The organism is Pseudomonas sp. PD9R (assembly GCF_019200975.1).
In the GTDB taxonomy this organism is placed as follows: domain Bacteria; phylum Pseudomonadota; class Gammaproteobacteria; order Pseudomonadales; family Pseudomonadaceae; genus Aquipseudomonas.
In genome coordinates, this window is record NZ_JAHTMR010000003.1 from 57,672 (window position 1) to 114,179 (window position 56,508).

The 56,508-nt window shown below is 58.9% G+C and carries 54 protein-coding genes (2 of these 54 running past the window's edge); 33 read left to right on the forward strand and 21 right to left on the reverse strand.

All coding sequences use genetic code 11. The features are described 5' to 3' along the window. A protein-coding gene (locus KUF73_RS07965) for a LysE family translocator (RefSeq protein ID WP_218437494.1) crosses the window boundary here: on the forward strand, window positions 1-484 show its 3' portion. The gene continues 104 nt to the left of window position 1, outside the view; the window shows 484 of its 588 coding nt (coding positions 105-588); its start codon lies off the left edge, out of view; it ends in the stop codon at window positions 482-484. Between the two features lie 31 nt (window positions 485-515). Here KUF73_RS07965 and KUF73_RS07970 read toward each other — a convergent pair whose 3' ends face one another. Both KUF73_RS07970 and KUF73_RS07975 read right to left on the reverse strand, forming a co-directional pair. After that, on the reverse strand, window positions 516-1,349 hold the full coding sequence (locus KUF73_RS07970; protein ID WP_218437495.1) for an AraC family transcriptional regulator: 834 nt from the start codon (window positions 1,347-1,349) through the stop codon (window positions 516-518). 33 nt (window positions 1,350-1,382) lie between these two features. Further along, window positions 1,383-1,886, reverse strand: a complete 504-nt coding sequence (locus KUF73_RS07975) for a VOC family protein (protein WP_218437496.1) — start codon at window positions 1,884-1,886, stop codon at window positions 1,383-1,385. A 265-nt stretch (window positions 1,887-2,151) separates the two neighbouring features. On the opposite strand from KUF73_RS07975, the gene KUF73_RS07980 reads away from it, so the two are divergent. The 6 genes from KUF73_RS07980 to KUF73_RS08005 all read left to right on the forward strand — a co-directional run bounded on the left by KUF73_RS07980 (window position 2,152) and on the right by KUF73_RS08005 (window position 7,669). Next, a complete protein-coding gene (locus KUF73_RS07980; RefSeq protein WP_218437497.1) occupies window positions 2,152-2,400 on the forward strand; it encodes a transmembrane sensor/regulator PpyR in 249 nt (82 codons plus the stop codon). Next, window positions 2,400-3,554: an NnrS family protein gene (locus tag KUF73_RS07985; protein WP_218437498.1), complete on the forward strand. Its 1,155-nt coding sequence runs from the start codon at window positions 2,400-2,402 to the stop codon at window positions 3,552-3,554. The genes KUF73_RS07980 and KUF73_RS07985 overlap by 1 nt, the downstream gene beginning before the upstream one ends. 247 nt (window positions 3,555-3,801) lie before the next feature. Continuing rightward, a complete protein-coding gene (locus KUF73_RS07990; protein ID WP_218437499.1) occupies window positions 3,802-4,257 on the forward strand; it encodes a (2Fe-2S)-binding protein in 456 nt (151 codons plus the stop codon). 7 nt (window positions 4,258-4,264) lie between these two features. Further along, on the forward strand, window positions 4,265-6,433 hold the full coding sequence (locus tag KUF73_RS07995; protein ID WP_218437500.1) for a xanthine dehydrogenase family protein molybdopterin-binding subunit: 2,169 nt from the start codon (window positions 4,265-4,267) through the stop codon (window positions 6,431-6,433). Between the two features lies 1 nt (window position 6,434). Beyond that, window positions 6,435-7,013 (forward strand): hypothetical protein, encoded by a 579-nt coding sequence (locus KUF73_RS08000; protein ID WP_218437501.1) that lies wholly within the window; start codon window positions 6,435-6,437, stop codon window positions 7,011-7,013. Window positions 7,014-7,087: 74 nt separating this feature from the next. Continuing rightward, window positions 7,088-7,669 carry a GGDEF domain-containing protein gene (locus KUF73_RS08005; RefSeq protein WP_218437502.1) on the forward strand — a complete coding sequence of 194 codons (582 nt, stop codon included), beginning with the start codon at window positions 7,088-7,090 and terminating at the stop codon, window positions 7,667-7,669. Between the two features lie 13 nt (window positions 7,670-7,682). On the opposite strand, the gene KUF73_RS08010 is transcribed toward KUF73_RS08005, so the two are convergent. The 3 genes from KUF73_RS08010 to KUF73_RS08020 form a co-directional block, all read right to left on the reverse strand. Further along, window positions 7,683-7,988, reverse strand: a complete 306-nt coding sequence (locus KUF73_RS08010; protein WP_218437503.1) for a hypothetical protein — start codon at window positions 7,986-7,988, stop codon at window positions 7,683-7,685. A 45-nt stretch (window positions 7,989-8,033) separates the two neighbouring features. After that, window positions 8,034-8,342, reverse strand: a complete 309-nt coding sequence (locus KUF73_RS08015) for a hypothetical protein (protein WP_218437504.1) — start codon at window positions 8,340-8,342, stop codon at window positions 8,034-8,036. Window positions 8,343-8,581: 239 nt separating this feature from the next. Then, on the reverse strand, window positions 8,582-9,007 hold the full coding sequence (locus tag KUF73_RS08020; RefSeq protein ID WP_218437505.1) for a VOC family protein: 426 nt from the start codon (window positions 9,005-9,007) through the stop codon (window positions 8,582-8,584). A gap of 114 nt (window positions 9,008-9,121) precedes the next feature. Here KUF73_RS08020 and KUF73_RS08025 point away from each other — a divergent pair, with 114 nt between their 5' ends. Continuing rightward, complete coding sequence (locus KUF73_RS08025; RefSeq protein WP_218437506.1) at window positions 9,122-9,976, forward strand: LysR family transcriptional regulator; 855 nt, start codon at window positions 9,122-9,124, stop codon at window positions 9,974-9,976. Between the two features lie 141 nt (window positions 9,977-10,117). Here KUF73_RS08025 and fabI read toward each other — a convergent pair whose 3' ends face one another. The 8 genes from fabI to gloB form a co-directional block, all read right to left on the reverse strand. Further along, complete coding sequence (gene fabI / locus KUF73_RS08030) at window positions 10,118-10,912, reverse strand: enoyl-ACP reductase FabI (RefSeq protein WP_150768896.1); 795 nt, start codon at window positions 10,910-10,912, stop codon at window positions 10,118-10,120. Window positions 10,913-10,931: 19 nt separating this feature from the next. Next, a complete protein-coding gene (locus KUF73_RS08035) occupies window positions 10,932-12,542 on the reverse strand; it encodes an ABC transporter ATP-binding protein (protein ID WP_218437507.1) in 1,611 nt (536 codons plus the stop codon). 1 nt (window position 12,543) lies between these two features. After that, complete coding sequence (locus tag KUF73_RS08040) at window positions 12,544-13,563, reverse strand: ABC transporter permease (RefSeq protein ID WP_130210695.1); 1,020 nt, start codon at window positions 13,561-13,563, stop codon at window positions 12,544-12,546. 1 nt (window position 13,564) lies between these two features. Further along, a complete protein-coding gene (locus KUF73_RS08045; RefSeq protein ID WP_218437508.1) occupies window positions 13,565-14,638 on the reverse strand; it encodes a microcin C ABC transporter permease YejB in 1,074 nt (357 codons plus the stop codon). 4 nt (window positions 14,639-14,642) lie between these two features. Beyond that, window positions 14,643-16,484 (reverse strand): extracellular solute-binding protein, encoded by a 1,842-nt coding sequence (locus KUF73_RS08050; RefSeq protein ID WP_218437509.1) that lies wholly within the window; start codon window positions 16,482-16,484, stop codon window positions 14,643-14,645. Continuing rightward, window positions 16,481-18,295, reverse strand: coding sequence for an extracellular solute-binding protein (locus KUF73_RS08055; RefSeq protein ID WP_371135435.1), 1,815 nt, complete (start codon window positions 18,293-18,295; stop codon window positions 16,481-16,483). Before KUF73_RS08055 ends, KUF73_RS08050 begins: the two co-directional genes overlap by 4 nt. A 218-nt stretch (window positions 18,296-18,513) precedes the next feature. Continuing rightward, entirely contained in the window at window positions 18,514-19,968 is a 1,455-nt protein-coding gene (locus tag KUF73_RS08060; RefSeq protein WP_218437511.1) for a transglycosylase SLT domain-containing protein, read from the reverse strand. 99 nt (window positions 19,969-20,067) lie between these two features. Continuing rightward, window positions 20,068-20,835: a hydroxyacylglutathione hydrolase gene (gene gloB, locus KUF73_RS08065; RefSeq protein WP_218437902.1), complete on the reverse strand. Its 768-nt coding sequence runs from the start codon at window positions 20,833-20,835 to the stop codon at window positions 20,068-20,070. Between the two features lie 65 nt (window positions 20,836-20,900). Between gloB and KUF73_RS08070 the strand changes: the two genes are divergently transcribed. The 5 genes from KUF73_RS08070 to KUF73_RS08090 all read left to right on the forward strand — a co-directional run bounded on the left by KUF73_RS08070 (window position 20,901) and on the right by KUF73_RS08090 (window position 26,298). Then, entirely contained in the window at window positions 20,901-21,659 is a 759-nt protein-coding gene (locus KUF73_RS08070) for a methyltransferase domain-containing protein (RefSeq protein WP_218437512.1), read from the forward strand. A gap of 91 nt (window positions 21,660-21,750) precedes the next feature. Further along, the gene (rnhA, locus tag KUF73_RS08075) at window positions 21,751-22,203 is read left to right on the forward strand and encodes a ribonuclease HI (RefSeq protein ID WP_007944583.1); all 453 of its coding nucleotides are present in this window, start codon (window positions 21,751-21,753) and stop codon (window positions 22,201-22,203) included. Between the two features lie 210 nt (window positions 22,204-22,413). Beyond that, window positions 22,414-23,172 carry a DNA polymerase III subunit epsilon gene (gene dnaQ / locus KUF73_RS08080; RefSeq protein ID WP_218437513.1) on the forward strand — a complete coding sequence of 253 codons (759 nt, stop codon included), beginning with the start codon at window positions 22,414-22,416 and terminating at the stop codon, window positions 23,170-23,172. 241 nt (window positions 23,173-23,413) lie between these two features. Continuing rightward, window positions 23,414-25,669, forward strand: a complete 2,256-nt coding sequence (locus KUF73_RS08085) for an Orn/Lys/Arg decarboxylase N-terminal domain-containing protein (protein ID WP_218437514.1) — start codon at window positions 23,414-23,416, stop codon at window positions 25,667-25,669. Window positions 25,670-25,683: 14 nt separating this feature from the next. Beyond that, complete coding sequence (locus KUF73_RS08090; protein ID WP_218437515.1) at window positions 25,684-26,298, forward strand: GNAT family N-acetyltransferase; 615 nt, start codon at window positions 25,684-25,686, stop codon at window positions 26,296-26,298. Here KUF73_RS08090 and KUF73_RS08095 read toward each other — a convergent pair. Next, window positions 26,264-27,157 (reverse strand): LysR family transcriptional regulator, encoded by an 894-nt coding sequence (locus KUF73_RS08095; RefSeq protein WP_218437516.1) that lies wholly within the window; start codon window positions 27,155-27,157, stop codon window positions 26,264-26,266. The two genes, KUF73_RS08090 and KUF73_RS08095, sit on opposite strands and share 35 nt — an antisense overlap. Before the next feature lie 88 nt (window positions 27,158-27,245). Continuing rightward, the gene (locus KUF73_RS08100) at window positions 27,246-27,470 is read right to left on the reverse strand and encodes a hypothetical protein (RefSeq protein ID WP_218437517.1); all 225 of its coding nucleotides are present in this window, start codon (window positions 27,468-27,470) and stop codon (window positions 27,246-27,248) included. Window positions 27,471-27,645: 175 nt separating this feature from the next. On the opposite strand from KUF73_RS08100, the gene KUF73_RS08105 reads away from it, so the two are divergent. After that, window positions 27,646-28,206 (forward strand): NADPH-dependent FMN reductase, encoded by a 561-nt coding sequence (locus tag KUF73_RS08105; protein ID WP_218437518.1) that lies wholly within the window; start codon window positions 27,646-27,648, stop codon window positions 28,204-28,206. 9 nt (window positions 28,207-28,215) lie between these two features. Here KUF73_RS08105 and KUF73_RS08110 read toward each other — a convergent pair whose 3' ends face one another. Continuing rightward, window positions 28,216-28,872, reverse strand: coding sequence for a TetR/AcrR family transcriptional regulator (locus KUF73_RS08110; RefSeq protein WP_218437519.1), 657 nt, complete (start codon window positions 28,870-28,872; stop codon window positions 28,216-28,218). Between the two features lie 55 nt (window positions 28,873-28,927). Between KUF73_RS08110 and KUF73_RS08115 the strand changes: the two genes are divergently transcribed. Further along, window positions 28,928-30,031, forward strand: a complete 1,104-nt coding sequence (locus tag KUF73_RS08115) for a DUF2855 family protein (RefSeq protein WP_218437520.1) — start codon at window positions 28,928-28,930, stop codon at window positions 30,029-30,031. 75 nt (window positions 30,032-30,106) lie between these two features. After that, the gene (locus tag KUF73_RS08120; protein ID WP_218437521.1) at window positions 30,107-31,390 is read left to right on the forward strand and encodes an arsenic transporter; all 1,284 of its coding nucleotides are present in this window, start codon (window positions 30,107-30,109) and stop codon (window positions 31,388-31,390) included. A gap of 98 nt (window positions 31,391-31,488) precedes the next feature. Here the strand turns inward: KUF73_RS08120 and KUF73_RS08125 are convergent, their stop codons facing one another. Beyond that, on the reverse strand, window positions 31,489-32,439 hold the full coding sequence (locus KUF73_RS08125; RefSeq protein ID WP_218437522.1) for a DUF1853 family protein: 951 nt from the start codon (window positions 32,437-32,439) through the stop codon (window positions 31,489-31,491). Between the two features lie 122 nt (window positions 32,440-32,561). On the opposite strand from KUF73_RS08125, the gene KUF73_RS08130 reads away from it, so the two are divergent. From KUF73_RS08130 to KUF73_RS08165, 8 genes are all read left to right on the forward strand, one after another. Next, entirely contained in the window at window positions 32,562-33,452 is an 891-nt protein-coding gene (locus tag KUF73_RS08130; RefSeq protein ID WP_034146463.1) for an NAD(+) kinase, read from the forward strand. Further along, window positions 33,449-34,423 carry a metallophosphoesterase gene (locus KUF73_RS08135; RefSeq protein ID WP_371135436.1) on the forward strand — a complete coding sequence of 325 codons (975 nt, stop codon included), beginning with the start codon at window positions 33,449-33,451 and terminating at the stop codon, window positions 34,421-34,423. Before KUF73_RS08130 ends, KUF73_RS08135 begins: the two co-directional genes overlap by 4 nt. Then, the gene (locus KUF73_RS08140; RefSeq protein ID WP_218437524.1) at window positions 34,420-35,289 is read left to right on the forward strand and encodes a rhomboid family intramembrane serine protease; all 870 of its coding nucleotides are present in this window, start codon (window positions 34,420-34,422) and stop codon (window positions 35,287-35,289) included. The genes KUF73_RS08135 and KUF73_RS08140 overlap by 4 nt, the downstream gene beginning before the upstream one ends. 33 nt (window positions 35,290-35,322) lie before the next feature. Beyond that, window positions 35,323-35,583: a YeaC family protein gene (locus KUF73_RS08145; RefSeq protein WP_218437525.1), complete on the forward strand. Its 261-nt coding sequence runs from the start codon at window positions 35,323-35,325 to the stop codon at window positions 35,581-35,583. After that, window positions 35,580-36,410 (forward strand): DUF2797 domain-containing protein, encoded by an 831-nt coding sequence (locus KUF73_RS08150; RefSeq protein WP_218437526.1) that lies wholly within the window; start codon window positions 35,580-35,582, stop codon window positions 36,408-36,410. The genes KUF73_RS08145 and KUF73_RS08150 overlap by 4 nt, the downstream gene beginning before the upstream one ends. Before the next feature lie 10 nt (window positions 36,411-36,420). Next, entirely contained in the window at window positions 36,421-39,078 is a 2,658-nt protein-coding gene (gene pepN / locus KUF73_RS08155; protein WP_218437527.1) for an aminopeptidase N, read from the forward strand. A gap of 588 nt (window positions 39,079-39,666) precedes the next feature. After that, a complete protein-coding gene (locus tag KUF73_RS08160) occupies window positions 39,667-40,719 on the forward strand; it encodes a YCF48-related protein (protein ID WP_218437528.1) in 1,053 nt (350 codons plus the stop codon). A gap of 28 nt (window positions 40,720-40,747) precedes the next feature. Continuing rightward, on the forward strand, window positions 40,748-43,132 hold the full coding sequence (locus KUF73_RS08165) for an RND family transporter (RefSeq protein WP_218437529.1): 2,385 nt from the start codon (window positions 40,748-40,750) through the stop codon (window positions 43,130-43,132). 129 nt (window positions 43,133-43,261) lie between these two features. Here KUF73_RS08165 and KUF73_RS08170 read toward each other — a convergent pair whose 3' ends face one another. Together KUF73_RS08170 and KUF73_RS08175 are read right to left on the reverse strand one after the other, a co-directional pair. Then, the gene (locus KUF73_RS08170) at window positions 43,262-43,981 is read right to left on the reverse strand and encodes a FadR/GntR family transcriptional regulator (protein ID WP_218437530.1); all 720 of its coding nucleotides are present in this window, start codon (window positions 43,979-43,981) and stop codon (window positions 43,262-43,264) included. 198 nt (window positions 43,982-44,179) lie between these two features. Next, the gene (locus KUF73_RS08175; RefSeq protein WP_218437531.1) at window positions 44,180-45,916 is read right to left on the reverse strand and encodes an IlvD/Edd family dehydratase; all 1,737 of its coding nucleotides are present in this window, start codon (window positions 45,914-45,916) and stop codon (window positions 44,180-44,182) included. 193 nt (window positions 45,917-46,109) lie between these two features. Here KUF73_RS08175 and KUF73_RS08180 point away from each other — a divergent pair, with 193 nt between their 5' ends. The 9 genes from KUF73_RS08180 (at window position 46,110) to KUF73_RS08215 (ending at window position 53,051) form a co-directional block, all read left to right on the forward strand. Continuing rightward, on the forward strand, window positions 46,110-47,432 hold the full coding sequence (locus KUF73_RS08180) for an MFS transporter (RefSeq protein ID WP_218437532.1): 1,323 nt from the start codon (window positions 46,110-46,112) through the stop codon (window positions 47,430-47,432). A 159-nt stretch (window positions 47,433-47,591) separates the two neighbouring features. Further along, window positions 47,592-48,584: an AraD1 family protein gene (araD1, locus tag KUF73_RS08185; RefSeq protein ID WP_218437533.1), complete on the forward strand. Its 993-nt coding sequence runs from the start codon at window positions 47,592-47,594 to the stop codon at window positions 48,582-48,584. Window positions 48,585-48,609: 25 nt separating this feature from the next. Continuing rightward, complete coding sequence (locus KUF73_RS08190) at window positions 48,610-50,190, forward strand: aldehyde dehydrogenase (NADP(+)) (protein WP_218437534.1); 1,581 nt, start codon at window positions 48,610-48,612, stop codon at window positions 50,188-50,190. A gap of 150 nt (window positions 50,191-50,340) precedes the next feature. Then, the gene (locus KUF73_RS08195) at window positions 50,341-50,637 is read left to right on the forward strand and encodes a DUF5629 family protein (RefSeq protein WP_218437535.1); all 297 of its coding nucleotides are present in this window, start codon (window positions 50,341-50,343) and stop codon (window positions 50,635-50,637) included. Beyond that, window positions 50,624-51,799 (forward strand): lactonase family protein, encoded by a 1,176-nt coding sequence (locus KUF73_RS08200; RefSeq protein WP_218437536.1) that lies wholly within the window; start codon window positions 50,624-50,626, stop codon window positions 51,797-51,799. The genes KUF73_RS08195 and KUF73_RS08200 overlap by 14 nt, the downstream gene beginning before the upstream one ends. A gap of 156 nt (window positions 51,800-51,955) precedes the next feature. Further along, window positions 51,956-52,135: a hypothetical protein gene (locus KUF73_RS08205; protein WP_218437537.1), complete on the forward strand. Its 180-nt coding sequence runs from the start codon at window positions 51,956-51,958 to the stop codon at window positions 52,133-52,135. A gap of 208 nt (window positions 52,136-52,343) precedes the next feature. Continuing rightward, on the forward strand, window positions 52,344-52,469 hold the full coding sequence (locus KUF73_RS31320; RefSeq protein WP_256345500.1) for a hypothetical protein: 126 nt from the start codon (window positions 52,344-52,346) through the stop codon (window positions 52,467-52,469). 115 nt (window positions 52,470-52,584) lie between these two features. Further along, window positions 52,585-52,797, forward strand: coding sequence for a hypothetical protein (locus KUF73_RS08210; protein ID WP_218437538.1), 213 nt, complete (start codon window positions 52,585-52,587; stop codon window positions 52,795-52,797). Beyond that, entirely contained in the window at window positions 52,794-53,051 is a 258-nt protein-coding gene (locus tag KUF73_RS08215) for a hypothetical protein (protein WP_218437539.1), read from the forward strand. Before KUF73_RS08210 ends, KUF73_RS08215 begins: the two co-directional genes overlap by 4 nt. Before the next feature lie 103 nt (window positions 53,052-53,154). Here KUF73_RS08215 and KUF73_RS08220 read toward each other — a convergent pair whose 3' ends face one another. Together KUF73_RS08220 and KUF73_RS08225 are read right to left on the reverse strand one after the other, a co-directional pair. Continuing rightward, on the reverse strand, window positions 53,155-53,751 hold the full coding sequence (locus KUF73_RS08220; protein WP_218437540.1) for a glutathione S-transferase: 597 nt from the start codon (window positions 53,749-53,751) through the stop codon (window positions 53,155-53,157). Next, window positions 53,748-56,508: the 3' portion of an AAA family ATPase gene (locus KUF73_RS08225; protein WP_218437541.1), read on the reverse strand. 881 nt of this gene lie beyond the right edge of the window; only the last 2,761 of its 3,642 coding nucleotides appear in the window; its start codon lies off the right edge, out of view; it ends in the stop codon at window positions 53,748-53,750. Before KUF73_RS08225 ends, KUF73_RS08220 begins: the two co-directional genes overlap by 4 nt.

Sequence of the window (56,508 nt, forward strand, 5' to 3'; positions counted from 1 at the left end):
CGCCAGCCAGCGGCATGTGGCCGGGGCGACGTTGGGGTTTGTGTTGTTGCTGGTGTTAATGGGGCTTGGCTTGCATGAATTGTTGCGGCTGTGGCCAGCCATGACGCAAGTGGTGCAATGGGCGGGCGTCGCGTTCCTGTTGTACATGGCGTTCAAACTGGCGGCCGACAACGGGCGGCTTGAGGCAAAGGATTCGGGTCGCGCGCCGTCAATGCTGTACGGCGCCGTGATGCAATGGCTCAACCCGAAAGCCTGGCTGGCGTGTGTCGCGGGGATGGGCGCATTTGTCGCCGATGGCGAGGCGCGTTTGGTCTGGCAGTTTGCGGCGGTGTATCTGGTGATCTGCTATTTGTCGGTCGGCTGCTGGGCCTATGCCGGGACTTTTCTGCGCGGCTACCTGAACAACCCCGCAGGCATGCGCTGGTTCAATCGAGTGATGGCGTTGCTGCTGGCGGTGAGTGCGGTGTATCTGTTGCTGCCATAGCCACGAGAGTTTCTTTGCTGCAAGGTTCGCGTCAGCCCCGATATTGCCCCGGCGTCGCCGCCAGATGCTGTTTGAACGCCCGTTGAAAATGCGCCTGATCGGCAAACCCCGCTTCCAGTGCGACATCGGCGATCAGCCTGCCATTGCGCAGTTGATCGCGGGCAAACTGGATGCGTTGGTTGACCAGAAAAGCGTGGGGCGTCATGCCGTAATGCTGCTTGAATGCACGGATCAGGTAAGACGGCGACAGCTGTGCCGCTGCGCAAATGTCTTCGAGTTTGAGCATCTGCGTGCAATGGTCGCGGATGAAATCGGCGGCGCGCTCCAGTTTGAAGTTCGGCTCGCGCAGCGGCTGATCGGCGGGGTTGAGGTGCAGTTGCAACTCGGTGAAAAACTCCACCGCCGCACTTTGCTTGCGCAATGCATCCTGCAGCGGATCGATCAACACCTCATACAAAGCCTTCAGCCCCTCAAACAGATTGGCGTCCGGCGTGTGGGTAAGCGCGAAGCGCCGAAACGCCAGGTCCTCGCTGAACCCGAGTTGATGTTGCAAATCGGTGAGCCACGCCGTGTCGACATACAGCATCAAGTACGACCAGGGCTCGTCATCGATTGGATTACAGGCGTGGACATCGCCCGGGTTCATCAGCACCACGGTGCCGGCGCTGACCTCGAACGCCGCTTGCTCATGGACATACGTACTGCGCCCGGCGGTGATCGCGCCGATGGAAAAATGCGCGTGGGAATGCCGCGTGTAACAGACTTCGCGCCCGTCGGCGATGGTGCGGGCTTCGACGAAGGGCAGGGCGTCATCGCGCCAGAAGCGCGGGGCCTTGTCGGTGTCCTTGAGCTTGGAGGGCTTCATGGTCAGTCCTTGGCAGTTCAGCCTCGGAGTGTATTAGTTCTCGCCGTCAAAGGCTCGTTGCAGCTCGGCAATATTGAGTTTTTTCATCTGCATCATCGCCGCCATGGCACGCTGGGATTTGGTCGTGTCCGGGTCTTTGAGCATCTCCATCATCGCGATGGGCACGATCTGCCACGACACGCCGTACTTGTCTTTGACCCAGCCGCATTGCTGCGCCTCAACCGGTCCGCCATCAGCCAGGCGCCCCCAGAAATGGTCGACTTCTTCCTGAGTCTGGCAATTGACCTGGAACGAGATCGCTTCGTTGAAGGTAAACGCAGGACCACCATTGAGCCCGGTGAACGTCTGTCCGTCGAGTTCAAAACTGACCGTCAGTACCGAGCCTTCTGGCTGACCATGCTGCTCTTGACCGGCCTTGCCGTAGTGAGTGATGGCGGTGATTTTTGAATGATCGAAGATTGCACAGTAGAACTTCGCAGCCTCTTCAGCCTGGCCGTTGAACCACAGGCAAGGCGTGAGTTTTTGAGCATGTAGCATGGCGGGGTCTCCCTGGCAGGTTTTTGCATGCTGGACTATCAGCGTAGTCAGCCTCCGGTCGTCTGGCCGTGCCGTAGATCGACAAGTGCTTCGTGTTTTTGTGCTTCGTGTAGTCGATATGACTTCGAGTAGAGTCGTTGAGACTCGTTTTGATTGGTGTCGTAATGACTCATGTTTTTCAAGCTACTGATTTATAAGGATTAAATATCTGGCACGGGACTTGAAACAGCAAACGTACAACTGAACTGCTACAGGAGTACGGAAAATGTTCCATTTCTTCAGCAATCCTCAGAACGTTCTTCATCTCTCGAGCCGCGTGCTCGGCATCGGCCTGGTCATGCTGTTTTCTGGCATCTACGGCGCTTACCTCTACGACGGTCATCTGTCGATCGTCACACTGGTCGCAATGCACGCGATGACGATCGTCGGGCCAACCCTTTTGAAAATCGGCTACGTCATGCGCTTGCTGGCCCAACACCGGCTGAGCAAGCCTCTGGCCGTAGCGCTGGCCTGATGCGCAAATTCGCCGCTGCACCAGTTTTCAGTATCGGCTTTCGTCCGTTCTTTCTGGCGGGTGCCGCATTCGCCGCAGTGGCAATAGCGATCTGGGCACTGTGGTTGTATGGGCGATTGCCCGGCGCACAACCGGTGGGCGGTATGCTCGCCTGGCATCGCCACGAGATGCCGTTCGGGTTTGCCGTGGCAATCATTGCCGGGTTCCTGCTGACGGCGGTGGCGAACTGGACCGGTCGACCTGGGCTCAATGGCTGGCCGCTGATCGGGTTGGTGCTGGTCTGGCTACTGGCGCGACTGGCCTGGCTGTTGCCGATTCCTCCTGCGGTGTTGCTGCTGTTGCAGCTGCCTTTTCTACCCTTGTTGGCCTGGGTGCTGGGACGGGATCTGATCGCAGCCCGCAAACGCGAAAACTATCCGATTTTGCTGGTGATCACGCTGCTGGCGGGGTGTCAGGCCATCACGCTGTGGGGGTTCTCGACCGACGATGTGGGGCTGCAACGGCGCGGCGTGCTGGCAGCGTTGTGGTTGGTGGGCGCATTGATGAGCGTGATCGGCGGGCGCGTAATCCCGTTCTTCATTCAGCGCGGCTTGAATCGCCCGGCAACACCAGCAGCCAATCCCTTGCCCGGCAAAATTCTGCTGGTGAGCGGTTTGTTTGCGGCGGTGACGTTTGCCCTCGGTTTGAATGACGTTCCCGGATTCTGGCTGGCGGCGTTGTTTGTGCTGATGGGCGTTTTGCACCTGCTGCGGTTGTGGCGCTGGCATGATCGGGGTATGTGGCGCGTGCCGTTATTGTGGTCGCTGTATCTGTCGTACGCCTGGCTGGTGGTGGCGGTTTTCGCCATGGCGCTGTGGCACCTCGGCCTGATGCCTCAACAAAGCCTGGCCACCCACTCGCTGGCGGTGGGAGGTGTCGGCGGGTTGGTTCTGGCGATGATTGCCCGGGTCAGCCTTGGCCATACCGGGCGGCCGTTGCTGCCTTCGAAGGCGATCGTTGTGGGGTTTGCCCTGATGCTGGTGGCCGGCTTGTCGCGGGTGCTGCTGGTGCCGTTTTCCGGGGTCGGGTTGGGCCTGTCGGCGCTGCTGTGGTGTGTGGCGTTCGGCTTGTTTCTGCTGCGCTATACCGGGATTTTGTGCAAGCCAAGGGCCTAACCCATCCAGCACCACTCCTGTAGGAGCGAGCTTGCTCGCGAAGGGGAGTATCAGTCGATTTCAATGTTGACGGTTACATCGCCATCGCGAGCAAGCTCGCTCCCACAGGTTGAGTGACCGGTGGTCGATACGCTGCGGCCTGCGGTGCAAATTGCGCTTAGCTGTAGAGATAAGCCGAGGCGCGCGTAGGTTTTCAGTACCACAGCAGCGCCCCCTTCAGAACACCGTGAGTCTGAGGAGCGTCGCAATGCTGACCCTGAATATCAATGGCAAGGACCAGGAACTGGATGTCCCCGCGGACATGCCGTTGCTCTGGGTCTTGCGCGATGTCGCGCACTTGACCGGCACCAAGTTCGGCTGCGGCATGGCCCAGTGCGGTGCCTGCACCGTGCACGTCGACGGCGCGCCACTGCGCTCCTGCATTACGCCCACCACGGCGGTGGCCAACGGGCAGAAAATCCTCACCATCGAAGGCCTGTCCACTGACGGCTCGCACCCGGTGCAACAAGCCTGGGCCGAACTCGATGTGGTGCAGTGCGGCTACTGCCAGTCCGGGCAAATCATGTCGGCGGCGGCGTTGCTGGCGAAAATTCCGCAACCGACCGATAGCGATATCGATCAGGCACTGTCCGGCAACATCTGTCGCTGCGGCACCTATCCAAGGATTCGCGCAGCGGTCAAACGCGCCGCCGAGCTGGGTTGAGGTGACCATGAACGCCATCCGTCGGTTATCACGTCGTGGTTTTCTCAAGGGCAGTGCGGTGCTGGGCGGTGGGCTGGTGGTGGCGTTTGTCGTCCCCGGTGCCCATCGTTTTGCAGTCGGTGCCGAGAACCAGGGCAACGTGTTCGCTCCGAATGCGTTTCTGCGCATCGGCAATGACAACAGCGTGACCGTGTTGCTCGGTCATTCGGAAATGGGCCAGGGCATCTGGACCGGCCTGACCATGTTGATCGCCGAAGAACTGGACGCCGACTGGTCGAAAATCCGCGTTGAACATTCCCCGGCCTCGGCGGCCCTCTACGGCCTGGCCGGGTTTGGCGGGATGCAAATCACTGGCGGTTCGACCTCGACCTGGATGGAGTTCGACCGCTACCGTCAGGCCGGTGCAGCCGCGCGGTTGATGTTGGTCGAAGCGGCAGCCAAGCGCTTCAACGTTGCGCCCTCGCAGATTCGCACCGAGTCGGGGGTGGTTATCGCCGACGAGCAGCGCGCCACCTACGGCGAATTGGCCGATGACGCTGGCAAGCTGCCGGTGCCGGATCCAGCGTCGATCAAGCTCAAGGAAGCCAAGGACTGGACAATCATCGGCAAACCCACCAAGCGCCTGGACACGCCGGAAAAAATCACCGGCCGCGCGAAGTTCGGCATGGACGTGCAATTCGATGGCTTGATGACCGCGATGGTGGCCCGTGCGCCCGTGTTCGGCGGCAGCGTCAAATCTTTCGAAGGCGCCGGGGCGCTGGCGATACCCGGCGTGCACAAAGTAGTGCAAGTGCCAACCGGCGTGGCGGTGATCGCTGATCATTACTGGGCGGCGAAGCTGGGACGCGACGCACTGACGGTCGAATGGGATCTGGGGCCGAACACCGGGCTCGACAGCCTGAAACTGCTGGAGAGTTTCCGTAAGCTCGCTGCCACTCCCGGCCTTCCGGCCAGTCAGGCTGGGGATACCAAGTCCGCGCTGGCCAAAGCGAGCAAGACCATCGACGTCGAATACAGCGTGCCGTATCTGGCCCATGCGCCGATGGAACCGCTCAACTGCACGGTAAAGATCACCAAGGACAAATGCGAAATCTGGACCGGCACGCAGTTCCAGACGCTGGATCAACTGATCGCCGGGAAGATCACCGGACTCAAGCCAGAGCAGGTCGAAATCCACACCGAGTTTTTAGGCGGCGGTTTTGGTCGTCGAGCCAACCCGACGTCGGACTTTGTCGCCGAAGCGGTGCAGGTTGCGAAAGCGGCGGGCGGACCGGTGAAAACCGTGTGGGCGCGGGAGGACGACATTCGCGGCGGCTATTACCGCTCGGCGTTCCTCCATCAGGCGCGGATCGGTCTGGGTGCCGACGGTCTGCCCTTGGCGTGGAGGCATGTGATGGTCGGGCAATCGATCATGGCGGGCACTTCGCTGGAAGCGGCGATGGTCAAGGACGGCATCGACAAGACCTCCGTCGAAGGCGTGGCGGACAGTCCGTACCTTGAAGGGCTGGCCAACCATCAAGTTGAACTGCATTCGCCCCAAACCGGCATCAGCGTGCTGTGGCTGCGTTCGGTGGGGCACAGCCACACAGCATTCGTCATGGAATCGTTGATCGATGAGCTGGCCACGGCGGCGGGCAAAGACCCGGTGGAATACCGACGGACTTTGCTCAAGGAGCATCCACGGCACCTTGGTGTGCTCAATCTGGCGGTGGAGAAGGCCAACTGGAAAGCGCCGCTGCCGGACGGCCACGCCTTGGGTGTGGCGGTGCACGAGTCTTTCGGCAGCTACGTGGCGCAAGTGGCCGAGGTCTCCCAGGACAACCTGTCGATCCGCGTACACCGGGTGGTGTGTGCGGTGGACTGCGGGATTGCGGTGAACCCGCAGAGCATCGCCGCGCAGATGGAATCATGCATTGCCTTCGGCCTGGGTTTCACCTTGCACAGCAAGCTGACCTTCAAGGACGGGCAAGTGGTGCAGTCCAATTACCACGACTACCAGGTGCTGCGGCTCAACGAAATGCCGGTGGTGGAAGTGCATATCCTGCCCAGCAGTGAAAAACCCGGCGGCATTGGCGAGGCCGGTGTGCCACCCACGGCACCGGCCGTGGCTAACGCGGTGTTCGCCTTGACCGGGCAACGTCTGCGGGAGCTACCGCTGCAGCTGTCGGGGGTGTGAGATGAAACGACATCATTGGGTGCTGGGTGCGGTGCTGCTGCTGTGCCTTTTTATCTATGCCACGGAGCTGTTCGCCGAAGACCGGGAAGCCTTGAAGGCGTTCGAAACCGTGCAGAAAGTCTTCCAGAGCCCGCGTTGCCAGAACTGCCACATCCCCGGCGATTCACCGTTGCAGTTCGACGCCGGAAAACCCCACGCGATGAACGTCGTGCGCGGCATGGACGGCAAAGGCGCGGCGGGTTTGCCCTGTGCCACTTGCCACGCGGAAGTCAATCCACCGGACAGTTACGGCCCCAAGGCCCCACCGGGAGCGCCACATTGGAGCCTGCCGCCGGCCGCACACAAAATGGCCTGGATCGGCCTGCCGCCGGACAAGCTGTGTGCCCTGATCAAGGACCGCTCCAGCAATGGTGACCGTGATTTTGCGGCGCTGATCAAACATGTCAGCGAGGACAAATTGGTGCTCTGGGGCTGGAATCCGGGTGGCAATCGCGAGCCGGTGCCGGTCCCGCACGACATCTTCGTCGATCAATTCAAGGTTTGGGCGGATGCGGGGGGGCCATGCCCAGTGGGTAGCTGACCAACGGTGCGTCAACCGGGAGTCAAACCGAATCTAGGTGACTCTAAAGTACATCGTCGCCACTGGAGTAAGTGATGCTGATCCCAGGCAAATCTCACAAACCAGGCGTCTGCGCAGACCCTTTGCGCACGCCCGTGCAGGAACGCGAACTGTTGCGTGACCTCGCCCGCAAGGCTGAGCAAGCGCTGACAGGCGTGCAGATGGCGAGCATGGACGAGCTCACTTTGCTGCCCAATCGTCATGGTTTCATCGCATTGGCCAAGCTGGGCCTGGACGCTTGCGAACAATTAGCGCGGCCAGCGACGCTGTTGTTTTTCAACCTCGATGACTTCAAACGCATTAACTACCTGTTTGGCCGCACCGAGGGCGATAACGCCCTGAAAACCTTCGCCGACGTGCTGCGCATCGGCTTCCGGGAAAACGATGTGATCGGTCGGCTGGAAGGCGCGACCTTCGTCGCCTTGCTGACCGGTTCCGGTGCCGTCGATATCACGGCAATCAAGGCGCGGCTCGAAGAAATGCTCGACGAACGCAATGCCACGGCACATCGCGGGTATGACATTCGTTTCAGTATTGGGCAGATTGAGCATGATCCGACGGCTCATGGCACATTCGAGGAGTTGCTGGGTGAGGCGCAGAGGGTAATGAACCGTTAGCCCTATGGTTTAGTTATTGTCGATCAAATATATTCAGGCAATAGCTAGCTCCTGCGTCAGAGCCGCATTTCTGTTTGTCAAAAAAAAGCTTGTTCAGCTGACTTCCATTTATGGTCACTCCGGTCGTGGGCAAGTTTTCAATTTTGTAACTTTTACCAGGAGCAAGTTCAATGGTGTCTGGACTGCCCGCGACGGAAATTGAGTAAGTACTGCTGGCGGTCTTGTTGACTACGGTAAACCCTTGGTTTGTCATCTCGACCGCGGTTGCGTGTTGAGTTGCAGCAGCTAAAATAATCAAGGAAAAATAGAAGGCTTTCATGTTGGACTCCTTTTAATGGCTGTGTCTGACGATTTATGTGTCGCCTTAATCTTTTGAAAATAGCTGAATGCATAATGCCGTGTAGGTGGTTGTGCAGTTGGTGGATTCTGAAACGGTGATTGAGGTAACTGCCGGCGCATCGGCTGTTGTAGTTAAAAAGCCCCCTGCAACAGGGTATGGCGCTACTAAGAACATTTCTCCGGGGGAGAGGATTCTCTTGTCTTTGCCATATATCTCTGCAGTGATGACAGTTGATTTTGTCATGTTTCTGAATTGAATATCTCCATAACCTGCAGCGTAAACAGGCAGGGCGGAAATTAAACTGAGCGCTACGGTTAGTGATCTTATAAGCATGATTATATTCTCGCTGGTTTTTCAGTATTTGATCTTTATCTCTCTAACTTGGCTACTGTCATAAATTACAGGTTTTTGTGTTCGGTTAAGAATGTTTTGAAATTTCAGGCGGGATTTTTATTTCGAAAGGGGTTTCATGTTAAGAGAGTGTAACTACCGGTTGGATCAAGATATTGACCAGCCGATAGTTAGGCTTTCAATGGAGCTGTTTGTCCACGATAAGGGAATGACTTTCCCGACTATTTGGCAAACAACTGCCCAATATCCTTGAATGCCTTGAACTCCAGCGCATTACCGCAAGGATCAAACAAAAACATCGTCGCCTGCTCGCCCACCAGTCCCTGAAATCGAATCCCCGGCTCAATCACGAACCGCGTCTCCAGCGCTGTCAGCCGTTGCGCCAGTGCTTCCCATTCCTGCATTCCCAGCACCACACCGAAGTGCGGCACCGGCACGTCGTGGCCGTCAACCGCGTTGGTGTGAGCGGCTTCTTGCGAGGCATTTTTCGGCGCCAGGTGAATCACCAGTTGATGGCCGAAGAAATTGAAATCGACCCAATGGTCGCTGGAGCGACCTTCTTCGAGGCCGAACACGCTGCCATAGAAATGCCGTGCGGCGGCCAGGTCATAGACCGGAATGGCAAGGTGAAAAGGGGAAAGCTGCATTGAGAGTCGCCTCAGTAGTGGGGGGATTCCGGATGAGTTTAGTCCTGTGATTTTTGATTAAAAGAAGATAGTTTTTACACCGAGCTCAAATAATTTCGATCAATCGAGGCCGCTATGCTGCGCGAACTGAAAACCTTCATCGCCGTGACCCGTTACGGCACGTTCGCGGCGGCAGCAATGCACATCGGCCTGACGCAATCGGCGGTCAGCGCACAGATTCGTAACCTGGAACAGGCCCTTGGCATTCGTTTGTTCGACCGCACCGGGCGACAGGCGCTGCTCAATGCGGCGGGGCAGCGGGCATTACCCATGGCCCGAGAGATGCTGGAAACCTTCAGCCGTATGGCGGTAAGCGATGATGTCAGCGAGTACCGTGGCGAATTGAAAATTGGCGCGGTGGCTACGGCCCAAACCGGATTGCTGCCCCAGGCATTGTTGCGATTGCGTCAGCAGGCGCCACTCCTGGAACCGAAGCTGGTGCCCGGCGTGTCGCTCAATCTGTTGAGTCAGGTGGACACTGGCGAAGTGGATCTGGCGATCCTGATCAAACCGCCGTTCGACTTGCCCAAGGAATTGTCAGCGCAGGTGATTCGCCGCGAGCCGTTTGTGCTGATTGTCCCGGCAGACCTCGAAGGCGACGAGCCATTGCGATTACTCGCCGAACACCCGCATGTGCGCTACGACCGCAACTCGTTTGGCGGGCGCCTGGTGACGCGGTTCTTGCGTGAACAGCAAATCGACGTGCAAGTCGCGTTGGAGCTGGATGAGCTGGAAGCCATCGTCAAAATGGTCGAATGCGGTTTGGGGATTTCACTGTTGCCCGAGGCGGGATTGTGGCTTGAGCACGGGGCGAAGGTGCGGGTGATCCGCTTGGGTGAGTTGACGTTTTATCGGGAGATTGTGTTGTTGCAGCGTTATAGCCAGCGTCATCAGCCGATTCAGCAGTTGTTTGCGCGGTGTTTGTTGTGAACCGTGAAGATCGAAAGATCGCAGCGTTCGGCAGCTCCTGCAGAGTTCAATGTAGGAGCTGCCGAAGGCTGCGATCTTTTGATTTTGACTCCAATAAAAAACCCGCCAGACGAGGCGGGTTTTTGATGGGCTAACCGAAGATCACTCTTCGATGTTGCCCATGGCCGTGGTGTTGAAACCACCGTCCACGTACATGATTTCGCCGCTGATGCCGGACGCCAGGTCCGAGCACAGGAAGGCGCCGGCGTTGCCGACTTCGTCGATGGTGACGTTGCGACGCAGCGGGGTTTGCGCTTCGTTGGCGGCCAGCATCTTGCGGAAGTTCTTGATACCGGAGGCCGCGAGGGTACGGATCGGGCCAGCCGATACGCAGTTGACGCGAGTGCCGTCCGGGCCCAGGGAGCCGGCCAGGTAACGAACGCCCGCTTCCAGGGAAGCCTTGGCCATGCCCATCACGTTGTAGTTCGGCATGGTGCGCTCGGCGCCCAGGTACGACAGGGTCAGCAGGCTGCCGTTGCGGCCTTTCATCATTTCGCGGCCAGCCTTGGCCAGGGCCACGAAGCTGTAGGCGCTGATGTCGTGAGCGATGCGGAAACCGTCACGGGTGGTGGCTTCGGTGAAGTCGCCGTCCAGTTGGTCGCCCGGGGCGAAGCCGACGGAGTGAACGATGCAGTCCAGGCCGTCCCACTTCTTGCTCAGTTCTTCGAAGACCTTGGCGATTTCTGCATCGCTGGCCACGTCGCACGGGAAGCACAGCTCAGGGCTCGAACCCCAGCCCTGTGCGAACTCTTCGACACGACCCTTGAGTTTGTCGTTCTGATAAGTGAAGGCAAGCTCAGCGCCCTCGCGATGCATGGCGGCAGCGATGCCGGATGCGATGGACAGCTTGCTGGCGACACCGACGATCAGTACGCGCTTACCGGCGAGAAAACCCATGTGTTGCTCCTCTTTCAGGTTATTGCGCAGTGGCTGGAGCCAGGAAAGCGGCTTCCAGCAACTGCTGTGTATACGGATGTTGGGGGGCGGCAAAAATACTTTGCGCGTCTCCCTGTTCGACCACTTGGCCATGCTTGACCACCATCAGCTGGTGGCTCAGTGCTTTAACGACAGCCAGGTCATGGCTGATAAACAAATACGTCAGATTGTACTTGGCTTGCAGTGAACGCAGCAGCTCCACCACTTGGCGTTGAACGGTGCGGTCGAGGGCCGAAGTCGGCTCGTCCAGCAGAATCAACGCCGGTTTTAGCACTAATGCCCGGGCAATGGCGATTCTCTGCCGTTGCCCACCGGAAAATTCGTGGGGGTAGCGGTTCCGGGTTTCCGGGTCCAGACCTACCTCCTTGAGTGCCGCAATAATCGCTTGTTCCTGTTCCGCCTCGGTGCCCATCTTGTGGATCCGCAGGCCTTCGCCAACGATCTGGCTCACGCACATCCGCGGGCTCAGGCTGCCGAACGGGTCCTGAAACACCACTTGCATCTCCCGTCGAAGCGGCCTGACCTGTTGCTGCGTCAGGCAGTCTAGCTGTTTGCCTTCAAAACGGATGGTGCCTTTGCTGCCAATCAACCGCAGGATCGCCAGACCCAACGTGGATTTACCGGAACCGCTTTCTCCCACAATCCCCAGGGTCTGGCCTTGGGGCAGGCTGAAATTGATGCCGTCTACTGCTTTGACGTAATCCACGGTCTTTTTCAGCAGACCTTTCTTGATCGGGAACCAGACTTTCAGGTCCTCGACCGCCAGCAATGGCGGGCCAACCACGTTGGTCGCCGGTGTGCCGCTGGGCTCCGCTGCCAGCAGGATCCGAGTGTACGGATGCTGCGGTGCGCGGAACAACTCTTCGCACGATGCCTGTTCGACGATGCAACCGCGCTGCATGACACATACCCGATGCGCAATTCTTTTCACCAGGTTCAAATCGTGGCTGATCAGCAGCAATGCCATGCCCAGGCGAGCCTGCAATTCCTTGAGCAGTTCGAGGATTTTCAGCTGAACGGTCACGTCCAGCGCGGTGGTTGGCTCGTCGGCAATCAGCAGCTCGGGCTCGTTGGCCAGGGCCATGGCAATCATCACGCGCTGGCGCTGACCACCGGACAATTCGTGGGGCAGGGCCTTGAGGCGCTTGTGCGGCTCAGGAATGCCGACCATCTCCAGCAATTCCAGGGTGCGTTTGGTGGCGACTTTACCGACCAGACCCTTGTGGATACCCAGCACCTCGTTGATCTGCTTTTCGATCGAGTGAAGCGGGTTGAGCGAGGTCATCGGCTCCTGAAAGATCATTGCGATCCGGTTGCCGCGGATGTGGCGGATGGTTTTTTCTTTCAGGCTCAGCAGGTCCTGGCCGGAATACTCGATGGTGCCGGACGGATGCCGGGCCAGCGGGTAGGGCAGCAGGCGCAGGATCGAGTGCGCGGTCACCGATTTGCCGGAGCCGCTTTCACCGACCAGCGCCAAGGTCTCGCCACGCTTGATATCGAAGCTGACGCCTTCGACTACCCGCTGACAACGATCACCGACGACAAATTCGACGGCGAGGTCGCGCACTTCGATCAGATTGTCCTGATTCATTTCACTTCCTCGGGTCGAAGGCATCGCGAGCGGACTCGCCGATAAACACCAGCAAACTCAGCATCAAGGCCAACACCGCAAACGCGCTCATGCCGAGCCACGGCGCTTGCAGGTTGGATTTGCCCTGGGCCACAAGCTCGCCCAGTGACGGACTGCCGGCCGGCAAGCCAAAGCCGAGGAAATCCAGGGCGGTCAGTGTGCCGATGGCACCGGTCAGGATGAACGGCATGAAGGTCATGGTCGAGACCATGGCGTTGGGCAGGATGTGGCGGAACATGATCGCGCCATTCTGCATGCCCAGCGCCCGGGCCGCGCGTACGTATTCCAGATTACGCCCGCGCAGGAACTCGGCGCGAACCACATCCACCAGGCTCATCCAGGAAAACAGCAGCATGATGCCCAGCAGCCACCAGAAATTCGGCTGGACGAAACTGGCGAGAATGATCAACAGATACAGCACCGGCAACCCGGACCAGATCTCCAGGAAGCGCTGCCCGGCCAGATCGACCCAGCCGCCGTAGAAGCCCTGCAACGCCCCGGCAATCACTCCGATGAGCGAGCTGAACAGGGTCAGTGTCAGGGCAAACAGTACGGAAATGCGGAAGCCGTAAATCACCCGGGCCAACACATCGCGGCCCTGATCGTCAGTGCCCAGCAGGTTGTCCGTCGACGGTGGTGCGGGGGCCGGGACTTTCAGGTCGTAGTTGATGCTCTGGTAGCTATAGGGAATCGGCGCCCACAGCACCCAGGCGTCCTTGGCCTTGAGCAATTCGCGGATGTACGGGCTCTTGTAGTTGGCTTCCAGCGGAAATTCGCCACCGAAGGTGGTTTCCGGGTAGCGCTTGAGTGCCGGGAAATACCAGTTGTTGTCGTAGTGCACCACCAGCGGTTTGTCGTTGGCGATCAACTCGGCGCCGAGGCTGGCGCCGAACAGGATCAGAAACAGCCACAGCGACCACCAGCCACGCTTGTTGGCCTTGAACAGTTCGAAGCGCCGGCGATTGAGCGGGGACAGGTTCATCTCAATGCTCCCGGCTTTCGAAGTCGATACGTGGATCGACAAAGGTGTAGGTGAGGTCGCCGATCAGTTTCACCACCAGACCGAGCAAGGTGAAGATAAACAGCGTGCCGAACACCACCGGGTAATCGCGGTTGATCGCCGCTTCGAAACTCATCAGACCGAGGCCGTCGAGGGAGAAAATCACTTCCACCAACAGCGAGCCCGTGAAGAAGATGCCGATGAACGCCGACGGGAAACCGGCAATCACCAGCAGCATCGCGTTGCGGAACACGTGGCCGTACAGCACGCGATGGTTGGTCAGGCCCTTGGCCTTGGCGGTGACCACGTACTGTTTGTTGATTTCATCGAGGAAGCTGTTTTTGGTCAGCAGGGTCATGGTCGCGAAGTTGCCGATCACCAGCGCGGTCACCGGCAGCGCCAGGTGCCAGAAGTAATCGAGCACCTTGCCGCCCATGCTCAGTTCGTCGAAGTTGTTCGACGTCAGCCCGCGCAACGGAAACCAGTCGAGATAGCTGCCCCCGGCAAACACCACGATCAGCAGGATGGCGAACAGAAACGCCGGGATCGCGTAGCCGACAATGATCGCCGAACTGGTCCAGACGTCGAAGTGGCTGCCGTGCCGCGTTGCCTTGGCGATCCCCAGCGGGATCGACACCAGGTACATGATCAGCGTGCTCCACAACCCGAGGGAGATCGATACGGGCATCTTTTCCTTGATCAGGTCGATGACCTTGGCGTCGCGGAAGAAGCTGTCGCCGAAATCCAGGGTGGCGTAGTTCTTGACCATGATCCACAAGCGTTCCGGCGCCGATTTGTCGAAGCCGTACATGTGCTCGATTTCCTTGACCAGTGCCGGGTCCAGGCCTTGTGCGCCGCGATACGCGGAGCCGGCCACCGACACTTCCGCGCCGCCACCGGCGATGCGGCTGGTGGCACCCTCGAAGCCTTCGAGCTTGGCGATCATCTGTTCCACCGGCCCGCCGGGGGCGGCCTGGATGATCACGAAGTTGATCAGCAAAATGCCGAACAAGGTCGGGATGATCAGCAGCAGTCGCCGAAAAATATACGCCAGCATCTGATTACTCCGTGCCCGCAGGGTCGGCTTGCAGTTTGGTTTCGATCTCTATCGCCGGTTTGGCATCGGGCTTGACCCACCAGGTGTTGATGCCAATGTCATATTTAGGCGAGACCTTGGGGTGACCGATGTGGTTCCAGTACGCCACGCGCCAGGTTTTGATGTGCCAGTTGGGGATCACGTAATAGCCCCATTGCAGCACGCGGTCCAGTGCGCGCGCATGGGCCACCAGGCTTTTGCGCGAATCGGCGTTGATCAGTTGTTCGACCAGTTGGTCTACCACCGGGTCTTTGAGGCCCATGGAATTGCGGCTGCCGGGTTTGTCGGCAGCTGCGGTCATCCAGAACTCGCGTTGTTCATTGCCCGGTGAGTTGGACTGCGGGAAGCTACCGACGATCATGTCGAAGTCCCGTGAACGCACGCGATTGACGTATTGCGAGACGTCGACCCGGCGGATCACCAGGTCGATGCCCAGGTCGCTCAGGTTGCGTTTGAATGGCAATAGCACCCGTTCGAACTCGGTCTGGGCCAACAGGAATTCGATGGTCACCGGTTTGCCAGTGGTGTCGACCATTTTGTCATCGACGATGCGCCAGCCGGCCTCTTGCAACAGCTGATAAGCCTTGCGTTGCTGGGTGCGGATCATGCCGCTGGCATCGGTCATCGGGTTCTGGAATGCCTCGTTGAACACTTGCTCGGGAATCTTGCCGCGGAACGGATCGAGGATCGCCAGTTGATCGGCATCCGGCAGGCCGGTGGCGGCCATTTCCGAATTCTCGAAATAACTGCGGGTGCGCGCGTAGGCGCCGTTGAACAATTGCTTGTTGGTCCACTCGAAGTCCAGCAACAAAGTCAGGGCCTGACGCACCCGCACGTCCTGGAACAGCGGGCGACGCAGGTTGAACACGAAACCCTGCATGCCGGTGGGGTTGCCATTGGCAATCTGCTCCTTGATCAGACGGCCTTCGGTCACCGCCGGGATGTTGTAGGCGTTGGCCCAGTTTTTCGCGGTCATCTCCAGCCAGTAATCGAACTGCCCGGCCTTGAGCGCCTCCAGCGCGACGGTGTTGTCGCGGTAATAGTCGGTGGTCATCACGTCGAAATTGTAAAAGCCGCGGTTGGCTGGCAGGTCCTTGCCCCAGTAATCCTTGACGCGCTCGTAGCGCACCGAACGACCGGCCTTTACCTCGGTGACTTTGTAAGGACCACTGCCCAGCGGAATTTCCAGGTTGCCTTTGTTGAAGTCACGGGTGGCCCACCAATGTTTGGGCAGGACTGGCAACTGACCGAGGATCAACGGTAGTTCGCGGTTGTTGTTGTGCTTGAATTTGAACAGCACTGTGAGCGGGTCCTCGGCGACGGCTTCATCGACGTCGCTGTAGTAACCGCGGTACATCGGCGCGCCGTCTTTGATCAGGGTCTGGAAGCTGAACACCACGTCCTCGGCACGGATCGGATGGCCGTCGTGGAAGCGCGCTTCGGGGCGCAGGTAGAAACGCACCCAGGTGTTGTCAGGGGCCTTTTCGATCTTGCCGGCGACCAGCCCGTACTCGGTGAACGGTTCATCGAGGCCCTGTTTGGCCAGGGTGTCGTAGATCAAATTGATGTCGTCCGCTGCAACCCCCTTGCTGATAAACGGGTTGAGGCTGTCGAAGCCACCAAAACCGGCCTGACGGAATTTACCGCCCTTGGGCGCGTCCGGATTGACGTAATCGAAATATTTGAAATCGGCCGGGTACTTCGGTGGCTCGTTGTACAGGGTCAGGGCATGTTGCGGCGCGGCGCAGGCCAGCCCGGCGAACAACAGGGCGCTGGCCTGCAGGAGCAGGGCGCTTGCTGGTTTCATTGATCTTTCTCCGAAGATTTCAGCCACCACGCGCTCAGGCCCAGGGTGTAGGGCGGCGTGGTGACGAAGGCCAACCGGTTGCGGTAAGCCAGGCGGTGATAATTGAGGTACCAATTGGGAATGATGTAGTGCTGCCACAGCAGCACGCGATCAAGGGCCTTGCCGGCGGCGACTTGTTCATCGCGGCTTTGCGCCGCGAGCAGTTGTTCGAGCAAGTGATCGATCACCGGGTTGGCGATGCCAGCGTAATTCTTGCTGCCCTTGATCCCGGCCTGGCTGGAGTGAAAGTACTGCCATTGTTCCAGGCCGGGGCTGAGGGTCTGGTTGAGGGTCATGAGGATCATGTCGAAATCGAACTGGTCGAGGCGCTGTTTGTATTGGGCGCGATCAACCGTACGCAGCCGTGCGTCGACGCCGATGCTGGCGAGGTTCTCGACATAAGGCTGAAGGATGCGCTCCAGGTTCGGATTGACCAGCAGGATCTCCAGACGCAGCGGTTGTCCGGCTGCGTTCTGCAAGCGCTGGCCGTTGAGTTTCCAGCCGGCCTCGGCGAGCAGCCCCAGGGCTTTGCGCAGGGTTTCCCGGGGGATGCCAGCGCCTTGGGTCTGCGGCAGGCTAAAGGGCTCGGTGAACAATCTGGCGGGCAATTGCTCGCGATAGGGCTTGAGCATCAGCCATTCATGACCCACCGGCAGGCCGGTGGCCGAGAACTCGCTGTTGGGGTAGTAACTCATGGCGCGCTGGTAGGCGCCGCTGAACAGCGTACGGTTGGTCCACTCGAAATCGAACATCAAGCCTAGCGCTTCGCGAACCTTGGCCTCGGCAAACGGCGGGCGGCGGCTGTTCATGAACAGGCCTTGGCTCTGGGTCGGGATCTGGTGCGGAATCTGCGCCTTGATCACATCGCCGCGGCGGATTGCCGGGAAGTTGTAGCCGGTGTCCCAGTTTTTCGCCTGATGTTCGATGTAGATGTCGAACTCGCCGGCTTTGAAGGCCTCGAACGCCACGTCGCTGTCGCGGTAGAACTCGACTTCCATTCGGTCGAAGTTGTACTTGCCACGATTGACCGCCAGGTCCTTGCCCCAATAATCCTTGACCCGTTCGAACACGATCTGTCGCCCCGGCGTCACCGAAGTAATGCGATACGGCCCGCTGCCCAGCGGCGGTTCGAAAGTGGTGGCCTTGAAATCGCGACCTTTCCAGTAATGCTGCGGCAGCACCGGCAATTCGCCCAGGCGCAGGATTTGCAATGGATTGCCGGCGCGCTTGAAGACGAAGCGAATACGTTGCGGGTTAAGGATATCGACACGCGACACTTCCTGAAGGCTGGTGCGGTACTGCGGATGTCCCTCCTTGAGGAGCAAGCGGTAGGAGAACGCCACGTCGTAGGCGGTGATCGGCGTGCCATCGTGGAAGCGTGCTTCGGGGCGCAGGTTGAATACCACCCAGCTGCGGTCCTCGCTGTACTCCACCGATTGGGCGATCAGGCCATAACTGGAGGTTGGCTCGTCGCCGGACGGCGCGTACTGGCCAGTGCCGACCATCAACGGTTCGTTGAGTTCGTTGATGCCGTATTGCAGGAAGTTCGGCGTGGTAACCGGGCTGGTGCCCTTGAAGGTGTAAGGGTTGAGTGTATCGAAGGTGCCAAACGCCATCACCCGCAACGTACCGCCCTTGGGCGCTTGCGGGTTGACCCAGTCGAAGTGGGTAAATCTGGCCGGGTACTTGAGCGTGCCGAACTGCGCATAACCATGGCTTTCGCTGATCGTCGCGCTTGCGGTGGAGCTCAAGGCCAGGCTGATCAGGAACAGGAGGAGGGGACGCTTCAAGTCAGAGATCCGATCCAGGCGGCTTGGGCTTTGTGGGCCGTACAGTAACAGCTTGTATGGACAGGAAAAAGGCGGGGGATTTGGGCGATCACAATCCTGTAGGAGCGAGCTTGCTCGCGATGATGGTCGACGATGCCCCGGGGGGCCTGAATCAACTCGGTGCCCTTGGGTTTTTCGCGAGCAAGCTCGTTCCTACAGTTTTAGTGCGGGTTGGCAACCGTCAACATCTGACCTGGCTTCAAGGCTTGACCGACACGCGGGTTCCAGCGCTTGAGGTGTTGCATTTCGACGTTGAAACGCTTGGCTACCATGTACAACGAGTCGCCTTGCTGGACCTTGTATTGGGTCTGCGGCTTCTCGGTCTTGGTTTTGCTCTTGGTGTTAGACGCAACCACGGTATTGATGCGCCCGGAGCCGCGTTTGCTGGTGTCTTGCACCTGCATGACCAGCGTCTGGCCAGGCTTGATGTTTTTGCCGCTCAACTTGTTCCAGCGTTGCAGGTCTTTGATGTCTACGTTATTGGCCTTGGCGATGGTGCCCAGGCTGTCGCCGCGCTTGACCTTGTAGTTGCGTTTGACGCTCGCCACGGCGGTGTTGTCGGCGTTGTCAAAGACTGGCTTGAGCTGTTTCTTGCTGATCAGCTCTTCAGGACGCATGGTCTGAAGGCTACTGGTCAGCAGTTGCGCCTTGGACGTCGGCACCAGCAAATGCTGGGGGCCGTCGATGGTGGTGCGCTGTTTGAATGCCGGGTTGAGCTGGAACAGTTCGTCTTCGTCGATGTTGGCGACTTCAGCGACCTTGGACAGGTCCATGCGCTGGTTGATTTCGACGACCTGGAAGTACGGTTCGTTGGCGATCGGATTGAGGTTTACGCCATAGGCTTCAGGGGCCAGTACCACTTGCGAGAGCGCCAGCAACTTGGGCACGTAGGCCTGGGTTTCGGCGGGCAGCGGCAGGTTCCAGTAATCGGTTGGCAGACCGAGCTTTTCGTTACGCTCGATAGCCCGGCTGACCGTACCTTCGCCAGCGTTGTAAGCCGCCAGGGCCAGCAGCCAGTCACCGTTGAACATGTCGTGCAGGCGGGTCAGGTAATCCATCGCCGCAGTGGTCGAGGCGGTGATATCGCGACGGCCATCATAGAAACGGGTTTGGCGCAGGTTGTAGTAACGCCCGGTGGAAGGGATGAATTGCCAGAGACCCACCGCGTCAGCCCGGGAGTAGGCCATCGGGTTGTAGGCGCTTTCAATCACTGGCAGCAATGCCAGTTCCAGCGGCATGTTGCGTTCTTCAAGGCGTTCGATGATGTAGTGAATGTAGAGACTGCCACGCTCACCGGCGTTTTCAAGGAACGACGGATTGCTGGCAAACCACAGGCGCTGTTGCTCGATGCGCGGGTTGACGCCCAGGCCATCCTGCAACTGGAAGCCTTGACGCATGCGCTCCCAGACGTCCTGCGGAACCTGCGGGCTCGGCTTTTCGCTGAGCCAGATCGGTTTCTGCTTGGCACGCGCGGCAATATTCGGAGTGTGCGCCGCGTCGGTTTGCGGCACATGGCTTGAACAGCCTGCCAATGTCGCGGACACAGCCACCGCTATGGCTTGAGCCAGGCGGGTCAATGCATCCGAATTGATGGCTTTACGAATAGGTGACGACATTGGCTGGAAGTAAGTTCCGGGCAAAAATGTCGGGCGATTCTAGAAAGCGCACCCCCTGCGGTCAACCATTCAGAATTTTTGGACCATCGTGCAAGGTCTTTAGAACGTGTCTTTCCAGGCTCTCAAAACCGCAAAAACCATATCGGGCGCAGAGTTATGTGTGCCGGTCCGTTCGTCCGCTTTTTCTTTAACAGATGTTTCAGCGGTGCGTAAAAACGGGTTTGTGCGTTTTTCCAGAGCCACCGTGGACGGCAGCGTGATGATCCCGGCCTCCCGTTGCCGAGTGACCGTTGCGAGGCGTTCTTGAGTGTCCGGATTGCCGGGCTCGACCGCTGCGGCGAAGCGCAGATTGCTCAGCGTGTATTCATGGGTGCAATAGACATGCGTGTCCTCGGGAAGGGCCGCGAGACGCGACAGCGAGGTGTACATTTGCAGGGGCGTGCCCTCGAACAAACGTCCGCAACCGGCAGCGAACAGGGTGTCGCCGCAAAACAGCAGGCCGCGATGATAATAGGCAATGTGACCCAGGGTATGGCCGGGTACGGCGATGACATCGAAGTCATGGCCCAGCACATTGATGCGGTCGTTATCCTTGAGGGCAACATTGCACTCCGGGATGTTTTCGCTGGCCGGGCCATAAACGGTGGCATCAGTGGCTTTTTTCAGCCGCTCGACGCCGCCGACGTGGTCATGATGATGGTGAGTGATCAGAATGTCGCTCAGGACCCATTCCGGGTGTTCCGCAAGCCAGGCTTGAACCGGCGCGGCATCGCCCGGATCGACCACGGCGCAGCGCCGGGTACTGGGGTCCTGTAACAACCAGATGTAGTTGTCGGTAAAGGCGGGCAGGGCTGTGATCTGTATCATCGTCGGATTCGCCAAGCTGAAAACAAAGGCGCATCTTAGAACTTCCTGGCGCGTTGGAGAATGCAATGACCGATAAAGCGTTCGCTCAGGCTGACCCTGACTGGCTGGCGTTGATCAGCGCAGCCCGTGATTGGCTGTCCGGTCCCATCGGGCAGTTTTTGCTGGATGAAGAACGACGCATGCTCGAAGACGAGCTCGGGCGCTTTTTCGGCGGTTATCTGGTGCATTACGGCCCGTCGGCGCAGACGCCGCCGTCGGCACCACAGGTTCAGCGCAATGTGCGCCTGGGTGCACCGTTACCGGGCGTCGAGATTGTCTGCGAAGAACAGGCCTGGCCGCTGAGCGAGCATGCCGCCGATGTGGTGGTGTTGCAGCATGGGCTGGATTTCTGCTTGTCGCCCCACGGTTTGCTGCGTGAAGCGGCGAGCAGCGTGCGGCCCGGCGGGCATCTGTTGATCATCGGGATCAACCCCTGGAGCAGTTGGGGGCTGCGTCATGTGTTTGCTCATGATGCGATGCGCAAGGCCCGTTGCATTTCACCATCGCGGGTAGCCGACTGGCTGAACCTGCTGGGCTTCGCGCTGGAGAAACGCCGCTTCGGGTGCTATCGTCCGCCGCTCGCTTCACCCGCCTGGCAGACGCGTCTGGCCGGTTGGGAGCGCATGGCGGGTAACTGGCAGCTCTCCGGTGGCGGCTTCTATTTATTGGTTGCGCGCAAGATCGTGGTCGGTCTGCGGCCCGTCCGACAGGAGCGCCGCGAACCGATGGGTAAGCTGATTCCCTTGCCGATGGCCAAGGTCAATCGTCGCAATATCGAACCGTAATACACATTTATATTCCTGGCCGGGTTTACCCCGGTCTCGGGCGTCGTCGATCACCGATCGATGAGCCACCGCATTTTCTGGATAGATTGGCATGAGCGATAGCGTAGAACTTTTCACCGACGGCGCCTGCAAGGGCAACCCTGGCCCTGGCGGCTGGGGCGCATTGCTGGTGTGCAAAGGCGTTGAAAAAGAACTCTGGGGCGGCGAAGCCAACACCACCAACAATCGCATGGAGTTGATGGGCGCAATCCGTGGCTTGGAAGAGCTCAAGCGTTCTTGCGACGTGCTGCTGGTGACCGACTCCCAGTACGTGATGAAAGGTATAAACGAGTGGATGGACAACTGGAAAAAACGCGGCTGGAAAACCGCCGCGAAAGAACCGGTTAAAAATGCTGACCTGTGGAAGTTGCTCGACGAGCAGGTCAATCGCCATAACGTCACCTGGAAGTGGGTGCGCGGGCACATCGGCCATCACGGCAACGAACGGGCCGACCAACTGGCCAACCGTGGCGTGGACGAAGTGCGTGGGTTCAAGCAAGCCTGACCCTAATTCCAATACCTGAAACACATCCCATGTAGGAGCTGCCGAAGGCTGCGATCTTTTTATCTTGTTCTTTTTGAATGCGCTGAAGATCAAGAGCCAGATCAAAAGTTCGCAGCCTGCGGCAGCTCCTGCAGTGGCCGTGTTCATGGCCAGCGATGGTGGTAACATCGCCGCTTTTGCACGATTCACCGATTGAGAGCTGAGCACTAGATGGCCACCAGATCTGTTGTACTCGACACCGAAACCACCGGCATGCCGGTGACAGACGGCCACCGGATTATCGAAATCGGTTGTGTCGAGTTGATCGGTCGGCGCCTGACCGGACGGCATTTTCACGTTTACCTGCAACCGGACCGTGAAAGTGACGAAGGCGCCATTGGCGTCCACGGCATCACCAATGAATTCCTGGTGGGCAAGCCGCGTTTCACCGAAGTGGCCGATGAGTTCTTCGAATTCATCAAGGGCGCGCAGCTGATCATCCATAACGCGGCGTTCGACGTTGGCTTCATCAACAACGAATTTGCCCTGATGGGGCAGCACGAGCGCGCGGATATCACGCAGCACTGCTCGATCCTCGACACCCTGATGATGGCCCGGGAACGTCACCCGGGGCAGCGCAACAGCCTCGATGCGTTGTGCAAACGTTATGGCGTCGACAACTCAGGCCGTGAATTGCACGGCGCCTTGCTCGACTCCGAGATTCTTGCCGACGTTTACCTGACCATGACCGGCGGCCAGACCAGCCTGTCACTGGCCGGTAATGCGTCCGATGGCAACGGTTCCGGTGAGGGCGCCGATAACTCCGCCACTGAAATCCGCCGCCTGCCTGTTGACCGCCAGCCGACGCGGGTCATTCGCGCCAGCGAAGACGATCTGGCCCAGCATGCAGTACGTCTGGAAATCATCAGCAAATCCGCCGGCGCCCCGGCGCTGTGGTTGCAACTGGCTGAAGCCGAAGCCCAGGCGTAAACACACTGTAGGAGCTGCCGAAGGCTGCGATCTTTTGATCTTGGTTTTTCTGAAAACACTGAAATCAAGAACCAGATCAAAAGATCGCAGCCTGCGGCAGCTCCTACATGGAGTGTGTTCTGCCTTTGAACTGGGCAATCGATGACCCATTTCAGGGCACAACACTCGCCACATCCGTTCCAACCCTCTACCCTGAGGTTATTGGCAGGCTCTGGTCTGCCGCCTCAGGACACTGAGCCTCATGTACAAAGATTTGAAATTTCCGGTCCTGATCGTCCACCGCGACATTAAGGCCGACACCGTTGCCGGTGACCGCGTGCGGGGTATAGCGCGGGAACTGGAACAGGAAGGTTTCAGCATTGTTTCGGCCGTGGATTACACCGAAGGGCGCCTGGTAGCTTCAACGCATCACGGCCTTTCGTGCATGTTAATTGCGGCGGAAGACGCCAGTGCCCATTCTCATTTGTTACAGAATATGGCCGAGCTGATCGGGCTGGCGCGAGTGCGTGCGCCGGATCTGCCGATCTTTGCCTTGGGCGAGCAGGTGACCCTGGAAAACGCTCCCGCCGATGCCATGGCCGAGCTCAATCAGCTGCGCGGAATTCTTTATCTGTTCGAAGATACGGTGCCTTTTCTCGCCCGTCAGGTGGCTCGTGCGGCGCGCAAATACCTCGACGGCCTGTTGCCGCCGTTCTTCAAGGCACTCGTGCAGCACACCGCTGACTCAAATTATTCATGGCACACTCCCGGTCATGGAGGTGGCGTGGCGTATCACAAAAGTCCGGTAGGGCAGGCGTTTCACCAGTTCTTCGGCGAAAACACCCTGCGTTCGGATTTGTCCGTGTCGGTGCCGGAGCTCGGCTCACTGCTGGATCACACTGGACCGCTGGCCGAAGCAGAAGCCCGTGCGGCCCGTAACTTCGGTGCCGATCACACCTTCTTTGTGATCAACGGCACCTCGACCGCCAACAAGATTGTCTGGCATTCCATGGTCGCCCGCGATGACCTGGTGCTGGTGGATCGCAACTGCCACAAGTCGGTGTTGCACTCGATCATCATGACCGGCGCGATCCCGCTGTACCTGTGCCCGGAGCGCAACGAACTGGGGATCATCGGCCCGATTCCGCTGAGCGAGTTCAGCCGCGAATCCATTCAGTCGAAGATCGATGCCAGCCCGCTGACCAAGGGCCGTGCGCCCAAGGTCAAACTCGCGGTGGTGACCAATTCGACCTACGACGGCCTCTGCTACAACGCCGAGCTGATCAAACAGCAACTGGGCAATAGCGTTGAGGTGTTGCACTTCGACGAGGCCTGGTACGCCTATGCGGCGTTCCATGAGTTTTTCGCCGGCCGTTACGGCATGGGCACGTCCCGCAGTGAAGATGGCCCGCTGGTGTTCACCACCCATTCCACCCACAAATTGCTGGCGGCGTTCAGTCAGGCGTCGATGATTCATGTGCAGGACGGTGGCGCGCGGCAGCTGGATCGTGATCGCTTCAACGAAGCATTCATGATGCACATCTCCACGTCGCCGCAGTACGGCATCATCGCTTCGCTGGATGTCGCTTCGGCGATGATGGAAGGCCCGGCCGGGCGTTCGCTGTTGCAGGAAATGTTCGACGAGGCCCTGAGTTTTCGCCGGGCACTGGCTAATCTGCGTCAGCACATCGCCGCCGATGACTGGTGGTTTTCGATCTGGCAGCCGCCTTCGGTGGAAGGCATCGACAGGGTCGCCACGCAGGACTGGCTCCTGCAACCGGAGGCTGACTGGCACGGCTTTGGCGGTGTGACCGATGACTACGTGTTACTCGACCCGATCAAAGTCACTCTGGTGATGCCAGGCCTGACGGCAGGCGGCGCGCTCAGTGAGCATGGAATACCGGCGGCCGTGGTCAGCAAATTCCTCTGGGAACGTGGGCTGGTGGTCGAAAAGACCGGGCTGTATTCGTTCCTGGTGCTGTTCTCCATGGGCATCACAAAAGGCAAATGGAGCACGCTGCTCACCGAGCTGCTGGAGTTCAAGCGCAGCTATGACGCCAACGTCAGTCTGGCGACCTGCCTGCCCTGCGTGGCGCAACAGAATGTCGCGCGTTATCAGGGCATGGGCTTGCGTGACCTGTGCGACCAGTTGCACGCCTGCTATCGCAGTAATGCCACAGCCAAACATCTCAAGCGCATGTACACGGTGCTGCCGGAAATCGCCATGAAGCCGGCTGACGCCTATGATCAATTGGTGCGTGGCGAAGTTGAGGCGGTATCGATCGATGCTCTGGATGGGCGTATCGCTGCCGTGATGTTGGTGCCATACCCGCCGGGCATTCCGTTGATCATGCCCGGCGAGCGCTTTACCGAGTCGACACGCTCGATCAACGACTACCTGGCGTTTGCTCGCACATTCGATAGCAGCTTCCCCGGGTTTGTCGCCGATGTGCACGGCTTGCAACACGAAGATGAGGGCAATGGACGGCACTACACCGTCGATTGCATCAAGGAATGAGGACCTTTCCCAGTATGCAACCGGTTATAAATCCAATTTATCCAGGGCTGTCGGTGCGAGTCGCCGACGAAGGTTTTGCCGCCTATATCTGGGGCAGTGATTTCAGTTTTGAAGTCGCTGCCTACGGTGCTCCCGAAATAGGCCAGCCGGTGGAGCAGTGGTCGGTCACGCCGATCACCCCCTATCGAAAGTGCTACGGCATCGATCCCGAGGAGTTCAGCAGTTTTCGCGATGCTGCCGACAGTGCGATCTTCATGGCGTACCTGGATGATGAGCCTGTCGGCCATCTGGTGGTCAGCACCAACTGGAACGGCTTTGCCCATATCGACGAACTGGCGGTGCATGCCCCGGCGCGGCGACATGGCGTGGCCAAGGCGCTGCTGGACGTGGCGCAGTTCTGGAGCCGCAAGAAAAAGCTGCCAGGCATCATGCTGGAAACCCAGAACAATAACCTGGGCGCCTGTCGGCTGTACGAACGGTGTGGCTACGTGATTGGCGGCATCGATCATCTTCGCTATCGGGGCATCGATCCGAACACTGCCGAGGTGGCACTGTTCTGGTATCGACTGTTCGATAACCCGCTGGAAAGCCCGATCAGCTCGCCAACATCGCCGCGGCTTGTTCCGTAATGATCGCCAGCAATGTTTGAACGGCGGGCGAGGGCTCGCCGTTTTCCAGACTGAGTGCGTAGAGACTGACCGGCACCGCTGGCGCTAACGGACAGGCGTCGAGCCCGGCCGACTTGGCACCGAGGGCAGTGAAGGGGTCGACGATGGCCAGGCCTTCTCCAGCCTCGACCATGCTGCGCATCATCTGGTGAGTCTGGACTCGGGTTTGAATCACTGGCGCCGGGCGCAGGGCGTGCAGTTTGTTTTCCAGTGCCGGGCTGAGCGGGTCATGACCTTCGAGGCCGACCATCGCTTGCCCCGCCAGATCCTGTAGTGAAATGTACTTTTGCTTCGGTTGCAGCCAGCCGTGGGGCGCCAGCAGTTGCAGTTTGCCTTGGGCGATCACCTGGCAATGAATGTCGGCGTGATCCGGATCATGCAGGCTCAAGCCCAAATCGCTTTCGCGCAGCAGCAGGCTCCTGACGATGTCGCGGGTCGGTTGGCTCAGCAAGGTGCAAGGCGCGTCGGGCAGCCGACGACGCAGGGCTGCAATGCTTTGTGGCAGCAATTGCTGGGCCAGGGGAGGGGTGCAGATGATGCGAAGTGGCGGTGCCAGGTATTGCCTGAGGCTGTTGGCCAGGCGCTGCACCGGTTCGAGCGCATCGTAGACACGGGCGATTTCGACTTGTAACTCCCGCGCCTCACGCGTGGCCTGCAAGCGCCCGCGTACGCTGGAGAACAGCATGAAACCCAACTGATCCTCAGCGTCGCGCAAAATGCGCTCGACCTCGGCCACCGGCAACTGCAGCCATTCGGCGGCGGTGCCCAGGTGACCGGTCTGCAGGAGCGCCTGGATCACTTCGATATGGCGTAAGCGCATGCGTGAAGTCCATGTTCAGCAGGTGAGGGAGTCAGTGGCTGAATCCTAACCCAAGTCTGCGCATATGACTTCTGCTCATAACATCGAGTTATGAAACGACGTTTGATACCGGTTCACGGATGATGGTTACACCCGATTGCACCAGAAGAAATTCGTTTTCATCCAGCTTGTTCACGCGGTCGCCAATGGCCAGCTTATAAGTGGTCGCGGGTGCGAGACCTTCTGGCGGGGTGGATTCCTGGAACTCATGAACGGAATAAATGCGGCCTTCCGCGTCTCTTGCATGGAACTGACCGACGAGTACTGCTGCCATCTGCTTAGAACCTCTGGAGATAAATCACTCAATGTGCGGTTGGATAGACCGTGGTTGAGCTCGGTAAGTTTTCCTACAGGAAAAAAATAGTCAGGGACGGCATTTTCGGTCGCCCACTGCTTGAATCGTCATCTATAACTACAAGCTCTTTCCATCGGACAGTCGAGAATCTTCCATGAGCAACGTCTATACGATCGCCGTCCTGGTCGGCAGCTTGAGAAAGGAATCGATCAATCGCAAGATCGCGCTGGCACTGGCCGATCTGGCGCCTGCCAATCTCAAGCTCACTATCGTCGAAATCGGCGATCTGCCGCTGTACAACGAAGACATCGATGGAGCTTCACCGCCGGCAGCCTACAGCACTTTCCGACAACAAGTGAGTTCATCCGACGCGGTGCTGTTTGTGACCCCGGAATACAACCGTTCGGTGCCGGCGCCGATGAAGAATGCGATCGACGTCGGTTCGCGTCCGTATGGTAAAAGTGCCTGGAATGGCAAGCCGGGAGCGGTGATCAGCGCTTCACCGGGCGCTATCGGCGGCTTTGGTGCAAACCATCACTTGCGCCAGTCCATGGTGTTTCTCAATGTGCCGCTGATGCAGCAGCCGGAAGCCTATCTGGGTGGTGCCGGCTCGGCGTTCGACGAGGCGGGCAAGTTGTCCGAGTCGGTCAAGCCGTTTCTGCAGAGCTTCATCAATGCATATGGGCAGTTTGTCGAGCAGCATAAAAAGGTTTAATGCTGCGGATTACCAATTGCTTGCCAATCGGCTACAAATCATCGTTTCCACTTCTGACAGCCATGCGGCGGTTTGTGCCGCCGCAGGTTGTGCAGTCACGCAATAGCGACGGCCACCCCAGGCCATGATCACCCAGGCATCGATAGTTGTTTGCGAGGGTTGCGCAGGCAGGTCGGTACAGGCAGCCAAGGCTTCGCGCCATTTTTGCGACAGCTCGTCGAACACGCGTCGATGGTGCTTGGGCTCGGCGATCTGGTGCTCAATGAGCGACACAGCGTGATTGAACAGCGGCTGACGGGCATCGTCGGGATCGCAGGTCAGGCGTACAAGGCGTTTGATTCGGGTCGGCCAATCCACATCTGCCTGTACGACGAATTCATCTATTTGCTGTAACAAGGCATCCAGACGATGACGGATGTAACCGGACAGCAGCGCTTCCTTGCTTGGGAAGTAATCGTACAGCGTGCCAATCGCGACACCTGCTTCCAGCGCCACATCGCGGGTGGTCAGCCCGGTCCAGCCGTTACGATGCCAAATCCGAACAAAAGCCTGGTAAATCGCCTCAACCGTGAAAACCGCCCGGGCCTGACTCGGCCGTTTCAGCGGCTTTGCACGGGGATTGAGAGTGGGCGCGTCGCCCTTGTTGTTTCCGAACCCGCTCTTCATCGACGGCCCTTACTCTGGTGCAACCCGCCACGCTGTCGCAGCAGGAGACTCAAGGATGCAAAGTTTGAGCACGGTAACACGCCTGATTACCCGTAAAAACGCCCTGGATAAAAGCCGGATCGTTCAGGAGCAACGAAGCCTGGTTGCGGCCGCTGGAGAGGTGATTCTGAAGATTGATCGTTGTGCGCTGACGACCAATAACATTACCTACGCCGCCTATGGCAATTCGATGAACTACTGGGGATTTTTTCCTACTGGGCAGGCGGAATGGGGCCACGTTCCGGCCTGGGGTTTTGCCGATGTGGTGGCGTCGCAAGTGCCGGGTATCAAGGTTGGGGAGCGCTTCTACGGGTATTTTCCGATTGCCAGCCATCTCTGGATGCGACCGGAGCGGGTCACTGAGCGCGGTTTCTACGACGCTGCCGAGCATCGACTGGGGCTGACCTCGGCCTACAACCAGTACACCCGCTGCACTTGGGATGAGTACTACAGTCCCGACACCGAAAACCTGCAGATTTTACTCAAACCCCTGTTTTTGACTTCTTCAATGCTCGCCGACTTCCTCCAGGATAAACAATTCTTCGGTGCAACCCGGCTGGTGTTTTCCAGCGCTTCGAGCAAAACGGCGTATGGCACCGCAGTCTGCCTGGGGAATCATCCGGGGCTTGAAAGGGTGGCGCTGACTTCTGCCGGCAACAAGGCGTTTGTCGAAACCCTCGATTGTTATGAACGCACGGTGACATACGCGGAACTGGCAAACCTGGCCAATGATCGTCCTGTGCTGTATGTGGATTTCTCCGGCGACCTGGATTTACGTGACCGGGTACACCGGCATTTTGCCGGGCAGTTGATCTACAGTTGCTTCGCCGGTTCTGCGCAAAGCACCCATGAGGCAAGGTTGACGGCTATCGAGGGGCCGCAGCCGGTATTCTTTTTCGCGCCGATCCAGATCCGTAAGCGCAATGCCGATTGGGGGCCTCAAGGGGTGAGTGAGCATATCGGTCAGGGCTTGCTGCAGTTTTTCCAGAAAGTAACGGCCCCTGAGAAGCCCTTGTTGCAAGTGGTGGAGAGCCAGGGTTACGAAGCAGCGCAAACGGTTATCTCCCGGCTGTTTCACGGGCAGGTCGCGCCAGTCGAGGGGCATGTGATTCGCTTGTGATGAGACGATGCTGCGAGTAAAAAGGGCCGGCACCGTTTGTTCAACGTTTCCAAATGCTTTTGAAGGTCGCCCTGAATGCTCGTAGCGTCACTGATTTTCTTGCTGACCATCACCCTGGTGATCTGGCAGCCCAAAGGCCTCGGCGTTGGCTGGAGCGCGGTATTCGGTGCCGTGCTGGCGTTGATTTTCGGCGTGGTGCACCTGAGTGACATCCCGTTGGTGTGGCAAATCATCTGGAACGCCACCGGCACCTTTGTCGCGTTGATCATCATCAGTCTGTTGCTGGATGAGGCGGGGCTGTTCGCCTGGGCGGCGCTGCATGTCGCCCGTTGGGGGCGAGGCAGCGGGCGCAAGTTGTTTGCCTATATGGTGTTGCTGGGGGCGCTGGTCTCGGCGTTATTCGCCAATGATGGCGCGGCGCTGATTCTCACGCCTATCGTGATTTCCATGTTGCTGGCATTGCGTTTTTCGCCGGCGGCAACCCTCGCGTTTGTGATGGGCGCGGGGTTTATCGCCGACACCGCGAGCCTGCCATTAGTGGTCTCGAACCTGGTGAACATCGTTTCAGCGGACTTCTTCCACATTGGTTTCAACCGCTACGCCGCAGTGATGATCCCGGTCAACCTGGTCAGCGTTGCCGCGACCCTGGCGGTGCTGATGTGGTTTTTTCGACGCGACATTCCCAAGGGCTACGACCCCGAACAACTGGAACATCCCGAAACCGCGATCCATGACAAGGCAACGTTCTATGCCGGCTGGGCGGTGTTGGTGATTCTGTTGCTCGGTTGTTTTGCCCTGGAACCATTGGGCATTCCGATCAGTGCGATCTCGGCGGTGTGCGCGGCTTTGCTGTTGGCCATCGCCGCCCGTGGGCACAAGATTTCCACGCGTAAAGTGATGAAAGAAGCCCCGTGGCACATCGTTATTTTCTCGCTGGGCATGTATCTGGTGGTCTACGGCCTGCGCAATGCCGGGCTCACCGGTTATCTGGCGGGATGGCTGAACGGATTTGCCAACTACGGCATTTGGGGCGCGGCGATCGGTACGGGGGTGCTGACGGCGTTGTTGTCGTCGATCATGAACAACCTGCCGACGGTGTTGATCGGCTTGCTGTCCATCGATGCCAGTCAAGCGACGGGCGTTGTGAAGGAGGCGATGATCTACGCCAACGTCATTGGCAGCGACCTGGGACCAAAAATCACCCCGATTGGCAGTCTGGCGACGTTGCTGTGGCTGCATGTGCTGGAGCGCAAGAATATCCGGATTGGCTGGGGGTATTACTTCAAGGTCGGAATTGTGTTGACGGTGCCGGTGTTGTTGGTGACGTTGGCGGCGTTGGCGATGCGGTTATCCATTTAATCTTGTTCATGTAGGAGCTGCCGAAGGCTGCGATCTTTTGATCCTGATCTTTTAAAGTCAAAAGATCGCAGCCTTCGGCAGCTCCTACAGGGGATGGTTCAGCCACTTCCCGGCACATTCGGCCAAAGATCCGCCACCAGAAACAGCCGTTCGGCTTCTTCCCACTCGCCTTGGGGGTTTTCCGTCAGTCGCACCAGCAATTGCGCCGGTGCCAGGGGATCGAGATCGTTCAACCAATCGCTCAACTGTTCAACGCTCCACGCCTGCTCGGCCGGGTAATGCGCTGGCGCGAGCCAGGCGTGGCGGGGCAGGGGTTGCCAGCGACCGGGCGGGCGTTGCAGGACAAATTCCTTCCAGTCCTTCTGATGCAGCCAGCTCCCGCGCAGATGCTGCGGATGCGCGCCGCTCGGTGGCGCGGCTTGCCCAGGCCACGGATAAAGCAAATAACCGCCCAGCCACAAATGCGCGCTGAACTCACGGATATCCAGCGCGGCCAACACTTCCCGGCTCTCCGGGCGCGCGGAAATGGGCAATTGATGCTGGCTCAAGTGCGTCAGTTTTCGATCCAGCCGATCATGGCAGCCCGGACCGAGCCACTGTGAGGCGTCGTGTCCATCGCCGTTCTGCGGGCCGAGGTAAAGTTTGATCGCCAGCTCCAGGTGATGCACGCCGTCGCGATCACGCAGCAGCATGTCCAGCTCGCCCAAGGTGTGGCCTTCGCGGCGAATCGGCATGTTGGCGGCGATCAACTCGATACCAGGCGCATGCTGCACGGCAAATTGCCACAGTCGTTCGTAGTACAAGCCCAGGCGTCGGGTGCGGGCCTGCGCCAGCCAATGCAACAAGCCATAACTGTCCCGATCCAGCTGCCGCAGCCAGTGTTCCAGGCGTTCCGGGGCCTGCACCCAGTCGCTGCCGGCCAGTGGATGGCGTTGCGGCCACGGGGTCTCGGCGAGCATCGGCGGCGCGAGGATGACCCAGGCCAGGTCGCGCACTTCGGGATGGCGCAACTGGTGGGGTAACTGCAATAAATCTGGAAATAGGATCATCTTGCGAGCATAGCCTCAAACAGGAGTACATCCTTGTGGCTGAAAGGATTTTGTCTATGCCGCGCTTTCGCCCATAATCGTGCTTTTCGCCGTCGCAGACGCCCAGTCCTGTTAGGAGCCCCATGGAGCAATTTCGTAATATCGGCATCATCGGACGCTTAGGCAGTTCTCAGGTGCTGGATACCGTCCGCCGACTGAAACGCTTTCTGCTCGATCGTCACCTGCACGTGATCCTCGAAGACACCATTGCCGAAGTCTTGCCGGGCCATGGCCTGCAAACCTCGTCGCGCAAGATGCTTGGCGAAGTCTGTGACATGGTCATTGTGGTCGGCGGTGATGGCAGTCTGCTTGGGGCGGCCCGTGCCCTGGCCAAACACAATATTCCGGTGCTCGGCATCAACCGGGGCAGCCTGGGGTTCCTGACCGACATCCGCCCTGATGAGCTGGAAGTCAAGGTCGCTGAAGTGCTCGACGGCCATTATCTGGTGGAGAACCGCTTCCTGCTGCAAGCCGAAGTCCGACGCCACGCCGAAGCCATTGGTCAGGGCGATGCGCTGAACGACGTGGTGCTGCACCCCGGCAAATCCACGCGAATGATCGAGTTCGAGCTGTACATCGACGGTCAGTTCGTCTGCAGCCAGAAGGCTGATGGCCTGATCGTCGCCACGCCCACCGGTTCGACCGCTTATGCGCTGTCGGCTGGCGGTCCGATCATGCATCCCAAGCTCGACGCTATTGTGATTGTGCCGATGTACCCCCATACCTTGTCGGGCAGGCCGATTGTGGTCGATGGCAACAGTGAGCTGAAAATCGTCGTGTCCAAGGATATGCAGATCTATCCGCAAGTCTCGTGTGACGGGCAGAACCACTTTACCTGTGCGCCCGGTGACACCATTACCGTCAGTAAAAAAGCCCAGAAGTTGCGGCTGATCCATCCGCTCGACCACAACTACTATGAAGTCTGCCGGACCAAGCTTGGCTGGGGCAGTAAGTTGGGGGGTGGAGGCGACTGATGCTCGATCCCGCGCGTAGCTACGACCTGATCGGTGACGTGCACGGTTGCGCTTTGACCCTTGAGCACCTGCTCGACCGGCTCGGTTATCACAAACAAGGTGGCGTCTGGCGCCATGCCTCGCGCATGGCGGTGTTCGTCGGCGACATCATCGACCGCGGCCCGCGGATTCGCGAGGCGCTGCACATCGTCCACGACATGGTCGAGGCCGGTCAGGCGTTGTGCATCATGGGCAACCATGAATTCAACGCGTTGGGCTGGAGCACGCCGGCACTGCCCGGAAGCGGCAAGCAGTTCGTGCGCGAACACACCCCGCGCCATGCCCGTTTGCTGCACGAAACTCTGACTCAGTTCGAAAATCATCCGGCGGACTGGCATGACTTCCAGCAGTGGTTCTATGAGCTGCCGCTGTTTGTTGACGCCGGGCGCTTCCGGGTGGTGCACGCCTGTTGGGACGCCGGCCTGATCGAGCCGCTGCGGGCACTGTTTCCCGATGGCTGCGTGGACGAGCACTTCCTCCAGACCTCGGCGACACCGGGCAGCTTTGCCTGCACCGTGTTCGACCGCCTGCTGCGTGGCACCGATATGCGCTTGCCCCATGGGCTGACCATGACCAGCGGCGATGGCCTGACACGTTCGTTCTTCCGTACAAAGTTCTGGGAAGACGACCCGCAAACCTACGGAGACATCGTGTTCCAGCCCGACGCCTTGCCTGACCCGGTGGCCCGAACGCCGCTGTCATCAACCGAGAAAAACAACTTGCTGCGCTACGGTAGCGACGAGCCATTGCTGTTCGTCGGCCACTACTGGCGCAGCGGCAAACCCGCACCGATTCGCCCGAACCTGGCGTGCCTGGATTACAGCGCGGTGCTCTATGGCAAGCTTGTCGCCTATCGCCTTGACCAGGAAACCCGTCTCGACCCACACAAATTTGTCTGGGTCGATGTCGAACGCCCTGAGGTGCTGCAATGACGACTGTCGCCGTATTGCGCCTGCCGCTGGCGGTGGATTTGAGTGGGTTCGTCAAGTTGCTGCAACGCATGCAGGTGCCGCATCGGGTCAGTGAAGAGTCCGGTGAGCAAGTGCTGTGGGTGCCTTCGAACATCAGCGAAGACGTCCGCGTGTTGTACGAACGTTTTCCGCTGGGTGATCCCGATGAGCAACTGGCCATTCCGGAGGCCCGAACGGTTCGCCGGCCGAGCTTCGCCGAGCAGGCCCGGCATGCGAAAGGCACGGCATTGGTGCTGTTACTGAGTGTGCTCGTCGGTGCCGTGACGCTGCTGGGCGACAACCTCGACACCATGCGCTGGCTGACCTTCCTCGATTACCACGTCGTCGGTGAGTACATCCACTTTGTGCCACTGGCCGACAGCCTGGCGGCGGGGCAGTGGTGGCGACTGGTAACACCGATGTTGATCCATTTCGGCATCCTGCACCTGGCCATGAACGGCATGTGGTACTGGGAGCTGGGGCGGCGCATTGAGTCGCGTCAGGGCACTGTGAACCTGATCGGACTGACCTTGCTGTTCAGCCTCGTGTCCAACTACGCCCAATTTGCATTCAGCGGCCCGACCCTGTTTGGCGGGTTGTCGGGCGTGCTGTACGGCCTGCTGGGGCATTGCTGGATCTTCCAGTTGTTGTCGCCGAACGCCGCTTATCGGCTGCCCCGTGGGGTGTTGGTGATGATGCTGGTGTGGTTGCTGCTGTGTTTGTCCGGGTTGGTCTCGATGATCGGCTTCGGTGAAATTGCCAACGCGGCGCACGTCGGCGGGTTGCTCGTCGGATGCTTGACCGGTTTGTTGGGTGGTTTGTACAACCGCCGTAAACTGGCCGCCTGAAAAAGTTATGTCTATAGAGAGCGCGGAGACCCAATGTCCTCTTTTAACGAAATGATCCAAAACATCACCCCGGACATCTACGAGAGCCTGAAACTGGCGGTGGAAATCGGTAAATGGTCCGACGGTGGCAAGCTCAGCGCCGAACAGCGCGAGCTGTCGCTGCAAGCGATGATTGCCTGGGAAATCCAGAACCTGCCTGAAGAAGAACGTACGGGTTACATGGGCCCGCAGGAATGCAGTTCCAAATCGATTCAAGTGCCCAATATCCTGTTCAAGTCGGATGCCATCCATTGATCGAGATTGGCCGCGGTGCAATCAGCAAAATGTCGGCGCGCCTGGACGGGCCGAATGTGCAATACGCATTTCGTCTGGATGACGTCGAGGTTCCGGTCAATCCATTGATCGGCACCACGATTCGCCTGGAGTACCTGGGGGCGATCCACTGCACCCATTGCGGACGCAAGACCAAAACCAGTTTCAGCCAGGGCTACTGCTACCCGTGCATGACCAAACTGGCTCAGTGCGACGTGTGCATCATGAGCCCGGAACGCTGCCACTACGACGCCGGCACTTGCCGCGAGCCGGAATGGGGCGAGAAGTTCTGCATGACTGACCACATCGTGTACTTGTCCAATTCGTCGGGGGTGAAGGTCGGTATTACCCGCGCCACCCAGTTGCCGACCCGCTGGATCGATCAAGGCGCCAGTCAGGCGTTGCCGATCATGCGTGTCTCGACCCGGCAACAGTCAGGCTTCGTCGAAGACCTGTTCCGTAGCCAGGTGGCGGACAAGACCAACTGGCGTGCCTTGCTCAAGGGCGATGCGGTGCCGGTGGACCTGGCACAGGTTCGCGACCAGTTGTTCGACAGCTGCGCCGAAGGCCTGCAAGGGTTGCAGGAGCGATTCGGCCTACAGGCAATCCAGACGATTGCTGATGTCGAACCACTCGAAATCCGCTTCCCGGTCGAGCAATACCCGGCAAAGATTGTCAGCTTCAACCTGGACAAACAGCCGATTGCCGAGGGCACGCTGATGGGGATCAAGGGCCAATACCTGATCTTCGACACTGGCGTGATCAATATTCGTAAATACACGGCCTACCAGCTCGCCGTGCATCAGTAAGGACTCCAGCATGCGCACCGAACAACCGAAGATGATCTATCTCAAGGACTATCAGGCACCTGAGTACCTGATCGACGAAACGCACCTGACCTTCGAGTTGTTCGAGGACCACAGCCTGGTCCATGCGCAACTGGTGATGCGCCGCAACCCCGAGCGTGGCCCAGGCTTGCCGCCGCTGGTACTGGACGGCCAGCAACTTGAGCTGCTATCGGTCAACCTGGCCGACCGCGAACTGAGCGCTGCCGACTACCAGTTGACGGAAAATCACCTGACCCTGCACCCGACCAGCACCACGTTCACAGTCGATACCAGCGTCAAGATCCACCCGGAAACCAACACCGCGCTGGAAGGCCTGTACAAGTCCGGCACGATGTTCTGCACCCAGTGCGAGGCCGAAGGTTTCCGCAAGATCACCTATTACCTCGACCGCCCGGACGTGATGAGCACCTTCACCACCACGGTGGTTGCAGAACAGCACAGCTATCCGGTGCTGCTGTCGAACGGCAACCCGATTGCCTCGGGCCCTGGCGAAGATGGTCGGCACTGGGCGACCTGGGAAGATCCGTTCAAGAAGCCGGCGTACCTGTTTGCGCTGGTGGCCGGTGATTTGTGGTGCGTTGAAGACACCTTCACCACCATGACCGAGCGCTCCGTGGCGCTGCGTATTTATGTCGAGCCGGAAAACATCGACAAGTGCCAGCACGCCATGAACAGCCTGAAGAAATCCATGCGCTGGGACGAAGAGGTCTACGGTCGCGAATACGATCTGGACATCTTCATGATCGTCGCCGTGAACGACTTCAACATGGGCGCCATGGAAAACAAGGGCCTCAATATTTTCAACTCCAGCGCCGTGCTGGCCCGGGCCGAAACCGCTACCGACGCCGCGCACCAGCGGGTTGAAGCCATCGTCGCTCACGAATACTTCCACAACTGGTCGGGCAACCGCGTGACCTGCCGCGACTGGTTCCAGCTGTCGCTCAAGGAAGGTTTCACGGTGTTCCGTGATTCCGGTTTCTCCGCCGACATGAACTCGGCCACGGTCAAGCGCATCCAGGACGTGGCGTACCTGCGGACTCACCAGTTCGCCGAAGACGCCGGTCCGATGGCCCACGCCGTACGCCCGGACAGCTTCATCGAAATTTCCAACTTCTACACCCTGACCGTGTACGAAAAGGGTTCGGAAGTGGTCGGCATGATCCACACCTTGCTTGGTGCCGAAGGCTTCCGTAAAGGCAGTGATCTGTACTTCGACCGCCATGACGGGCAGGCCGTGACCTGCGACGACTTCATCAAGGCCATGGAAGACGCCAACGGCGTTGACCTGACCCAATTCAAACGCTGGTACAGCCAGGCGGGCACACCGCGTTTGGCGGTGAGCGAAGCCTATGACGCCGCCGCGAAAACCTACAGCCTGACCTTCCGCCAGAGCTGCCCGCAAACGCCGGACAAGGTTGAAAAACTGCCGTTCGTGATCCCGGTCGAGCTTGGCCTGCTGGACTCGAAAGGCGCGGCGGTTGCTTTGCGTCTATCAGGCGAAGCGGTTGCCCAAGGCACGTCTCGGGTTATTTCCGTGACCGAAGCCGAGCAGACCTTCACCTTCGTTGACATCGCTGAGCAGCCGCTGCCGTCGTTGCTGCGTGGTTTCTCTGCACCGGTGAAACTGAGTTTCCCGTACAACCGCGATCAGTTGATGTTCCTGATGCAGCACGACAGTGACGGTTTCAACCGTTGGGATGCCGGCCAGCAATTGTCGGTACAGGTGCTGCAAGAGTTGATCGCACAGCAACAGAAAGGCGAAGCGCTGGTGCTGGATCAGCGTCTGGTTTCTGCGCTGCGCACCGTGCTGTCCGATGAGTCGCTGGATCAGGCGATGGTCGCCGAAATGCTGTCGCTGCCAAGCGAAGCCTATCTGACTGAAATCAGCGAAGTGGCGGATGTCGACGCGATCCACACCGCCCGCGAGTTTGCCCGTAAGCAACTGGCGGACGCGTTGTTCGAAGGCTTGTGGCTGCGTTACCAGGCCAACCGTGACCTGTCGAAGCAAACGCCATACGTGGCCGAGGCCGAGCATTTCGCCCGTCGTGCACTGCAGAACATTGCGCTGTCGTACCTGATGCTCAGCGGCAAGCCTGAGGTTTTGGCGGCGACGCTGGAGCAGTTCGATGCGTGCGACAACATGACCGAGCGTTTGACCGCACTGGCCGTGCTGGTCAACTCGCCGTTCGAAGAGCAGAAAGCCAAGGCGCTGGCCAGTTTCGCCGAGCACTTCAAGGACAATCCGCTGGTCATGGATCAGTGGTTCAGCGTCCAGGCCGGCAGTGTATTGCCGGGTGGGCTGGATCGGGTGCGTGAGCTGATGGCGCATCCGGCGTTCAACATCAAGAACCCGAACAAGGTGCGCGCGCTGATCGGTGCATTTGCCGGGCAGAACCTGATCAACTTCCATGCGGCGGACGGTTCGGGGTATCGCTTCCTGGCGGATCTGGTGATTGAGCTGAACGGGTTTAATCCGCAGATCGCTTCTCGGCAATTGGCGCCTTTGACTCGCTGGCGCAAATACGATGGTGCGCGTCAGGCATTGATGAAAGGGGAGCTGGAGCGGATTCGGGCTTCGGGGCAGCTGTCCAGTGATGTGTTTGAGGTGGTCAGCAAAAGTTTGGCTTGAGTGCTGTAGAACTTGGCGGCCTTCGGGCCGACCAGGTTCCTGGTTTTTTGGGTGTATATCCGTTTTTGCGGTGACTCCGCTAATGGTTTCGCCCTTGCGTCCGGCCCCTCGCTAAAGCTCGGCGTTCCGTCGCTGCGGCATCCCTCCGGGGACGCTGCCCTCCGGTCGGCTTCGCTTCGACCTACATGCAGCGTGGGGGCGGCCTGACAGCCGACCTGAATTTCGGATGATCCCCTGTAGGAGCTGCCGAAGGCTGCGATCTTTTGATTTTGGTTTTTGGCGGTCTCAAGGATTCCAGAAGATCAAGATCAAAAGATCGTAGCCTTCGGCAGCTCCTACGGGGGACGTTGATCAATCACCCTTCCGAATACCCTTTCATTCACCCGCTCGCTTTACCCCCTCCGGTTAACAAAACATAACGTGCGGTCGATTGTCAGCCCTTCAAGAACACCGATAGGATAAGCCAGCTTCCGAAGGGGCTCTGGATTGCGGGTTTCAGGACTATGCTCCAACCTGTCAACCACTGCGACTCCCCTTACGGCGCCCTGAAAGGTTGAACGGCCTAACAATAATAATGGGGGAAGGTCTATGAGTGAGCCTGTCATGGGTGTGGGTATCTGCCGCCCGCCGGCATTACGCAAATTCGCGTTGCTGGCTACAGCGCTCTCGCTGTTGGGTTGTGCCGTGGTGTCGGCTCCTGTGCTGGCCGCTGACGCGCCGGCATCCGATACTGTTTTTTCCGTTGAGTCCGCCAAGGCCAGTAAAAGCCTGATACTCGATGTCGTGCATGCCGGCCCGCGCCTGGTGGCGGTCGGGGATCGTGGGCACATTCTTTATTCCGATGACAAAGGTGCGACCTGGGTCCAGGCTAAAGTGCCCACCCGGCAACTGCTGACCTCGGTGTTCTTTGTCGATGACAAGCACGGCTGGGCCGTGGGCCATGACGCGCAGATCCTCGCCAGCGAGGACGGCGGCGTCACCTGGACCAAGCAATTCGAAGATCTGAAACGCGAATCGCCGCTGCTCGATGTCTGGTTCAAGGACGTCAACAGCGGCTTTGCCGTGGGCGCTTACGGTTCGTTGATGGAAACCACCGACGGCGGCAAGCACTGGGAAGATGCCAGCGATCGCCTGGACAACGAAGACCAGTACCACCTCAACGCGATCACGGCGGTCAAGGATGCCGGGCTGTTCATCGTTGGTGAGCAGGGCAGCATGTTCCGCTCTGCCGATTGGGGCCAGACCTGGGAAAAACTCGAAGGCCCGTATGAAGGTTCGCTGTTCGGTGTGATCGGCACCGCGCAAGCCAATACGCTGCTGGCGTACGGGCTACGAGGCAATCTTTATCGTTCCACCGATTTCGGTAGCACCTGGGAGCAAGTCGAACTCAAGGCTGAGCGCGGTGACCTGGAGTTCGGCCTGTCCGGTGGCACATTGCTCGATGACGGTTCGATCGTGATCGTCGGCAACGGTGGCTCGGTGATCAGCAGCAGCGATAACGGCGAGACGTTCAGCGTCTTCAACCGTCGCGATCGTATCTCGCTCTCGTCGGTGGTCGCCGCAGGCAATGGCAATCTGATTTTGGCTGGACAGGGCGGCGTTCGCGCCACTTCGCCAAACGGCGCTGAGCTGGGCAAATGAGCCGGGTTAATAATAAGAAGGCGGGGCTATGACTTCCTTGAGCACTCATCATCAGGACAAGGCGACGTTTCTTGAACGCCTGATTTTCAACAACCGCCCGGCAGTGATCGTCATCTGCCTGCTGGTCAGCATCTTCCTGTTCTGGCAGGCGACGCTGATCCGTCCTTCCACCAGCTTCGAAAAAATGATTCCGCTTGAGCATCCGTTCATTCAAAAGATGATGGAGCACCGCAACGATCTGGCGAACCTGGGCAACACCGTACGGATTTCCGTGGAAGCCACCGACGGTGACATCTTCTTCAAGGAGTACATGGAGACCCTGCGTCAGATCAACGACGAGGTGTTCTACATTTCCGGTGTCGACCGTTCCGGCCTGAAATCGCTGTGGAGCCCAAGCGTGCGCTGGACCGAAGTGACCGAGGAAGGCTTCGCCGGTGGTGAAGTGATCCCGCAGAGTTACAACGGATCGCAGGCCAGCCTGGATACGTTGCGTAACAACGTGCTCAAGTCCGGGCAGGTCGGGCGGTTGGTGTCCAACGACTTCAAATCGAGCATCGTCGATATCCCGCTGCTGGAGTCCTACCCAGACCCGCAAGACCAGGGCAAGTTGCTGCCGCTGGACTATCGGAAGTTCTCCCACGACCTGGAAGAAAAAATCCGCGACAAATTTGAAAAACAGAACCCTAACGTCAAGATTCACATCGTCGGCTTCGCCAAAAAGGTCGGCGATCTGATCGATGGCCTGGTGATGGTGGTGATGTTCTTCGGCATCGCCTTCGTCATCACCCTGATCCTGCTCTACTGGTTCACCAACTGCATGCGCAGCACCGTGGCAGTGTTGAGCACGACGCTGGTGGCGGTTGTCTGGCAGTTAGGTTTGATGCACTTCTTCGGCTTCGGACTTGATCCCTACTCGATGCTGGTGCCGTTCCTGATTTTCGCCATCGGTATTTCCCACGGCGTGCAGAAAATCAACGGTATTGCCTTGCAATCCAGTGAGGCGGACAACGCCCTGACCGCAGCGCGCCGGACCTTCCGCCAACTGTTCCTGCCGGGGATGATCGCGATTCTCGCGGATGCGGTGGGTTTCATTACGCTACTGATCATCGATATCGGCGTGATCCGCGAACTGGCTATCGGCGCGTCAATCGGTGTGGCAGTGATCGTGTTCACCAACCTGATCCTGCTGCCAGTGGCGATTTCCTACGTCGGCATCAGCAAACGTGCGGTTGAACGTAGCAAAAAAGATGCGGTACGCGAACATCCGTTCTGGCGTCTGCTGGCGAACTTTGCCAGTGCCAAAGTCGCACCAGTGTCGATTCTGCTGGCGCTGATCGCCTTTGGTGGCGGCCTCTGGTACAGCCAGAACCTGAAAATCGGTGACCTCGATCAAGGTGCGCCCGAGCTGCGTCCGGATTCGCGCTACAACAAGGACAACAACTTCATCATCAGCAACTACTCCACCAGCTCCGACGTGTTGGTGGTGATGGTCAAGACCAAGGCCGAAGGTTGCTCGCGCTATGAAGCCATGGCACCGATTGATGAGCTGATGTGGAAGATGCAGAACACCGAGGGCGTGCAGTCGGCGATTTCCCTGGTGACCGTGTCCAAGCAAATGATCAAGGGCATGAACGAGGGCAACCTGAAGTGGGAAACCCTGTCGCGTAACCCGGACGTGCTGAACAACTCCATTGCCCGGGCCGACGGTCTGTACAACAACAGCTGTTCATTGGCGCCGGTGCTGGTGTTCCTCAATGATCACAAGGCCGAAACCCTGAATCGTGCGGTGCATGCAGTGCAGGACTTCGCCAAGGAAAACAACAAGGACGGGCTGGAATTCATCCTCGCCGCGGGTAACGCCGGCATCGAGGCAGCCACCAACGAGGTGATCAAGGAGTCCGAACTGACCATCCTGATCCTGGTGTACATCTGCGTCGCCACCATGTGCATGATCACCTTCCGTTCCTGGGCGGCGACCTTGTGCATCGTGTTGCCGCTGGTGCTGACCTCTGTACTCGGCAACGCCCTGATGGCCTTCATGGGCATCGGCGTGAAAGTCGCGACCCTGCCGGTCGTGGCGCTTGGGGTGGGGATTGGCGTGGACTACGGCATCTACATCTACAGCCGTCTGGAAAGCTTCCTGCGTGCCGGCCTGCCGTTGCAAGAGGCGTACTACCAGACGCTGAAATCCACCGGTAAAGCCGTCCTGTTCACCGGTCTGTGCCTGGCCATCGGTGTGTGCACCTGGATCTTTTCGGCCATCAAGTTCCAGGCCGACATGGGCCTGATGCTGACCTTCATGTTGCTCTGGAACATGTTCGGCGCACTGTGGCTGTTGCCAGCACTGGCGCGGTTCCTGATCAAGCCGGAGAAACTGGCGGGGCAGAAGGGCAATTCGTTGTTTGCTCACTGATCCCTGGCTGAAACAGCAAAGCCGCAACCTTGAGGGGTTGCGGCTTTTTTTGTTTTTGAAGATCAAAAGATCGCAGCCTTCGGCAGCTCCTACATTTCTCCCTGTAGGAGCTGCCGAAGGCTGCGATCGTTAAGAAGGATCGCTACCCAGCACCACATTCAACGCACTGCGCGCATCATCCAACTGCACCAGCGTCGCATGCCGAGCACCCAAGGCGTCACGATTCTCGATCGCCGTAAGAATCGCCTTGTGCCGAGGCAGCGCCAGTTCATGCAGGTTCGGTCGCTGGTTCGAATGCTTAAGCGCCTCGGCAATCGCCACCGAGAGCATATTGCACAGATTGGCCAGCAAGTCGTTATGGGTCGCGTCGGCGATGCGGCTGTGGAAGTCCAGGTCTGGTTGCAGCAAGGCTTCCGGCGTCGGGGCGGCTTCCATGCGTTGGTAGGCTTCACCGATGGAGGCGATGTCGGCGTCGGTGGCGAACTGCGCGGCGAGGGCGGCTGCAGCAGGTTCGATGATGCTGCGCACGCTGGTCAGCAGGTCGAAGAATTCATTCTGCGGGCTGCTTTGCATCAACCAGTGCAGTACGTCCGGGTCGAGCATGTGCCAGTCTTTGCGCGGTTTGACCACGGTGCCGACCCGCGGACGGGAATACACCAGACCCTTGGCAACCAGTACGCGGGTAGCTTCGCGCAACACTGGCCGGCTGACCGCATATTCCTCGCACAACAGGGCTTCGGCGGGCAGTTTGTCGTCGGGCTGGAAACGTCCGGAGACGATCTGCATGCCCAATTCCTGGACGATGCGCGAGTGCATGCTTTTGCGATCGGAGGGTTTGCGGTAATCCATGGGGAACGGCGCGGTCCTGTGCGATGGAGGTGCCGCGCATGATAGCAGGCGCGGCGCAATCTTGAGGCAGGTGCAAATCAAATGTAGGAGCGAGCTTGCTCGCGATGGACCTGACGGCGGCGTTTGTTTCCAGGCAGCGCGCGTCATCGTTTACGTCCATCGCGAGCAAGCTCGCTCCTACAGTAGTTTTTGCGTGATTTAGTGCGAATGGCGCGGCACTTCAGCCCCACGGCAACCAACCAGGAAGTCAAAGTCGCAACCCTGATCTGCCTGCAATACATGGTCGATGTACAGCTGACGGTAGCCGCCCACCAGCAATTGCTGTGGCGGTTGCAGATCGGCCATGCGCGCGGCGAGTTCGGCGTCGGGGATGTCCAGGTGCAGACGGCCACTGGCGCAGTCGAGTTCGATCCAGTCACCTTCCTTGACCGCCGCCAAAGGTCCGCCAGCCGCCGCTTCCGGTGCTACGTGCAGGACAACAGTGCCGTAGGCGGTGCCACTCATGCGCGCATCGGAAATGCGCACCATGTCGGTCACGCCCTGGGCCAACAGTTTGGCTGGCAGCCCCATGTTGCCGACTTCGGCCATGCCCGGATAACCCTTCGGCCCGCAGTTTTTCATCACCATAATCGAGTTGGCATCGACGTCCAGTTCCGGGTCGTTGATTCGCGCCTTGTACATGTCGAAGTTCTCGAACACCACCGCACGTCCACGATGTTGCATCAGCTCCGGCGTGGCGGCGGACGGCTTGAGCACCGCACCGAGTGGCGCCAGGTTGCCGCGCAACACACAAATGCCGCCGTCGGCGCGGATCGGGTTGTCGAGGGTGCGGATCACTTCGTCTTCGCCGTAAATCGGCGCGTCCTTGGTGTTCTCGCCAATCGACTTGCCGTTGACGGTCAGGGCATTCGGGTTCGGGATCAGGTTGGCTTCACCGAGGCGGCGCAGCACGGCGGGCAAACCACCGGCGTAATAGAACTCTTCCATCAGGAAACGCCCGGACGGTTGCAGGTCGACGATGGTCGGCATGCCGCGACCCATGCGGGTCCAGTCGTCCAGATCCAGTTCAACCCCGATGCGTCCGGCAATGGCTTTCAAGTGGATCACCGCGTTGGTCGAGCCACCGATGGCGGCGTTGACGCGAATGGCGTTTTCGAAGGCTTCCTTGGTCAGGATTTTCGACAATTTCAGGTCTTCGCGGACCATTTCCACGGCACGCATGCCGGACATGTGCGCCAACACATAGCGACGCGCATCGACTGCCGGAATTGCCGCGTTGTGGGGCAGGGACGTGCCGAGTGCTTCAGCCATGCAGGCCATGGTCGAGGCGGTGCCCATGGTGTTACACGTGCCGGCCGAGCGGGACATGCCACCCTCGGCGGCCAGGAAATCGTCGATGGTGATGGTGCCGGCCTTGACCTGCTCGCTGAGCTGCCAGACCACGGTGCCCGAACCAATGTCCTTGCCTTTGTGCTTGCCGTTCAGCATTGGCCCGCCCGTGACGACGATGGCCGGCACGTCGCAACTGGCCGCGCCCATCAGCAGTGCCGGGGTGGTTTTGTCGCAACCGGTCAGCAGCACCACGCCGTCAATCGGGTTGCCACGAATGGCTTCTTCGACGTCCATGCTCGTCAGGTTGCGGGTGAACATGGCGGTCGGGCGCAGGTTGGATTCGCCATTGGAGAACACCGGGAATTCCACCGGGAAGCCCCCGGCCTCGATAACCCCGCGTTTGACGTGCTCGGCAATCTGACGGAAATGCGCGTTGCACGGAGTCAGTTCTGACCAGGTGTTGCAGATGCCGATGATCGGCTTGCCGTGGAACTGGTGGTCGGCGATGCCCTGATTCTTCATCCAGCTGCGGTACATAAAGCCGTTCTTGTCGGCCGTGCCAAACCATTGGGCGGAGCGCAGGGTGGGTTTCTTATCAGACATGATCGATTCTCTTATTGTATGACTATATTGTTCGAGCTAAGGCGTAACATAAGCTCAAATTCGCCGCTTTGGAAGTGTTGTTGGGTAATTAGTATTACTATATAGTCATTTGCAGCGGAGGGATGGCCCTGGCGGTTTACCGTGAGAGGCGTCCCCCGAGGTTCTATAAAAACAACAATCGGAGACCGATCTCATGAGCCAGGAACTGCGGCTTATTCGCCGCATCACGCTGAAACTGATTCCCTTTCTGATCCTGCTGTACCTGATCGCCTATGTGGATCGCTCCGCCGTGGGCTTCGCCAAATTGCACATGGGCGCCGACATCGGCCTCGGTGATGCGGCCTATGGCATGGGTGCAGGTCTGTTCTTCATTGGCTACTTCCTGTTGGAAATCCCCAGCAACCTGATGCTCGACCGCTTTGGTGCGCGGCGCTGGTTTGCGCGAATCATGATCACCTGGGGCGCCATCACCATCGGCATGGCTTTCGTGCAAGGGCCGAACAGCTTCTATGTGATGCGCTTTCTGCTCGGTGCGGCCGAAGCCGGGTTCTTCCCGGGCGTTCTCTACTACATCACCCAATGGTTCCCGGTTCGCCATCGCGGCAAGATCCTCGGGCTATTCATCCTGTCCCAACCCATCGCCATGATGATCACCGGCCCGGTATCCGGCGGCTTGCTCGGCATGGATGGCGTGCTCGGGCTGCACGGCTGGCAATGGCTGTTCATCGTCATCGGCACGCCGGCGATCCTGCTGACGTGGCCGGTGTTGCGTTACCTGCCGGATGGTCCGCAACAGGTGAAATGGATGGACCAGTCCGAGAAAGACTGGCTGAGCGGTGAGTTGAAAAAGGACCTGGAAGCCTACGGCCAGACCCGTCACGGCAACCCATTGCATGCCCTCAAAGACAAACGCGTGTTGCTGCTGGCGCTGTTCTACCTGCCGGTGACGTTGAGCATTTATGGCCTGGGCCTGTGGTTGCCGACGCTGATCAAGCAGTTCGGTGGCAGTGACCTGGTGACCGGCTTCGTGTCGGCGGTGCCGTACATCTTCGGGATCATCGGGTTGCTGATCATCCCGCGCAGTTCCGACCGTTTGAATGATCGCTACGGTCACCTGGCGGTGCTTTACGTGCTGGGCGCCATCGGCCTGTTCCTCAGTGCCTGGCTGTCGGTGCCGGTGCTGCAACTGGCGGCGCTGTGCCTGGTGGCGTTTTCGCTGTTTTCCTGCACGGCGGTGTTCTGGACGTTGCCGGGGCGTTTCTTTGCCGGCGCCAGTGCGGCAGCGGGGATTGCCTTGATCAACTCGGTGGGCAACCTCGGCGGCTACATCGGTCCGTTCGTGATCGGTGCGCTCAAGGAGTACACCGGGAGTCTGGCGTCAGGTTTGTACTTCCTGTCTTGCGTGATGGTGTTCGGGCTGGTGCTGACCGGTGTGGTTTATCGGTTGCTGGAACGTAAGCACGTGCTACCGGCGGACGAGTTTGCGGCCAGCGCCCGAGGCGCTACGCGTACCTGACAACAATTCAGTCGTCTGCCACCGACCCTGTGGGAGCGGGCTTGCCCGCGATAGCAATCTGTCTGACACATCAATTGTGAAGGTACTGCCGTCATCGCGGGCAAGCCCGCTCCCACAGGGATTGCTGAGTGTTCAAGTTTTGCTTAAAGGAGAAAATTCATGCGTTTGGTTCAATTCGAATTGAGTAACGGCGAACGCCGCGTGGGTGTCGTCGAGGCCGCGCTGGTTCGTGAAGTGCAGGACGCACGCACGGTTCGTGACCTCGCACTGGCAGCGATTGAGGCAGGTATCAATCTTGAGCAGCAAGTGCAAAGTCTTGGGCTGGGCATCAGCCATGACTACACCGAATTGCTGGCGCAACTGCGTATCCTGCCGCCGCTGGATCACCCGGACCCGGCGCACATGTTGGTCAGCGGCACCGGCCTGACTCATTTGGGCAGCGCCTCGGCTCGCGACAAAATGCACCAGCAGGCCGGTGATGACGCCGCGATGACCGACACCATGCGCATCTTCAAGTGGGGCGTAGAGGGCGGTAAACCCGCAGCCGGTCAGGCTGGCGTGCAACCGGAGTGGTTCTACAAGGGCGACGGCAGCATCGTCGTGCGTCCGGGGCAGCCGTTCCCGCTGCCGCCGTTTGCCGAAGACGCCGGCGAAGAACCGGAAATCAGCGGCCTCTATGTCATCGGTCACGATGGCAAGCCGTATCGCCTCGGTTTCGCGGTGGGTAACGAGTTCTCCGATCATGTGATGGAGCGCAAGAACTACCTGTACTTGGCTCACTCGAAACTGCGCAGTTGCAGTTATGGCCCGGAACTGCGGGTTGGCGAGTTGCCACAGCATCTGGCCGGCACCAGCCGCATTTTGCGTGACGGCGAAGTGCTGTGGCAGAACGAGTTTCTCAGTGGCGAAGCCAACATGTGCCACAGCCTCGCGAACCTCGAATTCCACCATTTCAAGTACAGCCAGTTCCTGCGTCCGGGCGACGTGCACATTCACTTCTTCGGCACCGCGACACTGTCTTTTGCCGATGGTATTCGCACTCAGCCGGGCGACGTGTTCGAGATCAGTCAGGGCGAATTCGGCGCACCATTGATCAATGGCATCGCGCCGGTGGATGCAGCATTCGAGCCCGGCACCGTCGGCACACTTTAAGTGGCCACATTTTGAGGAACTCTCCATGACCCGAATTCTCGGTCACAACTACATTGCCGGCCAGCGCAGTGCACAGGGCACGGTAAAGATGCAGAGCGTCGACGCCAATACCGGCGAAGCCTTGCCCCATGATTTTTTCCAGGCCACACCGGAAGAAGTCGATGCCGCCGCCAAGGCTGCCGCTTCCGCGTATCCGGCCTACCGTGGCCTGAGCACCGAACGTCGCGCGCAGTTTCTTGATGCGATCGCCGATGAACTCGATGCCCTGGGTGATGAGTTCGTGACGGTGGTCTGCCGTGAAACCGCGCTACCGGCGGCGCGGATTATCGGCGAGCGAGGCCGCACCAGCGGCCAGATGCGTTTGTTTGCCAATGTGCTGCGTCGTGGCGATTTCTATGGCGCGCGGATCGATCAGGCATTGCCCGAGCGCCAACCACTGCCGCGTCCCGACATGCGTCAGTACCGGATCGGTCTCGGGCCTGTCGCCGTGTTCGGTGCGAGCAACTTTCCATTGGCTTTTTCAACGGCGGGTGGTGATACCGCGTCGGCCTTGGCCGCCGGTTGCCCGGTGGTGTTCAAGGCCCACGGCGGCCATATGGCGACGGCCGAACACGTGGCCGACGCGATCATTCGTGCCGCGGAAAAAACCGCGATGCCGGCCGGGGTGTTCAACATGATCTACGGCGGTGGAGTCGGCGAAGCGCTGGTCAAGCATCCGGCGATTCAGGCGGTCGGCTTCACCGGTTCGCTCAAGGGTGGCAGGGCGCTGTGCGACATGGCGGCGGCGCGCCCGCAACCGATCCCGGTGTTTGCCGAGATGTCGAGCATCAATCCGGTGATCGTGCTGCCGCATGCGCTGCAGGAACGCACCGAAACTATCGCTCGCGGCCTGACCGCTTCGGTGGTGCAGGGTTGCGGCCAGTTCTGCACCAACCCTGGTTTGGTGATTGGCATTCGTTCGCCGCAGTTCACGGCCTTCCTGAAAATGGTCGAGCAGATGATGGCTGATCAGCCGGCGCAAACCATGCTCAACGCCGGGACCTTGAGCAGTTATGGCAACGGCTTGCAGAAACTGCTCGACCATCCGGCGATTGAGCACCTGGCCGGGAATCCGCAGCAAGGTCGTCAGGCGCAGCCGCAATTGTTCAAGGCCGATGTCAGCTTGCTGATCGACGGTGACGCGGTGCTGCAAGAAGAGGTGTTCGGCCCGACCACCGTGGTGGTTGAAGTGGCCGATCAGGCGCAACTCAGTGCCGCGTTGAACGGGCTGCACGGCCAGTTGACTGCGACCATCATCGGCGAGCGGGAGGACTTCGAACAGTTCGGCGAGCTGACGGCGTTGCTGGAGCAAAAAGTGGGACGAATCCTGCTCAATGGCTACCCGACCGGCGTGGAAGTTTGCGATTCGATGGTTCATGGCGGGCCGTATCCAGCGACATCGGATGCGCGCGGCACCTCGGTGGGCACCTTGGCCATCGACCGTTTCTTGCGCCCGGTGTGCTTCCAGAATTATCCGGACAGCTTGCTGCCTGATGCGCTGAAAAACGCCAACCCGCTGCGTATTCAGCGGCTGGTCGACGGCAAACCATCGCGCGAAGCCCTGTAACAACCAATGTAGGAGCTGCCGCGGGCTGCGATCTTTTGATCTAGATCCTGGAAAAGAAAAATCAAAAGATCGCAGCCTGCGGCAGCTCCTGCAGGGGGGGCGAGCACATTGAGCTATCATTGCGTTTTTCCCATTCAAAGATTGATTGCCATGACTGCTGCCACTGACACCTTGCTCAACGTCCTCGAACACTGCGGTATGGTGGAAATCGACGGACTGCACGCTTTCGAATTCTCCCTCGATGAAGACGACAACCTGCACATCGAATGCATGGACGGTCGAGTGGCCAAGCACTGGGAATTCACCCCGGCGCAGATCCAGGCCGCGACCTTCGACAGTACATTGCAGAGCTGGTTGATCACCGGTGATTCCGGTGAACATCGCCTGGTTTGCCTCGGCGATGTCATCAGCGGCGACAATGACGATGATGACCATGAGGATGAATAAACTCTGGCCGCTGTTAATCGCCACAAGCATCGGCGCGATGGGCATTCAGGCGGCATCCGCCGAGGAATATCAACTGCTCGTGGGTTCGTACACCGCCGGTCAAAGCCAGGGCATCTATCGCCTGAACTTCGACAGTGCAACCGGGCAGATCAACGCCAAACCCTTGCAAGTGATCAAAAGCGAAAACCCGTCGTGGCTGACCCTGTCCAAGGATCAGCATCGGGTGTTCGTGGTCAATGAAAATGGGCCGGGTCAGACCGATCCGGTAGGGCGTGTCAGCAGCTATGCAATCGACCCGAACACCCATGAGCTGAACCTGATCAGTCAGGTGCAGAGCCTGGGTAATGAGCCGACGCATTCGAGCCTCAGTGCAGATGCCAGCCACTTGTTCGTCAGCAACTACTCAGTGGCTGAAGATCCGGGTGGCACCCTGGCGGTGTTGCCAGTGGGCACCGATGGCAAGCTCAAACCGGTGGTGCAGATGAGCAGTCATCCGGCCAGCCGGGTCAATCCCGAGCGGCAGATGTCGGCGCATGTGCATTCGACGGTTTCGTCGCCGGATGGCAACTATGTGTTCTCTAACGACCTTGGGGCAGACAAGGTCTTTGTCTACCGCTTTGACCCCAAAGCCAATCCTGACCTGCCATTGACCCCGGCCACACCGCCATTCGTCCAGTTGCCTCCCGGCAGCGGTCCGCGGCATCTGCTGTTCAGCGCCGATGGCAAACACGCCTGGCTGACCATGGAAATGAGTGCGCAAGTCGCCGTGTTCGATTACCGGGACGGCAAGCTTGAGCAGACGCAAATGGTCGATCTGGCGGCCGGTCAACCGGTTTCGGACAAGGCTGGCGCTGCTTTGCATGCATCCACGGATGGCAAGTTCCTCTATGTCAGTAACCGTGGCACGGCCAATCAGTTGCTGGTATTTGCCATTGAGCCGGCGACCGGGCATCTCAAGGAGCTGCAACGCCGAGCGGTGGAGGGCGATCACCCGCGTGAATTCAGCCTCGATCCAAGTGGCAAGTTCGTGCTGATCGCTAATCAAAAAAGCAACCAGATTGTCGTCGTGGAGCGCGATGACAAGACCGGTCTGCTGGGCAAAACCGTGCAAAAACTGCCGATGGACGCGCCAAGCGACCTCAAGTTTCTAGTGCGACAATAGGCCGCAGGCCCCGGTTTACGGGGCCTGAACGTCTCTATCAATGAGGCTGATATTTGGTAATGCTGCAAAGCATTTCAAGACAGGGTTCTTCGAAGGGTAAGTTTGCTTCACGGCCCCACCGGGCAAGCAAGCCAACTGAATCCGAGGAATACCGCCATGAACTTCAATCTCTTCTCTGTAATCGCTGCTTCCGCCATCTCTGCCACTGTTGCGTTGCCAGCCAGTGCCAACGTTGAAATCAGCGACAAAAAAGCCCACACCCAGAGCTACACCCAGAAATACCTGCAACAAAGTGCCAACTTCTACGCCGCGCTGGACCACAAAACCCAAGCCTGAAATTTCCTTCCTGTCCCCTTTATGCAGGAGCGGAGTCACTTGCCAATCGACCGCCAACACGGCGAAAGGCGTTGAAGTGATGTCGCTCCTGCATAACGCATTTACGACAGCATCATATTGCCATCAATGATCTTCTTGATATCACGCTGACGCGCGTTTAGATTTGACGCTGATTTTTTGACTCCTTCTCAAGATAAGGATCGACAAGATGGCGATGCGTCTGGCTGTGGTACTTCTGTTTCTCTATTCCACTCCGATTTTATCCGCTGCAGAGCCCATCTCCGGCGAGCCTGACGCTGCGCGTGAACGCATGATGAGTTTTATTGAAGACTGAAATAGTCTGGCTTAATGATCAACGCAGCTGATAGTTGCTATAGACAAGCCTTGTTGGTGATAGCTGCTTTTTTGATCGATTCTATGGGCTCTGAAACATGTCCACGGAGTCCATCATGGCCCACGCAATCATCAGTTCTGCCAAACACGGCGCCTATGTGGCTATCGGTCTTTACCTGGTCATGGTGCTGGTTGTCAGCCTTTCGCCCCAGTCGCAGCAATCTTTCGACGCGCCTATTCAAGTCGCACATCCTGGCATCCAGTTTGAACACCGCACGCAAAGCGTGATGGTCGATCAGGCTGATCTCGCAGGAGTCGGCGGAGCATGAACGGGTGCAAACTTTGGGTGATTGCCTTCCTGGCCGTCATCACCAACGGATTTTCCCTGCTGGGGATCGGGCAAGGCTCGATAGGCGGGGTGGCACGGTCCATTGAGGCCAACCACAATATCGCGCGCAATATCGAGACCGCCAAGGCCATGGGCTTGCTGGCAGGCAACCCGCCGATCAAACCGCAAAGCGCTTTTTTCGGTCCGTTCCAGATTGATTGCTCGGTAGTCGGAATGTGCGAAGTATTTGCCTGAATCGTCGTAACGCCACCCACCTGTAGGAGCGAAGCTTGCTCGCGAAGGCGTCTTCAAGGCCGATAGAAGCTTCGCGGGCAAGCCTCGCTCCTACGGGTACGTGTTATTTCTTCATGATCGATGTGAATAGCTCGGATTCCAGGAAGCGCTGCAACCAGGCCTGTAAACGCACATATGGCGTCTGCGCGAACCACTCGCGATCGACGTGGGCAAACTGCCGTACGAACGGCATCAGGGCCACGTCGGCCAGGCTCGGATGATCGGCCAGCAAATAGTCGCGACCTTCCAGCATCTCGTCGAGCTTGCGCAAGAACGCCTCACCCTCGCCACGGTAAAACTCCATGGGATGCTCGGGGTAGCGCTCGGCGTACTTGTAGCGATTGAGATGCACCTTGAACGTCTGGTCGTTGGCCTCGATCAGCTTGTTCATCCATAACGCCCCAAACGAATCGTCCTTGAGCAACCAGTCCTGCGGATCATTCTGCGCGAGGGCCCAGCGCATGATGTCCAGGCTTTCATCGATCACCCGACCATCGACGCTCAACACCGGCACCGTGCCCTTGCTCGACAGCGCGAGCATTTCGGCGGGTTTTGCCTTCAGGCTGACTTCGACAATGTCCACGGCAACCCCGCAATAGCGCAGAGCCATGCGCGCCCGCATGGCATACGGGCAGCGGCGGAAGGAATACAGCGTGGTCATTTCACCTCCAGGGTGCTCAGGCCGTTGCCCTGGCGGCGGACCTGGATTTGCACCGGAATCCGTTCATGCATTTCCTGTACGTGGGAAATCACCGCAACCTTGCGTCCCTGCGCCTGCAAGCCGTCGAGTGCATCCATGGCCAGTTGCAGGGATTCCGGGTCGAGGCTGCCAAAACCTTCGTCGATAAACAACGATTCGATTTTCAGCGTGCTCGATGCCATCGATGCCAGGCCTAACGCCAACGCCAGCGACACCAGGAATGTTTCGCCCCCCGATAGCGAATGCACCGAGCGCAGTTCGTCGCCCATCTCGGTGTCCATCACCAGCAAACCGAGCATGCTGCCGCCGCGTTTCAGGCGATAGCGCCGTACCAGTTGGCGCAGTTGCACGTTGGCGTGGTGCACCAGCAAGTCGAGGTTGTAAGCCTGGGCGATCTTGCGGAAAGTGTCGCCGGTGGCCGAGCCGATCAACGCGTTCAACCGCGCCCAACGCAGATACTCGGTGTAGGCATCGGCGATCTGCTGCGCCAGCGCCTGATTGGCGTTTTGTCGGCGCTGGTCCTCGGTCTGCTCGGCGCGCAATTCGGCACAACGATGTTCGCTGGCGGCAAACAGGTTTTGCAGGTCTGCCAGCGCGGTGGCCAGTTGCTCGGCGTCGAGATTGCCATTGTGTTGGGCTTGATGAGCGAGCAGGCGTTTATCGCGTTCCTGCAACAGCACCTTGGCCTGTTCGATGGATTTTTCGCTGTGCTGCAATTGCTGGCGAAGTTCGCTCACGTGCTGATTGTCAACGCTCAGCAGTGCCTCCAGGTCACTGTCGCCCAGCTCCGGGTGTTGCGCGCGCCACTCGGCAATCTTGCCGCTTAGCGCGTGATCTTCGTTTTCCAGCGCGTGTGAACGTTCCTGCTGCGCCTTGAGTTCCGCCGCGAGTTGCACCAGGCGCGTGCGTATGGTTTGCAGTTCCTGACTGGCAGCGGTTTCGGCATGGCGTGCCTGTTCGACGGCTTGATCAAGTTGTTGCTGCCATTGCTCGGCGCTCGAATGTTGACCGAGCAATTGCGCCAGTTTCTGTTGGCAAGCCTGTTGCTGTTCGGCCAGCACCGTGAACTGCTGTTGCGCGACGTCCAATTGCTGGGCGCGGGTCAGTTGGCGATCCTGTTCTTTCTCCAGCGCCTGTTGGCGTTGTTGCTGTTCGCCCAGTTCGTCGCGCTGCTGTTCGAGTTGTTGAAGACGCTGGGCGATCTGCCGGTCGAGCTGCATGAAGGTCGCGGCAGGCTCATTGCGCAGTGCTTCCAGCGTATCCGCCGGAAGCAGCGTGCTGAAAGCCGTCAGTTCTTCGTCCAGACGCTGGCGATCGTTGCTCAACGCGTGTTGCTGGTTGTTCAGGTGTTGGGTCGCTTGCTGGCTCGCTGTCTCGGCGCTGCGCAGCTGTTGCGCCAGTCGCCCGGCATCCTGTTGCAGGGTGAGCAGGGCGGTCTGGCGCTGTTCGTCCTGGGTGATGCTCTGGTTCAGCTGGCTGTTTTGTTGGGTCAGCCAGGCATCACGCTTGGCGGCCTCTTGGTTGAGCAATTGAGCCGACAGTGGATGAGCTTCGAGGCTCTGGGCCAGGTTTTGTTGTTGAGTGACGAGGTGCTCTTGTTGCTGTTTCAGTTCTTTGAGTTGAGAGATGGTTCCGCTGTATTGAGCTCGTAGATCGACCACTTTTTCATTGAGTAAATCGACGGCTTTCTTGGCGTTCGCTTGTTCGCTTTCGTCATGCCGACCGAGGCTTTGCAACAGCGCTTCAGGTTGATGATAAGGATGATCGGCGCTTCCGCAGACAGGGCAGGGCTGATCATCCTGCAATTGCTCGCGCAACTGCTCGACACTTTCGCTGCGCGCCAGTCGCTGGCGCTCCAGCAATTCGCGAGTAACGGTCAGGGTTTGTTCAGCTATGGCCAGTTCGGCCTTTGCTTCCCCGCCTTCACGAGTGAGCCGGTCTCGCTCTTGCAGTGCGACATGCAGGCGCTGCTGAAGCTCCGCATCGCGCTTGTCCAGTTCCTGCTGGCTGGCCCACAGACGCGTCAACTCTTCAAAGGCACGCAGTTGCTTGCGGTTGTCCTGCAACAGAGTGCTCAGTAGCTGGATCTGCTCGGCCACGGCTTCAGGCTCGGCACCGGCCTCTTTGTACAGTAATTCCAGATGTTGTTTTTGCGCTGTCAGCTCTTCGGCGGCGCGGGTGGCACCCTTTTCCAAAGCAGCCAGTTCGTCCTGGCCCTTGTTCAGGCGATTGCTTATCAACATCAGTTGTTGCAGGCGATCGCGATAGGCGTTCCAGGCGTCACTCAGCGGCGTCAGGTGAGAGCTTTGCTCAAGCTCTCCGGCGATGAGCGTCAAGCGCGACGCGACCTGCTTTTGCTGGTCGAGCATCCCTTGAATGGCGCTTTGACCCTGAGTACAGGCGAGTTCCGCCTGCTGCTTGAGATCGGCGCTGGCACTGGTGTCTTTGACCAGGCGGATGAGGGTGCTTTGCTCTTCAAACGCTTGGCGCAGCAACGGCGCGCCGGCGCTGTGCTGATTTTGTGCTTCGGCCAACGCAGCGTGGGCGTTGCTCAAAGTCTGTTCCAGTTGCGTCTGGCGCTCGCTCAGTTCCAGTTGCTGTTGCGTGTGCTGCTGAATCTGCGCCGCTAGCGGTATGAGCTGTGCGGTGAGTTCAGTCTTGCGCGCAAACTGATGCCGCTGTGGTGCCAGTTGCTCCAGGCGTGTCAATTTCAGCCGT

Excerpts from the sequence above, each read along its gene's own strand:
- KUF73_RS07970 (WP_218437495.1), bottom strand. The coding sequence starts at position 1,349 with ATGAAGCCCTCCAAGCTCAAGGACACCGACAAGGCCCCGCGCTTCTGG.
- KUF73_RS07975 (WP_218437496.1), bottom strand. The coding sequence starts at position 1,886 with ATGCTACATGCTCAAAAACTCACGCCTTGCCTGTGGTTCAACGGCCAG.
- KUF73_RS07980 (WP_218437497.1), top strand. The coding sequence starts at position 2,152 with ATGTTCCATTTCTTCAGCAATCCTCAGAACGTTCTTCATCTCTCGAGC.
- KUF73_RS07985 (WP_218437498.1), top strand. The coding sequence starts at position 2,400 with ATGCGCAAATTCGCCGCTGCACCAGTTTTCAGTATCGGCTTTCGTCCG.
- KUF73_RS07990 (WP_218437499.1), top strand. The coding sequence starts at position 3,802 with ATGCTGACCCTGAATATCAATGGCAAGGACCAGGAACTGGATGTCCCC.
- KUF73_RS07995 (WP_218437500.1), top strand. The coding sequence starts at position 4,265 with ATGAACGCCATCCGTCGGTTATCACGTCGTGGTTTTCTCAAGGGCAGT.
- KUF73_RS08000 (WP_218437501.1), top strand. The coding sequence starts at position 6,435 with ATGAAACGACATCATTGGGTGCTGGGTGCGGTGCTGCTGCTGTGCCTT.
- KUF73_RS08005 (WP_218437502.1), top strand. The coding sequence starts at position 7,088 with ATGCTGATCCCAGGCAAATCTCACAAACCAGGCGTCTGCGCAGACCCT.
- KUF73_RS08010 (WP_218437503.1), bottom strand. The coding sequence starts at position 7,988 with ATGAAAGCCTTCTATTTTTCCTTGATTATTTTAGCTGCTGCAACTCAA.
- KUF73_RS08015 (WP_218437504.1), bottom strand. The coding sequence starts at position 8,342 with ATGCTTATAAGATCACTAACCGTAGCGCTCAGTTTAATTTCCGCCCTG.
- KUF73_RS08020 (WP_218437505.1), bottom strand. The coding sequence starts at position 9,007 with ATGCAGCTTTCCCCTTTTCACCTTGCCATTCCGGTCTATGACCTGGCC.
- KUF73_RS08025 (WP_218437506.1), top strand. The coding sequence starts at position 9,122 with ATGCTGCGCGAACTGAAAACCTTCATCGCCGTGACCCGTTACGGCACG.
- fabI (WP_150768896.1), bottom strand. The coding sequence starts at position 10,912 with ATGGGTTTTCTCGCCGGTAAGCGCGTACTGATCGTCGGTGTCGCCAGC.
- KUF73_RS08035 (WP_218437507.1), bottom strand. The coding sequence starts at position 12,542 with ATGAATCAGGACAATCTGATCGAAGTGCGCGACCTCGCCGTCGAATTT.
- KUF73_RS08040 (WP_130210695.1), bottom strand. The coding sequence starts at position 13,563 with ATGAACCTGTCCCCGCTCAATCGCCGGCGCTTCGAACTGTTCAAGGCC.
- KUF73_RS08045 (WP_218437508.1), bottom strand. The coding sequence starts at position 14,638 with ATGCTGGCGTATATTTTTCGGCGACTGCTGCTGATCATCCCGACCTTG.
- KUF73_RS08050 (WP_218437509.1), bottom strand. The coding sequence starts at position 16,484 with ATGAAACCAGCAAGCGCCCTGCTCCTGCAGGCCAGCGCCCTGTTGTTC.
- KUF73_RS08060 (WP_218437511.1), bottom strand. The coding sequence starts at position 19,968 with ATGTCGTCACCTATTCGTAAAGCCATCAATTCGGATGCATTGACCCGC.
- gloB (WP_218437902.1), bottom strand. The coding sequence starts at position 20,835 with ATGATACAGATCACAGCCCTGCCCGCCTTTACCGACAACTACATCTGG.
- KUF73_RS08070 (WP_218437512.1), top strand. The coding sequence starts at position 20,901 with ATGACCGATAAAGCGTTCGCTCAGGCTGACCCTGACTGGCTGGCGTTG.
- rnhA (WP_007944583.1), top strand. The coding sequence starts at position 21,751 with ATGAGCGATAGCGTAGAACTTTTCACCGACGGCGCCTGCAAGGGCAAC.
- dnaQ (WP_218437513.1), top strand. The coding sequence starts at position 22,414 with ATGGCCACCAGATCTGTTGTACTCGACACCGAAACCACCGGCATGCCG.
- KUF73_RS08085 (WP_218437514.1), top strand. The coding sequence starts at position 23,414 with ATGTACAAAGATTTGAAATTTCCGGTCCTGATCGTCCACCGCGACATT.
- KUF73_RS08090 (WP_218437515.1), top strand. The coding sequence starts at position 25,684 with ATGCAACCGGTTATAAATCCAATTTATCCAGGGCTGTCGGTGCGAGTC.
- KUF73_RS08095 (WP_218437516.1), bottom strand. The coding sequence starts at position 27,157 with ATGCGCTTACGCCATATCGAAGTGATCCAGGCGCTCCTGCAGACCGGT.
- KUF73_RS08100 (WP_218437517.1), bottom strand. The coding sequence starts at position 27,470 with ATGGCAGCAGTACTCGTCGGTCAGTTCCATGCAAGAGACGCGGAAGGC.
- KUF73_RS08105 (WP_218437518.1), top strand. The coding sequence starts at position 27,646 with ATGAGCAACGTCTATACGATCGCCGTCCTGGTCGGCAGCTTGAGAAAG.
- KUF73_RS08110 (WP_218437519.1), bottom strand. The coding sequence starts at position 28,872 with ATGAAGAGCGGGTTCGGAAACAACAAGGGCGACGCGCCCACTCTCAAT.
- KUF73_RS08115 (WP_218437520.1), top strand. The coding sequence starts at position 28,928 with ATGCAAAGTTTGAGCACGGTAACACGCCTGATTACCCGTAAAAACGCC.
- KUF73_RS08120 (WP_218437521.1), top strand. The coding sequence starts at position 30,107 with ATGCTCGTAGCGTCACTGATTTTCTTGCTGACCATCACCCTGGTGATC.
- KUF73_RS08125 (WP_218437522.1), bottom strand. The coding sequence starts at position 32,439 with ATGATCCTATTTCCAGATTTATTGCAGTTACCCCACCAGTTGCGCCAT.
- KUF73_RS08130 (WP_034146463.1), top strand. The coding sequence starts at position 32,562 with ATGGAGCAATTTCGTAATATCGGCATCATCGGACGCTTAGGCAGTTCT.
- KUF73_RS08140 (WP_218437524.1), top strand. The coding sequence starts at position 34,420 with ATGACGACTGTCGCCGTATTGCGCCTGCCGCTGGCGGTGGATTTGAGT.
- KUF73_RS08145 (WP_218437525.1), top strand. The coding sequence starts at position 35,323 with ATGTCCTCTTTTAACGAAATGATCCAAAACATCACCCCGGACATCTAC.
- pepN (WP_218437527.1), top strand. The coding sequence starts at position 36,421 with ATGCGCACCGAACAACCGAAGATGATCTATCTCAAGGACTATCAGGCA.
- KUF73_RS08160 (WP_218437528.1), top strand. The coding sequence starts at position 39,667 with ATGAGTGAGCCTGTCATGGGTGTGGGTATCTGCCGCCCGCCGGCATTA.
- KUF73_RS08165 (WP_218437529.1), top strand. The coding sequence starts at position 40,748 with ATGACTTCCTTGAGCACTCATCATCAGGACAAGGCGACGTTTCTTGAA.
- KUF73_RS08170 (WP_218437530.1), bottom strand. The coding sequence starts at position 43,981 with ATGGATTACCGCAAACCCTCCGATCGCAAAAGCATGCACTCGCGCATC.
- KUF73_RS08175 (WP_218437531.1), bottom strand. The coding sequence starts at position 45,916 with ATGTCTGATAAGAAACCCACCCTGCGCTCCGCCCAATGGTTTGGCACG.
- KUF73_RS08180 (WP_218437532.1), top strand. The coding sequence starts at position 46,110 with ATGAGCCAGGAACTGCGGCTTATTCGCCGCATCACGCTGAAACTGATT.
- araD1 (WP_218437533.1), top strand. The coding sequence starts at position 47,592 with ATGCGTTTGGTTCAATTCGAATTGAGTAACGGCGAACGCCGCGTGGGT.
- KUF73_RS08190 (WP_218437534.1), top strand. The coding sequence starts at position 48,610 with ATGACCCGAATTCTCGGTCACAACTACATTGCCGGCCAGCGCAGTGCA.
- KUF73_RS08195 (WP_218437535.1), top strand. The coding sequence starts at position 50,341 with ATGACTGCTGCCACTGACACCTTGCTCAACGTCCTCGAACACTGCGGT.
- KUF73_RS08200 (WP_218437536.1), top strand. The coding sequence starts at position 50,624 with ATGAGGATGAATAAACTCTGGCCGCTGTTAATCGCCACAAGCATCGGC.
- KUF73_RS08205 (WP_218437537.1), top strand. The coding sequence starts at position 51,956 with ATGAACTTCAATCTCTTCTCTGTAATCGCTGCTTCCGCCATCTCTGCC.
- KUF73_RS31320 (WP_256345500.1), top strand. The coding sequence starts at position 52,344 with ATGGCGATGCGTCTGGCTGTGGTACTTCTGTTTCTCTATTCCACTCCG.
- KUF73_RS08210 (WP_218437538.1), top strand. The coding sequence starts at position 52,585 with ATGGCCCACGCAATCATCAGTTCTGCCAAACACGGCGCCTATGTGGCT.
- KUF73_RS08215 (WP_218437539.1), top strand. The coding sequence starts at position 52,794 with ATGAACGGGTGCAAACTTTGGGTGATTGCCTTCCTGGCCGTCATCACC.
- KUF73_RS08220 (WP_218437540.1), bottom strand. The coding sequence starts at position 53,751 with ATGACCACGCTGTATTCCTTCCGCCGCTGCCCGTATGCCATGCGGGCG.